At 34.8% G+C, this 57,317-nt stretch carries 51 protein-coding genes and 2 pseudogenes; 26 read left to right on the top strand and 27 right to left on the bottom strand.

Annotated elements, in window-relative coordinates; translation table 11 throughout:
- Window positions 1–224 (top strand): hypothetical protein (locus E5D58_RS15045; protein WP_205660330.1); only part of this gene is annotated, 224 nt, incomplete at its 5' end.
- 62 nt (window positions 225–286) lie between these two features.
- Here E5D58_RS15045 and E5D58_RS14855 read toward each other — a convergent pair.
- The 5 genes from E5D58_RS14855 to E5D58_RS14835 form a co-directional block, all read right to left on the bottom strand.
- On the bottom strand, window positions 287–2,266 hold the full coding sequence (locus E5D58_RS14855; protein ID WP_136483172.1) for a putative porin: 1,980 nt from the start codon (window positions 2,264–2,266) through the stop codon (window positions 287–289).
- Window positions 2,267–2,400: 134 nt separating this feature from the next.
- On the bottom strand, window positions 2,401–3,789 hold the full coding sequence (locus E5D58_RS14850; RefSeq protein WP_136483170.1) for a DUF4302 domain-containing protein: 1,389 nt from the start codon (window positions 3,787–3,789) through the stop codon (window positions 2,401–2,403).
- A 6-nt stretch (window positions 3,790–3,795) separates the two neighbouring features.
- Window positions 3,796–4,650 (bottom strand): zinc-binding metallopeptidase, encoded by an 855-nt coding sequence (locus E5D58_RS14845; protein WP_136483168.1) that lies wholly within the window; start codon window positions 4,648–4,650, stop codon window positions 3,796–3,798.
- A 20-nt stretch (window positions 4,651–4,670) separates the two neighbouring features.
- Window positions 4,671–6,152 carry a RagB/SusD family nutrient uptake outer membrane protein gene (locus tag E5D58_RS14840; protein WP_168796707.1) on the bottom strand — a complete coding sequence of 494 codons (1,482 nt, stop codon included), beginning with the start codon at window positions 6,150–6,152 and terminating at the stop codon, window positions 4,671–4,673.
- Window positions 6,153–6,171: 19 nt separating this feature from the next.
- Window positions 6,172–9,537 (bottom strand): SusC/RagA family TonB-linked outer membrane protein, encoded by a 3,366-nt coding sequence (locus tag E5D58_RS14835; protein ID WP_136483164.1) that lies wholly within the window; start codon window positions 9,535–9,537, stop codon window positions 6,172–6,174.
- Window positions 9,538–9,983: 446 nt separating this feature from the next.
- On the opposite strand from E5D58_RS14835, the gene E5D58_RS14830 reads away from it, so the two are divergent.
- The 5 genes from E5D58_RS14830 to E5D58_RS14810 all read left to right on the top strand — a co-directional run bounded on the left by E5D58_RS14830 (window position 9,984) and on the right by E5D58_RS14810 (window position 16,570).
- Entirely contained in the window at window positions 9,984–10,583 is a 600-nt protein-coding gene (locus E5D58_RS14830) for a ribonuclease HII (protein WP_136483162.1), read from the top strand.
- A gap of 52 nt (window positions 10,584–10,635) precedes the next feature.
- Window positions 10,636–13,071: a PQQ-binding-like beta-propeller repeat protein gene (locus E5D58_RS14825; protein WP_136483160.1), complete on the top strand. Its 2,436-nt coding sequence runs from the start codon at window positions 10,636–10,638 to the stop codon at window positions 13,069–13,071.
- Between the two features lie 107 nt (window positions 13,072–13,178).
- The gene (locus E5D58_RS14820) at window positions 13,179–14,720 is read left to right on the top strand and encodes an OmpA family protein (protein ID WP_136483158.1); all 1,542 of its coding nucleotides are present in this window, start codon (window positions 13,179–13,181) and stop codon (window positions 14,718–14,720) included.
- Between the two features lie 52 nt (window positions 14,721–14,772).
- Window positions 14,773–15,405 (top strand): TapB family protein, encoded by a 633-nt coding sequence (locus E5D58_RS14815; protein ID WP_235835935.1) that lies wholly within the window; start codon window positions 14,773–14,775, stop codon window positions 15,403–15,405.
- 115 nt (window positions 15,406–15,520) lie between these two features.
- Entirely contained in the window at window positions 15,521–16,570 is a 1,050-nt protein-coding gene (locus tag E5D58_RS14810) for a nucleoid-associated protein (RefSeq protein WP_136483154.1), read from the top strand.
- Window positions 16,571–16,617: 47 nt separating this feature from the next.
- Here the strand turns inward: E5D58_RS14810 and E5D58_RS14805 are convergent, their stop codons facing one another.
- A complete protein-coding gene (locus E5D58_RS14805; protein ID WP_136483152.1) occupies window positions 16,618–18,123 on the bottom strand; it encodes an aminotransferase-like domain-containing protein in 1,506 nt (501 codons plus the stop codon).
- A gap of 83 nt (window positions 18,124–18,206) precedes the next feature.
- On the opposite strand from E5D58_RS14805, the gene E5D58_RS14800 reads away from it, so the two are divergent.
- From E5D58_RS14800 to E5D58_RS14785, 4 genes and pseudogenes are all read left to right on the top strand, one after another.
- Window positions 18,207–18,869, top strand: coding sequence for a pyridoxamine 5'-phosphate oxidase family protein (locus E5D58_RS14800; protein WP_136483150.1), 663 nt, complete (start codon window positions 18,207–18,209; stop codon window positions 18,867–18,869).
- A gap of 65 nt (window positions 18,870–18,934) precedes the next feature.
- Window positions 18,935–19,591, top strand: a pseudogene (locus E5D58_RS14795) (DUF2490 domain-containing protein).
- 75 nt (window positions 19,592–19,666) lie between these two features.
- Window positions 19,667–20,446, top strand: coding sequence for a polyphosphate kinase 2 (gene ppk2 / locus E5D58_RS14790; RefSeq protein WP_136483148.1), 780 nt, complete (start codon window positions 19,667–19,669; stop codon window positions 20,444–20,446).
- 41 nt (window positions 20,447–20,487) lie between these two features.
- The gene (locus E5D58_RS14785) at window positions 20,488–21,447 is read left to right on the top strand and encodes a bile acid:sodium symporter family protein (protein ID WP_136483146.1); all 960 of its coding nucleotides are present in this window, start codon (window positions 20,488–20,490) and stop codon (window positions 21,445–21,447) included.
- Between the two features lie 17 nt (window positions 21,448–21,464).
- On the opposite strand, the gene lipB is transcribed toward E5D58_RS14785, so the two are convergent.
- Genes lipB through E5D58_RS14770 form a run of 3 tightly spaced genes read right to left on the bottom strand, consistent with a single transcriptional unit; the run spans window position 21,465 to window position 23,146 of the window.
- Window positions 21,465–22,166: a lipoyl(octanoyl) transferase LipB gene (lipB, locus tag E5D58_RS14780; protein WP_136483144.1), complete on the bottom strand. Its 702-nt coding sequence runs from the start codon at window positions 22,164–22,166 to the stop codon at window positions 21,465–21,467.
- A 2-nt stretch (window positions 22,167–22,168) separates the two neighbouring features.
- Window positions 22,169–22,930, bottom strand: coding sequence for a hypothetical protein (locus E5D58_RS14775; RefSeq protein ID WP_136483142.1), 762 nt, complete (start codon window positions 22,928–22,930; stop codon window positions 22,169–22,171).
- Between the two features lie 57 nt (window positions 22,931–22,987).
- Complete coding sequence (locus E5D58_RS14770; protein ID WP_019388284.1) at window positions 22,988–23,146, bottom strand: YqaE/Pmp3 family membrane protein; 159 nt, start codon at window positions 23,144–23,146, stop codon at window positions 22,988–22,990.
- A gap of 175 nt (window positions 23,147–23,321) precedes the next feature.
- On the opposite strand from E5D58_RS14770, the gene E5D58_RS14765 reads away from it, so the two are divergent.
- From E5D58_RS14765 to E5D58_RS14750, 4 genes are all read left to right on the top strand, one after another.
- The gene (locus E5D58_RS14765) at window positions 23,322–24,335 is read left to right on the top strand and encodes a response regulator transcription factor (RefSeq protein ID WP_136483140.1); all 1,014 of its coding nucleotides are present in this window, start codon (window positions 23,322–23,324) and stop codon (window positions 24,333–24,335) included.
- Window positions 24,336–24,442: 107 nt separating this feature from the next.
- Window positions 24,443–24,871: a DUF1573 domain-containing protein gene (locus tag E5D58_RS14760; RefSeq protein ID WP_136483138.1), complete on the top strand. Its 429-nt coding sequence runs from the start codon at window positions 24,443–24,445 to the stop codon at window positions 24,869–24,871.
- Between the two features lie 72 nt (window positions 24,872–24,943).
- Window positions 24,944–26,632: a lysine--tRNA ligase gene (lysS, locus tag E5D58_RS14755; RefSeq protein ID WP_136483136.1), complete on the top strand. Its 1,689-nt coding sequence runs from the start codon at window positions 24,944–24,946 to the stop codon at window positions 26,630–26,632.
- Between the two features lie 434 nt (window positions 26,633–27,066).
- Complete coding sequence (locus tag E5D58_RS14750) at window positions 27,067–27,519, top strand: hypothetical protein (protein WP_136483134.1); 453 nt, start codon at window positions 27,067–27,069, stop codon at window positions 27,517–27,519.
- An 80-nt stretch (window positions 27,520–27,599) separates the two neighbouring features.
- On the opposite strand, the gene hemL is transcribed toward E5D58_RS14750, so the two are convergent.
- From hemL to E5D58_RS14725, 4 genes and pseudogenes are all read right to left on the bottom strand, one after another.
- Window positions 27,600–28,886 (bottom strand): glutamate-1-semialdehyde 2,1-aminomutase, encoded by a 1,287-nt coding sequence (gene hemL / locus E5D58_RS14745; protein WP_136483132.1) that lies wholly within the window; start codon window positions 28,884–28,886, stop codon window positions 27,600–27,602.
- Between the two features lie 683 nt (window positions 28,887–29,569).
- Window positions 29,570–30,166 (bottom strand): annotated as a pseudogene (locus tag E5D58_RS15250) (glycoside hydrolase family 73 protein); the annotation flags it as partial.
- A gap of 4 nt (window positions 30,167–30,170) precedes the next feature.
- Window positions 30,171–31,079, bottom strand: coding sequence for a 1-aminocyclopropane-1-carboxylate deaminase/D-cysteine desulfhydrase (locus E5D58_RS14730; protein ID WP_136483130.1), 909 nt, complete (start codon window positions 31,077–31,079; stop codon window positions 30,171–30,173).
- On the bottom strand, window positions 31,063–31,407 hold the full coding sequence (locus E5D58_RS14725) for a hypothetical protein (RefSeq protein WP_136483128.1): 345 nt from the start codon (window positions 31,405–31,407) through the stop codon (window positions 31,063–31,065). The genes E5D58_RS14730 and E5D58_RS14725 overlap by 17 nt, the downstream gene beginning before the upstream one ends.
- A 50-nt stretch (window positions 31,408–31,457) precedes the next feature.
- Between E5D58_RS14725 and E5D58_RS15000 the strand changes: the two genes are divergently transcribed.
- Window positions 31,458–31,622 carry a DUF5522 domain-containing protein gene (locus tag E5D58_RS15000; protein ID WP_168796706.1) on the top strand — a complete coding sequence of 55 codons (165 nt, stop codon included), beginning with the start codon at window positions 31,458–31,460 and terminating at the stop codon, window positions 31,620–31,622.
- A gap of 126 nt (window positions 31,623–31,748) precedes the next feature.
- Window positions 31,749–32,321: a DUF4136 domain-containing protein gene (locus tag E5D58_RS14720; RefSeq protein WP_136483126.1), complete on the top strand. Its 573-nt coding sequence runs from the start codon at window positions 31,749–31,751 to the stop codon at window positions 32,319–32,321.
- A 59-nt stretch (window positions 32,322–32,380) separates the two neighbouring features.
- Here the strand turns inward: E5D58_RS14720 and E5D58_RS14715 are convergent, their stop codons facing one another.
- On the bottom strand, window positions 32,381–33,484 hold the full coding sequence (locus tag E5D58_RS14715) for a bestrophin family protein (protein ID WP_136483124.1): 1,104 nt from the start codon (window positions 33,482–33,484) through the stop codon (window positions 32,381–32,383).
- Window positions 33,485–33,644: 160 nt separating this feature from the next.
- Here E5D58_RS14715 and E5D58_RS14710 point away from each other — a divergent pair, with 160 nt between their 5' ends.
- Window positions 33,645–35,402, top strand: coding sequence for an aromatic amino acid hydroxylase (locus tag E5D58_RS14710; protein WP_136483122.1), 1,758 nt, complete (start codon window positions 33,645–33,647; stop codon window positions 35,400–35,402).
- Here the strand turns inward: E5D58_RS14710 and E5D58_RS14705 are convergent, their stop codons facing one another.
- On the bottom strand, window positions 35,403–36,152 hold the full coding sequence (locus E5D58_RS14705) for an enoyl-CoA hydratase/isomerase family protein (RefSeq protein WP_136483120.1): 750 nt from the start codon (window positions 36,150–36,152) through the stop codon (window positions 35,403–35,405).
- 115 nt (window positions 36,153–36,267) lie between these two features.
- Between E5D58_RS14705 and E5D58_RS14700 the strand changes: the two genes are divergently transcribed.
- Complete coding sequence (locus tag E5D58_RS14700; RefSeq protein WP_136483118.1) at window positions 36,268–36,579, top strand: rhodanese-like domain-containing protein; 312 nt, start codon at window positions 36,268–36,270, stop codon at window positions 36,577–36,579.
- Here E5D58_RS14700 and E5D58_RS14695 read toward each other — a convergent pair.
- The 3 genes from E5D58_RS14695 to alaS form a co-directional block, all read right to left on the bottom strand.
- On the bottom strand, window positions 36,568–37,182 hold the full coding sequence (locus tag E5D58_RS14695) for a DUF4230 domain-containing protein (RefSeq protein ID WP_136483116.1): 615 nt from the start codon (window positions 37,180–37,182) through the stop codon (window positions 36,568–36,570). The genes E5D58_RS14700 and E5D58_RS14695 overlap by 12 nt on opposite strands.
- A gap of 452 nt (window positions 37,183–37,634) precedes the next feature.
- Window positions 37,635–38,600: a GSCFA domain-containing protein gene (locus E5D58_RS14690; protein WP_136483113.1), complete on the bottom strand. Its 966-nt coding sequence runs from the start codon at window positions 38,598–38,600 to the stop codon at window positions 37,635–37,637.
- Between the two features lie 2 nt (window positions 38,601–38,602).
- The gene (gene alaS / locus E5D58_RS14685) at window positions 38,603–41,215 is read right to left on the bottom strand and encodes an alanine--tRNA ligase (protein ID WP_136483111.1); all 2,613 of its coding nucleotides are present in this window, start codon (window positions 41,213–41,215) and stop codon (window positions 38,603–38,605) included.
- A 221-nt stretch (window positions 41,216–41,436) separates the two neighbouring features.
- On the opposite strand from alaS, the gene E5D58_RS14680 reads away from it, so the two are divergent.
- From E5D58_RS14680 to E5D58_RS14660, 5 genes are all read left to right on the top strand, one after another.
- Window positions 41,437–42,408 carry a M23 family metallopeptidase gene (locus E5D58_RS14680; protein WP_136483109.1) on the top strand — a complete coding sequence of 324 codons (972 nt, stop codon included), beginning with the start codon at window positions 41,437–41,439 and terminating at the stop codon, window positions 42,406–42,408.
- Entirely contained in the window at window positions 42,408–42,737 is a 330-nt protein-coding gene (locus tag E5D58_RS14675; RefSeq protein WP_136483107.1) for a MerR family transcriptional regulator, read from the top strand. Before E5D58_RS14680 ends, E5D58_RS14675 begins: the two co-directional genes overlap by 1 nt.
- Before the next feature lie 62 nt (window positions 42,738–42,799).
- On the top strand, window positions 42,800–43,396 hold the full coding sequence (locus E5D58_RS14670) for a LemA family protein (protein ID WP_136483105.1): 597 nt from the start codon (window positions 42,800–42,802) through the stop codon (window positions 43,394–43,396).
- A 20-nt stretch (window positions 43,397–43,416) separates the two neighbouring features.
- Window positions 43,417–43,854, top strand: a complete 438-nt coding sequence (locus tag E5D58_RS14665; protein ID WP_136483103.1) for a TPM domain-containing protein — start codon at window positions 43,417–43,419, stop codon at window positions 43,852–43,854.
- Window positions 43,851–44,681, top strand: a complete 831-nt coding sequence (locus tag E5D58_RS14660; RefSeq protein ID WP_136483101.1) for a TPM domain-containing protein — start codon at window positions 43,851–43,853, stop codon at window positions 44,679–44,681. Before E5D58_RS14665 ends, E5D58_RS14660 begins: the two co-directional genes overlap by 4 nt.
- Before the next feature lie 107 nt (window positions 44,682–44,788).
- Here E5D58_RS14660 and E5D58_RS14655 read toward each other — a convergent pair whose 3' ends face one another.
- The 3 genes from E5D58_RS14655 to der all read right to left on the bottom strand — a co-directional run bounded on the left by E5D58_RS14655 (window position 44,789) and on the right by der (window position 49,200).
- Window positions 44,789–47,356 (bottom strand): TlpA family protein disulfide reductase, encoded by a 2,568-nt coding sequence (locus E5D58_RS14655; protein ID WP_136483099.1) that lies wholly within the window; start codon window positions 47,354–47,356, stop codon window positions 44,789–44,791.
- Between the two features lie 10 nt (window positions 47,357–47,366).
- Window positions 47,367–47,807 (bottom strand): protein-disulfide reductase DsbD domain-containing protein, encoded by a 441-nt coding sequence (locus E5D58_RS14650; protein ID WP_136483097.1) that lies wholly within the window; start codon window positions 47,805–47,807, stop codon window positions 47,367–47,369.
- Between the two features lie 88 nt (window positions 47,808–47,895).
- Window positions 47,896–49,200: a ribosome biogenesis GTPase Der gene (gene der / locus E5D58_RS14645; protein ID WP_136483095.1), complete on the bottom strand. Its 1,305-nt coding sequence runs from the start codon at window positions 49,198–49,200 to the stop codon at window positions 47,896–47,898.
- A gap of 167 nt (window positions 49,201–49,367) precedes the next feature.
- On the opposite strand from der, the gene E5D58_RS14640 reads away from it, so the two are divergent.
- Window positions 49,368–49,874 carry a GTP-binding protein gene (locus E5D58_RS14640; protein ID WP_136483093.1) on the top strand — a complete coding sequence of 169 codons (507 nt, stop codon included), beginning with the start codon at window positions 49,368–49,370 and terminating at the stop codon, window positions 49,872–49,874.
- A gap of 33 nt (window positions 49,875–49,907) precedes the next feature.
- On the opposite strand, the gene era is transcribed toward E5D58_RS14640, so the two are convergent.
- The 4 genes from era to E5D58_RS14620 all read right to left on the bottom strand — a co-directional run bounded on the left by era (window position 49,908) and on the right by E5D58_RS14620 (window position 53,602).
- Window positions 49,908–50,789, bottom strand: a complete 882-nt coding sequence (era, locus tag E5D58_RS14635) for a GTPase Era (RefSeq protein ID WP_136483091.1) — start codon at window positions 50,787–50,789, stop codon at window positions 49,908–49,910.
- Window positions 50,790–50,911: 122 nt separating this feature from the next.
- Complete coding sequence (locus E5D58_RS14630) at window positions 50,912–51,580, bottom strand: FKBP-type peptidyl-prolyl cis-trans isomerase (protein WP_235835934.1); 669 nt, start codon at window positions 51,578–51,580, stop codon at window positions 50,912–50,914.
- Window positions 51,581–51,798: 218 nt separating this feature from the next.
- Entirely contained in the window at window positions 51,799–52,467 is a 669-nt protein-coding gene (locus E5D58_RS14625; RefSeq protein ID WP_136483087.1) for a bifunctional 4-hydroxy-2-oxoglutarate aldolase/2-dehydro-3-deoxy-phosphogluconate aldolase, read from the bottom strand.
- 88 nt (window positions 52,468–52,555) lie between these two features.
- On the bottom strand, window positions 52,556–53,602 hold the full coding sequence (locus E5D58_RS14620; protein WP_136483085.1) for a sugar kinase: 1,047 nt from the start codon (window positions 53,600–53,602) through the stop codon (window positions 52,556–52,558).
- A gap of 122 nt (window positions 53,603–53,724) precedes the next feature.
- Here E5D58_RS14620 and E5D58_RS14615 point away from each other — a divergent pair, with 122 nt between their 5' ends.
- Together E5D58_RS14615 and E5D58_RS14610 are read left to right on the top strand one after the other, a co-directional pair.
- Window positions 53,725–54,786, top strand: coding sequence for a LacI family DNA-binding transcriptional regulator (locus E5D58_RS14615; protein WP_235835933.1), 1,062 nt, complete (start codon window positions 53,725–53,727; stop codon window positions 54,784–54,786).
- 224 nt (window positions 54,787–55,010) lie between these two features.
- Window positions 55,011–55,529 (top strand): lipid-binding SYLF domain-containing protein, encoded by a 519-nt coding sequence (locus tag E5D58_RS14610; protein ID WP_136483082.1) that lies wholly within the window; start codon window positions 55,011–55,013, stop codon window positions 55,527–55,529.
- 187 nt (window positions 55,530–55,716) lie between these two features.
- On the opposite strand, the gene E5D58_RS14605 is transcribed toward E5D58_RS14610, so the two are convergent.
- A complete protein-coding gene (locus E5D58_RS14605; RefSeq protein WP_136483080.1) occupies window positions 55,717–56,124 on the bottom strand; it encodes a hypothetical protein in 408 nt (135 codons plus the stop codon).
- Window positions 56,125–56,578: 454 nt separating this feature from the next.
- Window positions 56,579–57,175 carry a linear amide C-N hydrolase gene (locus E5D58_RS14600; RefSeq protein WP_168796705.1) on the bottom strand — a complete coding sequence of 199 codons (597 nt, stop codon included), beginning with the start codon at window positions 57,173–57,175 and terminating at the stop codon, window positions 56,579–56,581.
- Window positions 57,176–57,317 lie beyond the last annotated feature (142 nt).

Raw genomic sequence — 57,317 nt, 5'->3', positions numbered from 1 at the left:
GCGGCTGCAAATATACCACCTTTTATTCCTTAGCAACAAACTTTTTTATGCCTTTTTTTTATGTTTTTTTAGTTCAAACCTTAACTCTTTTGTTTCAAGATAGTTACAATACAACTTTTTTAAAAACTAAACCAATGAACTCTATCATTTATCAAATAACCAATACAAGAACTACAGCTTTAAACACCTCAACAAGTCTTAAATATTACTTTTCGAATACCTAACCATCTACTCCTAATGACCTTATCCTGCTAGCGAAACCAAGTAATTAGTATAGGCAACAACTTTATAAAAAGAAGTTCCAGACAACTCCAAACCGAATAATAGAGTCTCTGTAAGGATTCAACGGAGCCGAATAATAATTATAGCCTGTAAAAGGTGAATTGAAATGCTCGAATTTTAGAAATAAGCGGGCTGTTCTAAGCTTAGCATTAATAAAGAAGTCCAACCTTGGAAAATCACCAAATTCCCTATCTTTTTGTACATAGAACTCAGCTAAAACTGGATTGTACGCATTCATATAATACTTAGTGAAGTAATTAAATGTAATTCCCGTTTGCAAATACAACGCTTTTTGAAATAAGTGCGATGAAAAATATAGTGTGTTACGCGTATTAAACTCTGGAACATTTAAAATAGTATCTTGGTCTTTTACATTTTGATATTCAATAGTATTGTTCAATGCAAATTTCCCTACCCTGAACTCCTTTTCCAACCTTACCCTTAAATAATTGATGGTTTTATTGTTTTGAAATGGTGCAACCTGCCCCGTATTGTTATCCTCTGCAAAGTATACATAGTTATCTATTGTTGAATAATCAACCGAAACATTTGCGAGCTTTTCAGACTTTAAGTGAAATGCTATTTGCTGAGTTTCTTCATTACTAAATTTATTTCGCCAATTGTAGTTAATATAATTACTTTGATAAAGAAGCGTGTTATAATTTGGGGCTTTCGAACTATGATTTATAGAGCCAACCGCAGAAATATCATCATTAATTCTAAACGAAGCATCGGCTTTAAAATAATTTCCATCAAAATCACCAGATATATTAGCTCCTATATCTCCATTGAGTTCAAAGCCCTTATATTGCTTATGGTATTTAGCACCTACGGCATACACATCACCCTTTAATCTGTTTACAATAGTTTCGCCATCAAGAATAACCAATTTATTATAACCATAATTATAATGGTTATTACTGGCATTTAACTGAAGATCACCAATTATATTATTGCTGTAATTAATTTGTATCTGGTTGTACAAATCTGTTAATTCCGTCCTTTCGAGCAAATTAGTAGCGTTAAAGGAAGCTCCAAATATATCTGTTTGCGCAGCTGCTTGCTTATACTCAAATTGTTTATCTGAATATGATATGATATGACCAACACTCAATTTATTTTTCACTAAGGAATCATTCGGATTTAATATGGCATAATTATGATCTAAATGAAAACGTTTTCCTTCTAAAATACTTTCGGCATCTTCAAAATTAACCTCTAGCAGAGATCTTTCAATAAACTCAGGATCTCCATTTTCAAAATTTTCAACACTTATATCTGTGAGCCCACCATTTTCTTGATTTAATAAATCTTGAAATGTTATGTGCCCTTTTACATTATACCGGTTGTTTTTAGTTCTATAATTAGTTGAATATCTAAAATTTCCTGTACTTGCAAGTATGTGTTGGTATTTACCTAAAGACCGAAGACCTTTATAGGCTATGGAAAAATTAAACTGTGGCGACATATTGGCCGTAAAAAAAGCATCTAATAATTGTCCTTGCTCAAAGGCTGTTCTGGCAAAAAGTTCTGTAAACGGTGTTGGAACGCGATAATAATTAATATCCTCAACCTCCATGTAGTTGAAGTGTCTCGCTCTTGCCCCAAATTTTGGCATCAACTTCGTATTCTCAAAATTATAACTCAGCGTATTATACGTTTGACCTAAGTTTGAAAAAGGAATGAGGCCAAAATTATCTTTTCTTAAATAGTTGTGCTTATAATCTTTTAGAACCGTTAGAGACGTATCAACATATGTCGTATCATTTTCGTGTGAAATTATATGGTAATCTTGTATAACAGGGGTATACTCCTCTTCTTTAACAGCATCCTTTTTTTTTCTAGCGGGTAACCGCCTAGTTTTTAAAGAATCATTTTGAGAGGTTGTTTGAGTTATTTCTTCCTCGTTGATACTTACCTTATCTTGAGCATAAACTGCACTTAACGAACCAATAAAAAAAATAGTTGCAATAAGTCTTATCATAACCTTATTTAAAACCCCGCAAAGGTAAACACAAATTGTTACAACATGTTAAAATGAAAACAATATTATTTGCGCGATTAAACATTGGTAACTAAAAATTGTTTATTCCTGAATGTTTTATAACGCAAGGGTTCTTAATTTATCCATAAGCCATAAGTTCTAAGGTTTGACTGACTTAAACTTGTAAAGGTAGCAGCAGAATTCCCGTATTCTGCAATATCTGAGGTAAACGTACCCTCGTCAACATAATATATACCTTCAGGGCTCGCCCAAAATTGTATCATTGGGACCAATGCTTCAAACAAATCAAAACCTGTTTGATTGGTAACCCCTGTAAATCTTAAAAACAGCCTATTATTTTGAACAGTAGGCGTAAACAAGTATATCGCTCTTTCTGGATCTGGATTGTTAGGGTTTTCAAAAAACAGATCTACACGAACATCTCCAGTCGCATTAGGAACAGCAAGATACGCATAGCCTAAGTAGTTCCAATTTTCGAATCCCACTATTTGGTTTACATTAGATTCTAAGGTATCGAGGAGCGCATTAAAACCTGGTGAGGTTAAAGGGCTTGTGCCATCCTCGAGAAATGAAATAAAGGTTTGACGCCCTAAAGCTCCTAAACCATTAACATCATCTTTAAAAAAAGAAGGGGTATCGCTATAATAAACAGTTGCCGTTGTTCCATTCACCTGCGAGACAAAACTATTCGTGCTATCATCATAAACGAACGTTTCATATATTTCACCCTCGTACTGAAAAGCTGGACTTATTATAAATCCAGATTCATTAAAATTCAAGCCAAAAGAATATTCTTGTATATTACCATCAGACAAAGTTATTTGAGGTTTCGAAAACAATCTTAAGGCGTCATAATTAAAATCAAAATTTGATAAACCGTTAGCGTTTTCAACCGTTAAAAGCTGAAATACCGAACTATTTACAGTCGGTAAAATATTTTCTCTTTGCTCCAGTGAAGCCTCTACCTTTTCAATACTTTGTGTCTCAAAATTAGAAAACCCTGACGGTGTAAGTTTCATAAAACCAGTATCCTTGTTTCTAACATCTCTAAAAATCAAGGCACCTTCTTCACTTCCAAAATATTGAAATACTGAAGTTCCTTTAAATCCGGTTCCTATTAAACCTTCGGCTAAAGGATCACTTACTTTTTGAATATGGTTTCTTGTAGTGAATACGAGCTCTGTCGTGGTTCCGAGCCTAATTTCAAATGATGACGACTGAATACTTGTTTCAGAATCAAAATCGGAGGTCATTCCAACGGTACCGTCAGAATTAAATTTTAAATAAAATGTAAAACCTCCAAACTCATCGTTTTTGGTAAAATAATCAGCCTTATAACCTTGAGGCTCTGAAATCAACAAGTTCAGTACCTCTGCATTACCCTGAGCAATTCTTTCGGCAGGCGAGGCTGAAAAAAGATCCTCTCCATTATCGTTATTACAAGAGTAAACAACCAAAAGTAGAAGAATGATTAATCTAATGTATTTTAATTTCCTATTCATATTTTTTTAGTTTACCAAGGCTTTAGTCGCTTTATCCACCAAATCCTGCAATTCGTAGAAATCAATCCCAAAATTGGTTAAATAGTATTCAACTACCAAGGCTTCCTTTTGCCTAATAATCTGTCGAGCCCTTTCATTAGATATCCCCTCAACAATGGCATCAAATTCCGATTTCGAATTTGTTAGCATTTCTGAAATCATTTCAACAAAATCCTCCCCTTCACTGCTTGAACCATATGCTGTAATATACCCCAATTCTCTGGCTTCTTCATCAGTTCTATTAAACCATTGTGCTGTATAATCCTGAGGGTTTATTTGACCATAAGTAACATCAAAAGGAATATTTTGATTTAAAATATGACCATACTCATGTTGAACCGTCTTTAATGGCTGCTTTATACTATTTATATCGCTAAAATCAAGGTAATCGATGTTAAACAAGGTTATCTTCGTGCCTGCTTCTGCAATCCCTAAAGTAATAGTTGGACTATTGGGATTAAAGTTAAAACTTCCAACAAAGGTAAACTGACGTGGTGCAATGTTTTTAATAAAATCTTGACCTCCTACTTTAGTATAGGGTTCAATCCAAGCTTTCTGGAGTGCATCACCCACTGGTCTTACGCTAGATTCGAATGGTGGATGTAAAAACCTATCAATATCGGTATCATTAATATCCCACTTATATAGAATCTCAATATTGTAGGGTGTTACAAAATTGTTCCTTAACCATACATCCAACCCATTTAATATTGGTGGATTCGTATCAATTTGACTTTCGCCAACATTATCGCTATTACCGCAGGTCCAAAAACTAGCAGCGGTAATAAAAACTAATACTCCTTTTATATATTTCTCTTTCATTTTTAAACTTTAAAAATCGTTTACCTCGGGTTTTCATCTATACCAAAAGACTGTGCTGCTTCAGGTATTTGAACAGCTCTTCTCAAATCATCTTTTGGCAACACAAAGCTATTGCCAAAAATATCTCTATGCTCCACTTCAATATTATGCCTTTTAATATCGAACCAGCGCATGCCTTCATTATAAAATATCGTTCTTTTTAAATTCAAAATAGCATGAATAAACGCTAATGATTCATCTGGAATATTATAAAAAGGCGTATACAAATTAGGGTCATCAGGCTGAAAAATGGATTGAATATCTGCAACCGTAAAATTATCTTCACTAGGGTTAAACCCCATGGTCTTCACATCATAAGACCTGTTAATATCAGCCACCGCATTTTCTAACCGCCCTAACATGGCATAGGCTTCGGCTCTGTTAAAAATTACTTCATCTGTAGACAATAAAACAAAAGTAACAAAAGCTTCTCCTGTGCTTGTAGCCTGATTGGTAACTTTAAAATATTCTGTGAATTTTGGAAGGTTATAAAACAAATCGTTAGAACCAAAAACTTGATAAGCCGATTCTTTTCCTGTCTCATTGAAAAATGGAAATAACTCATCCCGTTTTGGATTGTTTAGTTGGTATCTTGCTGTTGCATGAAACCTATTAAATCCTGAAGCTGCTGAAACTAATAGGAGGTTTGCAGGCTCCACAGCGGAAGATATATACCTTGTTGTTTGTTCTGAATATGTTCTTGGTCTGTAAAAATTCTCCCAGTCTCGCAGAACACTTGTATCGTTTCCTCCTAAAGCCAAATTACTATGATCGATTACCTTTTGCCATTGTCCTGTGTGTAAATAAAACCTTGATGCAAATGCGTGAGCGGCCTTTTTAGTAAAATGATACGCTGGAACATTAAAGGTGTCTTCGATTAAAGGAATTCCTGCTTCAATGTCTTGTCTAATCTTATCATAAACATTAGCAATAGTTCCCCTTCTATATTTACCAAGCAACACTGTTTCAGGTTCTGTCATATAGGTTATGCCTAAATCGGAACCCGCTGTTGCAGGATTATAGGCCTTACAAAATATGCTTACTAACATAAAATGCGCATACGCTCTACACAACAATGCCTCTCCTCGCAAGCCATCTAACTCTTGACCACCTCCTAAGGCATCAATGGAAGCTAAAGCTTGATTGGCCTGCGCAATGGCAGCATAAGCCTCATTCCAGTAAAACGTTGGTGTATCCTGATCAACATCATTAATATCGCGCCAAAAAAACATTTCTTGATTAATTCTAACTTCTTCCGCGCTTGGCCCCTTATCACCTACATTATCCGTCATAGGTTCTAAAAAAGAAGCATACGCTGCCTCCGGATAGGCTCCTACTAAAAGTTCGGCAATTTTATCTGGACTATCAATAGACGTCCTGTTATCTGGTGTTTCATCTAAAACATCATCACAGGATGACACCAATAAAACCAAAAATACTATTTTAAATATGTTATTTTTCATGTGTTTCATTGCTTAAGTTTTAGAACCCTACGTAAAGAGAAAATGTAAATAATCTGGAAATAGGATAAGCCACACCACCCGATCTAAAAAACTCTGGATCTTGACCACCCAGCTTAGAATCAGAATAAATTAAAAAAGGATTTGTTGTCTGCATAGTCATTCTAAAATTAGAAAGTCCTAGTTTTTTAATAATATTTTTATCTAATGAATACCCTAAAGTAATATTTTTCATTCTTACAAAACCACCATCAGCAACACGTTCTGTTGAGTAATTATAGGCATTATAAGCTCTTTCTAAATTATTTTCCCCAAAGGACTGAAGCACGCTTTGAGATGCTATTACAGGCACCTTTGTTAGGGCTTCATCTCCTGGACTTAACCACCTGTTAACAAACTCCCTTGGAAACACATCTAAATCTGTATACTCTGAAGCGAAGGAAGGGTTAAGTCTAATTTTATTTCCTGCTGAAAACGAGATGAAGAAACTAAAATCCCAGTTTTTGTACCTAAAATTATTTGAAAGCCCTCCGGTTAGGTTAGGCTCGGTACCGCCTTCATAAACCAAATAATCTAAAACATTGTCTGTATCCTGAAAATCAATTAAATCATAAGGGTTTGCTGGATCGTAATCTGGTTGATCTGATAAAAACTGAGGTAATCCAAATTCATTTAAACCTTCAAATTTATATGAAAACAAAGATCCTTTTGGAAACCCTACGGCATTCCCTCTTCCCGTTCCTGTTATTAAGTCGAAAACATTAGACTCTTGTTTTAAAGAGGTAATTTCTTGATTGAAGTGTGAAATATTGAATCCAGTTCTCCAGTTAAAATTATCTGCATCTATATTCACCGTATTTAGTTGGAATTCGATTCCCCTGGTGGTCATTTCTGAATTATTACCTAGTTTAATAGACTGACCTCCAATACCTGTTGTTCTAATGAGGTCAATTAGGTCTTTCCCTTGACGAGAATACACGTCTAAATTCATCATGATTCTATTATCGAACAATCCAATATCTAATCCCAAATTTAACTCAAGTGTTTTTTCCCAAGTTAGCTCGGTGTTTTGTAAATCTTCAATTTCAATAAAATTCTCTCTGTCTCCGGCAAATAACCTATCTGTTATTTGATTTCTAAATACAGGTAAATTGTTTGTTGCATTATCTGCAAGAAGTGCTACCAAGCCATAACTTGGCCTAAAAGCCATACTTGAAATTACATTGGAATTTTTTATAAAATCTTCTTTATCAATATTCCATTTACCTCCTATGGTATAGGTTGGAAGCCAACGGGAATCACTGGATTTCCCTGCCCTATTAGAACCTTCATAGTTACCAGTTAAATTAAGAACGTATTTTTTGTTGTAATCATAAGTGAAATTAGCAAAAAACGACAGCTCTCTTTGCCTAGTTTCAAAAGAAGAGAAATAGTCATTCCCCTCAAGAATAGCCTTCTTCAAAATATCAGGATCTGTAAAAACAGTTCCTCCTCTAGAAAACTGATATCCATAGCCCGTGTTTGAACTCTCACTCCTGTCTGTATACCTATATTCTTGTCCAGCATATATTCTTATGCCATGCACATCATAATACGTTTTATTAAAATCAATAGTATTCCTGAACGTATAAGTGGTTAATGTATTCTTTCTTGTCGTTAAAATACCTCCAACAGGTAACACTACCCTCGGTCTTGAATTAGGTTCATCTGGATCGGAAAACAAAAACGTATTAGCATCTTGAACGATAGTAGTTTCGTCTGCCCTATATGCCGCAGCCACATTGGAATTTTCTGTTTGCGATTGTTCTCCATTGGACGTTACAAATCTGGCAGACCCAAGAAAATTATACGTTAAATTCTCGTTAATCTTATATTCTGCCTGCCCCTGAAACTTGATATCCGAAACATTTAGTTCTAAAGAATTATTTTCAATCTCCTCAAGAATATTAAAGGGCGCCCAATTATATCTTGAATATTCTAGGTTTCCGTTATTATCTCTTGGTCTTAATGCTCTGCTGGTATTTAGTGCATAACTGAACGGATTAATATCAAAATCCCTCGTGAAAGAGCCCCCAACCACATCTTCTTGCCTACTATTGGTACCTGGAGCCAATTGATTTCTTAAAGAGCCAATTAACTGGGTAGTAATCTTAAGTTTGTTATTAGAAAGGTAATATGTATTTCTTAGGTTTCCAGTAAGTCGCCTTACCCTATCGGCTATAGTCCATCCCGGATCTGTATAATACCCGAGTGAAGCATACGAGGTTGCGTTATCGCTACCACTAGAAAAACTCAACGTATGTGTTTGCGTTGGTGTTGCTCTAAACAAGGTATTAAACCAATCGGTGTTTGCCAATTCGTATTGTTGTAGAAACCTAGCTCTGTCTTCTGGCGTATTTTTGAGTTGAAATTGCCCAGTATTGGAATCATAGGTATCAATTGCTCTATACATAATATTATAGATACCACCGAACCTTCCTTGAAAGGAGGTAGGTAAATCTAAAAAACCTTTAGATTCCATTTCTCGGTAAATAGAAACCGTTTCTTGAGAGTTTAAAAGGTCATAATTATTATACCTGGGAACATCTCTTACTGCAACTTCAACTGAATAATTTACAGTAGGCTTTTGGTTTTTCTTTCCAGTTTTAGTCGTTATTACAACTACACCATTTAATGCCCGAGCTCCGTAAAGCGCAGATGCCGATGCGTCTCTAAGGATTTCAAAACTTTCAATATCAGAAGGGTTTAATCCTGCAACAGCCGAACTTAAGAGGGTATTAGGGTCTCCAGACACCAAATCTGAAACAGAAAGGTTTACAATTTCTTCCTGAATAACACCATCAATTATCCAAATAGGCTTAGTATCTCCTAAAATGGATGAAGATCCTCGAATAGTTATTCTTGGTGCTGCTCCAAAAGTACCTGTTACATTTTGAACACTTACACCTGCAGCTCGACCTTCTAATGCCCTTGAAATATCTGCCACACCATCTAACTTAATATCTTTTGCTTTTATGGTCTGCGAGGCTCCAGTAAACAATTCCCGCTCTACATTTTGATAACCTGTAATCACAACGGCATCAAGACTCTCCATGTCTTCCACCATAGTTATATTGACGGTTGTAGCATTCTTAATAGTTATTAGCTGGGTTTTCATCCCAATAAAGCTAACCTTAATGACCTCCCCAGGATTTGCTGCTATAGCATATATCCCATCAAAATCTGAAACCACACCTCTGGCAGTGCCATCAACAATTACAGTTACCCCCTCTAGAGGCAAACCGTTTTCATCAATAATGGCTCCAGAAACTTGGTTTTGTTGCCCATGAATTAATAAGGTGAAAGTCATAAACAGCCCAGTTAACAACCAGGTCAATTTCAATTTCATAGATTCTCTTTTGAATTAGTCAAAAACAAATCTCTTAATAATTTCTTAAAGGAACAAACTGATTAATTGGCAATTATTCAATGATATTACAAAATAAAGAAAGCCAGTAATTATTACTGGCTTTCTTCCTTAAATATTTATCACTTAATCAAAAAAGATGAAGAAATGAATATTTATTTTGAGTTAGTCGCTTACAAACATGCAAATATTTTAACGAAAAAACAAAACTGTTAAACAAAAACAAAGATTTCACCCCTTTAACCCCGCAACAAAACTATCGATTTATTATTATTTCATTCAAAATATTGGTTTTTTTTTAATAAATATAGTTATTTAATAAATATAACATAACCGTTGATTGATATTCAACAAAAAAGCAACTATTAAATTAGTAAACCCAAAAAAATTAGCCCTTCAGATTATTAATTTATCAATATTTTAGCCCCATGTTATTAAACAACTACTCGAAATACCAGTTAGAATGTGGAACCGACGAAGCTGGGAGAGGGTGTTTGGCAGGCCCAGTTACAGCAGCAGCCGTAATACTTCCTGAAAGCTTTGAAAATAAGGTTTTAAACGACTCCAAACAGATTAGTGAGAAAAAACGCTTTCAACTAAAACCGATTATCGAGTTAGAAGCCGTTAGCTTTGGCGTAGCCCATGTGTTTCAAGACGATATTGATACCATAAATATTTTAAATGCCTCAATTTTAGCTATGCATAAATCTATAAAAAAACTCTCGGCTATTCCAGAATATATAATTGTTGATGGTAATAGGTTTAAACCTTTTAGGCATATTCCTTTTAAAACAATAATTAAAGGAGATAGCAAGTATCTCAGCATTGCTGCTGCATCTGTTTTAGCCAAAACATACCGCGACATTTATATGGATAAAATACATAAAGAATATCCTATGTATAATTGGAAGCAAAACAAAGGTTACCCAACCAAAGAACATAGAGAAGCCATTAAAACCTATGGCATTACTAAATATCACAGAAAATCTTTTAAACTGCTTCCCGAGCAACTAAAGTTAGAACTTTAATCTTTTAAGCCATAAAAAAATATCTTAGGTTTGTACAATCAAAATTGTGTTCATGAGATTTTTTTTTATTTCCCTTACTCTCCTTGTATTAACCTTTAGCTGCACAAATTCTAAATCTCAGAGAACAAAACTTCTTGATTTTGCACCAAGTAATGCTTCCATCATTATTAAAGCCAACAATATTGAAAGCTTAAAAAATGGCATTAATAACAATGATTTTCTACAAAGGTTCTCCAAAACTAGTACCTACCAAACGCTTCAAAGTAAAATAGAGAACTTATCCATTTTAGAACCTACTTCTGATATTGTTTTATGCTTTTCAAACAATGCCTTAGATAGCTTAGAATACTCTGTAATTACACGTTTTCACGAAAACTTAATTCAAAAAGATTCGTTAACTGATTATATGGAAGAGGTTTTCAAATTTGATACTAAAACGATAACCAAATCCACTTTAAAGGGTAATTCGTTTTACAGCACCATCATTGACAGCACCTTTTTCTCTTCGTCCTCAAAAAAACTAGTAGAAGCTATTTTTACAAAAGATGAAAAATATGAAACCCTTCATAAAATTTTTAACACCACAAGCGATAATAAAACATTTTCAATTGGCCTAAAACCCAATGGTGATTTCATTAAATCTTTGTTTATTGAAGACTCTTTAGCTTTAAGCAACTTTACAGAATACATTGTAGCCGATGTAGAACTTAACCAAAATGACATCTATTTTAATGGTATTACAAAAGCCGAAGATTCTATAAATAGCCTCATTAACGTTTTTAAGAATACCGTTCCTCAAGAAAACCATACATATAAATTGGCACCATCAAATTGCGATGGCTTTATGAGTTTTACTTTTGATGATTTTACTGTTTTTCAAGACAACCTAGCGAAGTACCATAATAAGGATACAATAGCTGGCACACCCAGTCTCTTTAATGATATAATCGAGATAGGAATTATTTATGAGGACGAAAAAAGAGGAATCATTCTAAATTCTATAGATGTTATTGCTACAACAGACGAACTTCTAAAAGAGCAAACAACTGTTGGGTCATACCGAGGTATAGAAATTTTTAATTTTAGTAATCCTGTATTGTTTGCTAAAACTTTCCACCCGTTTATCACTTATAATAGTGCCAATGTTTATTGTATAATTGATAATTTTTTTGTTTTTGCCGATACCATTAGCATGTTGCAAAATATAATAAGCAGCTACCAAAATAAAACTACATTAGCCGACAGGGCGTATTTTGAATCGTCAAGAGAAAAATTGAGTGATGCTTCTTCTCTCCTGCAAATTGTGAACACCTCAAGTTTAAAGTCTATTCTTGGAAAGAACCTTGACAACATAAACAATTATAAGCTTAATGGGTATGAAGCTTCTGGTATTCAATTTATCTATGATAATAATTTTGCCCATGTAAATGGCATTATAAAAAGAGCTAAAACCGAAGCAAAAGCCAATTCTGTTTCTGAACATCTTAATATAAAGCTAAGTAACGATATTTTAACAAGCCCTCAATTTGTAACAAATCATGTAACCAGGCAGAAAGAAGTAGTTGTACAAGACATTAAAAACAACCTATACCTTATCTCGAACAAAGGAAAAGTGCTCTGGAAAAAACAATTACCTGGTCGTATACTAGGTAAAATTGAGCAAATTGACATGTTTAGAAATGGAAGACTGCAACTAGCATTTGCAACCAAAAACAGAGTTTATGTACTTGATAGGAATGGTAAAACAGTAAAGCCATTTCCGTTAAAGTTTAAAGATGATATTACGCAACCTCTGGCCATTTTTGATTACGAGAAACGTAAAAATTACAGGCTTCTTGTAACCCAAGGAAGGCATGTTTTAATGTATAGCGCTAAGGGTAAAATTGTAAAAGGATTTGGATTTAGCACTGCCAATAGCAAAATAATTGCTAAACCCAAACATTTTAGAATTGGAAGCAAGGATTATATCACACTTAAAACAAAAAATAAAATTTATATATTGGATAGAATTGGTAAAACAAGAGTTAAAACGAATAGTTCATACAAGTACTCATCGCAACCCATATTTCTGTACCAAAACACCTTTACAACCACTACTGATAATGGCAGTTTAATTTCCATCGATACAAGAGGGCGTATTACGGAAAAGCCATTAAACTTATCGAAAAATCACTTTTTAGAAACCTCAAGCAAAACCTTAATTACTCAAGATGAGAACACGCTTTCTATAAAAAACAAATCCACAGAACTCGATTTTGGAGATTATTCGACTCCAAAACTCTTTTACATAAATGATAAAATTTATATTACGACAACCGATTTGCAATCCAATAAAGTCTACGTCTTCGACAGTCAATCTCAATTACTCCCAAACTTCCCTGTTTATGGAAACTCAACTATCGATTTAAGCAATATAGATAAGGACAAGAATCTCGAATTTGTAACCAAAGGAGAACATAATTCTCTTATTGTCTATCAACTGAATTAATTAAGACTCATAGTTTCTAAGATAAATAAGACGAATTTAACATCACTTTTTTGTTAGAGAAAAAGGAATCTTTATCTTTATCCTAGCTATTAATTAATTCTGTATCAATGAAATCCGCAAACAATGTGCGTAGCATAATTACATTATGTGTCGCTACCATTTTATTCTTATCAGTCTCTCAAGCCCAAACGAAAAAAATTAAACGACCTAAAAATCCCGTAGGTGTATCGAGTGTAGACATTTTTGTTTCTGAATCTTTTGACATCTATGATAAAGTTTATAAATATGATGGTTATGCAAAATCTGGAACACCATTACAAGATGAAGATTTCGACACCTTAGAAGCTGCTATTGATGATCTTGAAGGTCTAGGAAGTAGCGCTCCTAACATTTTAGGAGATTTAGATGGATTAAGCGTAATTACCCATGGCAAAGCAACTTTAAACATGAATAAGGCGCAAAAAGCCTTGAAATACAGCTTGAAAACCACCAAAGATTTGCTTTTAAAGAAAGGAGATGCTACCGACTCTAAAAAGGACATCCCTTCAACCTCTCCTAACCCAGAAACTAAAACCTCCCAATCAGGCGTAAAAAACAAGGACATATCAGAACCAGAATCGAACATCTCCGATAACCTAGAAGTTTATAGTAAATACGATTTCGTACCTGGAGATAAAGTATTATTCTTTGATGACTTTTCTCAAGATTTCATTGGTGATTTTCCTAGTAAATGGAATACTAATGCCACTGGAGAGGTAGTCAAAATAAAAGGTAGTGGAAACTGGTTTGAACTTAAATCGGGCTATGGAGTTTATTATATTCCAGACGTTAAAGACCTTCCTGAAAACTACACTATCGAATTTGACCTACTTACAAATGGTATAGGTCAGCAAACATCTTCAACAGCAAGGTTTAATATCGTATTAAGTGACAATGAACGATTTAATAATGGAGACAACTATGTATTTGCTACTATTCCTTTTGCGCAATATGGTGCCTTTTCTCTCAGGGTAAAAAACTATTTCTCAAATGGTAGCAATAACAACATTAACACAGATATTAAAGCCGACGTTAGAGATGAGGTCCTTAATCAACCACACGTAGCTATTGCGGTGAATAAAAAAAGATTTAGATTATGGATTAATGAAGTGAAGTATGTGGATATTCCTAGGTTTATTGAAGCTGAAAATATTCTGAAATATCTTAAATTTCACATGAATAACTTTAAAGACGGAGAAGAACATTTGTATATTAAAAATTTAAAGGTGGCTGAAGGTGGTGTTGACCTTAGACGAAAATTAATTAGTGAAGGTAAAATTTCAACTAACGGCATTTTGTTTGATTCGGGATCTGCCAATATTAAACCGCAATCTCTTGGTATTGTTCGCCAGATTTCTCAAGTATTAATGCAAGATGATTCCATAAAACTTAAGATTATAGGACATACCGATTCTGATGGAGCCGAAGACGCGAACATGCAATTATCAAAAGCTCGTGCCGAAGCCGTAAAGACCTCCCTAATAAATATTTACAAGATTTCTGGCGACCGCCTTGAAACGGAAGGTAAAGGAGAAAGTGAACCTATTGACAACAATAATACGTCTGACGGAAAAGCCCAAAACAGACGCGTAGAATTTATTAAAATTTAATCTGATGAAAAGAAAGACAATTTTTACCCTCATTTTTTTAATATCAATAAGTTTGATTTTAAGGGCCCAATCGGGCTGCAACGCTTATTATCCGTTTGAAAAAGGCACCAAATTTGAAATTACCAATTTTAATAAAAAAGGTAAAAAAGAAGGAGTTGTAAGATACCAAGTATCAAACGTTGAAAACAATGTTGCCACCCTAGCAACTCAAATATTGGACGCCAAAGGAAAAGAATTAACCTCTACTAGTTACAATGTAACCTGCCAAGGAGACCTAATTTCTATCGATTTTAAATCTTTAATGAATCCTGAATTACTAACAAAATATGGTGATTTAGAAGTAGATATGACTGGTAACAATATTGAGTTTCCTAATAACTTAGAAGTAGGGCAAGCGTTGAAAGATGCTAATATGAATATGGTTATTAATATGGGAGGCATGAACATGAATATGACCATCAATATGATTGACAGAAAGGTAATTTCAAAAGAATCAGTTACTACACCTGCCGGTACCTTTGATTGTTTTGTGTTAAGCTATGCTTCAGAAATAAAAATGGGTGTAACATATAGTTTCACTTCTAAAGAATGGATAGCCAAAGGTGTGGGCTTGGTAAAAAACGAAACTTATAATAACAAAGGCAGTTTAATGAGCTATTCAGAACTTACCAATCTAGAGAGATAATAAAATATAAAGATAAGTCCTCGAATCTCGGGCGTCAAGGTGTAAAGCTTTGGCGCTCTTTTTTTGGTAAAGATTCAAGTTATTTTAATAGTATTGCATTCTTAATACTACAAACATGATTTCAAGAAAGAATGCTTCCATATCTCAGTTTATAATTCATAAAGTTGGAAATAAATTTAACGATACTAAAAATGCCTTTTCAGATAAAACGGTAAATTTTGATGAAGCCAGCTACGATTTAATGCTACCGTTTTTACTAAGACCCTTTGGAACTGTGGTACAAAGCTATAGGTTTAACCACCACGCGAGCATTTCCCTAAACGAAATTAATAGCTACGCTTCTCAAATGTTTAATGATGAAGATGCCTTTATAGAGGTATCAAAGCATATTGTAACACATTTATACGAACAGTCCAACTCTGCCAATATTAAAACTGGTGATGTATTGATTGTTATGTTCGAGGGTATAGAATTTAGAGATATTACAACCAATGCCATTGGCGTTTTTAAAATTGAAAATAAGGTTAATTTCTTTCAGACCTATTTAGAAAACAACAGTTACGATGTTCTAGTACAAAAGGGTATTAACTCAAAAAAAGTAGATAAAGGTTGTTTAATATTAAACCAAACGGATGCCGAAGGCCCTGTAGTATTTAGTGTGGATAATAATAGTTATGATACACAATATTGGATTAATCATTTTCTAAATATTAAATACGCCGACGATGCCAATAACCATACCCAACAATACATCGACCTGTGCAAAGAATTTTCAACAGAAGTTTTAAAAACTAACTACGGGGCTCAAGAGCGCAACACCTTTTTAGCCAAAACAATTGACTTTTTTAAAGAAAACGAAGTGGTTAATATAGAACGTTTTAAGGACGAATTGTTTGAAGAAGATAAACATAGTAGGGAGTTTGACAACTACAAAAAAGAATATGAAGGGGAACAAAATCTGGTGTTAAGAAACCAATTCGATGTGGTTGAAGCCGTTGTTACCAAGGAAAAGCGAAAAATAAAAACAGACATTAAGCTTGATACCAATATTCAAATAAAGCTTGATATTGACGCGCCTGATGCCTCGGCAGAGTACCTAGAGCGAGGCTACGATAACGAAAAAAAAATGCATTATTACAAGGTGTTTTTTAATACTGAAGATTAAGAGAATACTGCATCTATTGAAACGAACGTTTTGCCATTTATTTTTTATTAACCCTTTGCAAGCGCTCCATTTAACCGTGATACCTCAATCATAGTTTTCTTTAGGCGCTTCATAAACTCATGAATTTCAGTTTCATCATACGCTGCAAAGCCCATTCTAATTGCATTGTGATTGATGTTTGCCATATCGTACCGTTGCCACTCAACAATAAGCAATTTTTGTTTTAAAGCTTCTTGCGTTACAGTTTCCCATGAATATGCCTTATTAAGCGTTACCCAAACAGCCATTCCGCCTTTAGGTAGTTCAAAAGAAAAAAAATCACTTAATTCGGTTTCCAACAAACTACAAAACAAGTCTCTCCTTGCTATATAAACCTTAAGAACCTTCTTTATATGCCTGTCCAAATACCCAGCCTTAATAAATTTTGCAAAGGTCAATTCTAGGAGGGCATCCCCTTGTCTATCCACAAAGCGGCGTAGTTTAGCACATTCGTCAACAAAGGATTTTGAAGCCACCAAATATCCCACTCTGTAAACAGGAGCAACGGTTTTACAAATAGAACCCACATAAATAACATGTCCGTTTAAATCATGACTCGCCAGTGGTAAAATAGGAGCATGATTGTAATGAAAGTCGTAATCATAATCATCTTCCACAATGGCAAATTTATAAGTCTTTGCCAAATTTAACAGTTCTAGTCGTCTGTCAGCAGATAAGGTCACCGTTGTAGGATGATGATGATGCGATGTGGTAAAAACGGCCTTCACATTATGGGTTTCACAACACTTCCTAATATCATCAATAACTAGGCCTCGTTTATCAACTCGAACACGTAGTACTTTAGCACGGGCTATTTCAAAAGTGGTATCAGCAGAACTGTAGTTTGTATGCCCAACCACTACATAATCGTTATCCTCAAATAGCAATTGAGCTGCTAAAAACATACCCATCTGACTTCCTCTGGTTATCATGATATTATCAATACCAATGTTTAATCCACGTGTTTCATTAAGGTAAGTAACTAATTCTTCTCTTAAAGTTTGGTTCCCGTAAGTAGTGCCATAAGCCAAATGTGCTGTAATATGCTTTTTAGACACTAAATTCCTGTAAATAAGGGCTATATCATTAATAGGCGCCAATCTCCCATCAGAGATCCCGTCATTAACATACATATACGTATCCTCACAAGTTTGTGGAAATTTTCTATCGAGACTCACATTCCTTTTAAATTCAAATCCAGAACTAGTTAAATTCTTCCTTATTGATTCGCCTACTAAGGATGCTTGCTTTAAAATAGGTAAATGGGCATTCACAAAAGTGCCCTTTTGGGGCAAGCTTATGAGCCAACCTTGAATGGTTAATTCTTCATAAGCTGCCACCACGGTTTTTCTGTGCACACCTAGTAATTCCGATAATATTCTACTGCCAGGTAATTTCGTGTTTGGAGGTAGCTTTCTATATTTAATTAATTCAATAAGCCTGTTTGCTATTTGAATATAAATAGCTTGCCTACCACCTCTATTTATGTTAATAAGCGTCTTGTAAGGAATCATAACTGGACTACCTAAAGATTCTTTTCTGGATCAATATAATACCCCACTAAACTACTACTTTTGAATTACAAAATCACAAACACATGAAAGAATACACTAAAACAACATTGAATCAGGTAAAAAGAGGAGCCAATAGAGCGCTTTATGAGACCAAAACTATTCATAATATTTTAGACGCTACATTTATTGGTTTTGTCAGTTATATTCATGACAAGCGCGCCATAAGCATTCCTATGGCATATGCCCGAATAGGAAATAAATTATATTTACATGGATCTAGGAAAAATAGAATGCTTCTCAGTTTACTAGAAAATAAAAAGGCAAGTATGACGGTTATGGTACTTGATGGTTTAGTACTGGCAAGATCTGCATTTCATCATTCTGTTAATTACAGATCTGTGACCGTATTTGGTGAACTGTGCCAAGTAGACGAACCTAAAAAAAAAGAAACCGCTTTAAAACACATAGTTAACCATATGATTCCTAATCGCTGGGAAACACTCAGACCCATGAGCTCAAAAGAGTTTAACGCCACTTTAGTCGTAGAACTTACTATAGAAACGGCATCAGCCAAAGTGCGATCCGAAGGAGCCATTGATGATAAAAGTGATATGGATCTCCCAATTTGGGCTGGGGTTATCCCACTTAAACAGGTTGCAAATCCACCAGTAAAAGACAAGCATTTAGCCAAGGACATTTTAATGCCAGAACATGTATCTTCCTACTATGACTTACATCGCACATAACACCTGAATTGTATGTGATTTTTTCGTTATATTTCGCCGAAAACACTAAAACAGCATCCAGCAACATGAAATATATTTACCTTATTGCTTTAACTCTTTTACCCATTGTAATTAACTCCCAATCAAGCGATCTAGGTAACTGGCTGCTTTATTTTGGAAATAAACAAATTAACAATAAACTGAACTGGCATAATGAGGTATAATACAGAAACTATAACGCCATTTCAGATTTAGAGCAGTTGCTAATAAGAACTGGAATTGGTTACAACCTCACCGAAAACAATAATAATATACTTTTAGGTTATGGTTACATACTTAGCGAAAATTATTTAGGCAATACCAACCAAAAAGAACGTGTAAACGAACACAGAATATACCAACAGTTTATTACGAAACAAAACATTAAAAATGTAAAAATCCAGCATCGGTACAGATTTGAACAACGTTTCATTGAAAAAGATTTTAAACTTCGTCTTCGATATTTTCTAGGCATAAATATTCCTTTGAGTAAAAAAGAAATTATCGACAAGTCCTTCTACCTCTCTGGGTATAATGAGATATTCCTTAATACAGAAAAAGATGTTTTTGATAGAAATAGACTTTACGGTGGTTTAGGTTTTAGATTAAATAGTTCCCTACGATTTGAATTAGGCTACATGAATCAATTTTTAAATAATGGTAATAGAGACCAAATAAACATGGTCACGTTTTTTAATTTTTAAGCAATATTAGTCTGGATTGCCACCACCCTAACTCAGGCTTTTTTACTACATTTAGCAAAGAAAACGCTAAAAAATATGTCAAAAAAGAAAGGTTTTAATTATGATGAAGAACTTGCTAAGCTGCATACAGAGTTAGTTCATCTTCAAGAATGGGTAAAAAAACAAGGATTAAAAGTAGTTATTTTATTTGAAGGTAGAGATGCTTCGGGAAAAGGTGGTACTATAAAACGATTTACAGAACCATTGAATCCTCGTGTTTGTAAAGTGGTGGCTCTGGGTGTTCCTACTGAAAAAGAAAAATCGCAATGGTACTTTCAAAGATATGCCTATCATTTACCGGCCGCAGGAGAGATTATCCTTTTTGATAGAAGTTGGTATAACAGAGCGGGTGTTGAAAAAGTTATGGGATTTTGTACCGATGAGGAATACCGGGAGTTTTTAAGATCATGTCCAGAGTTTGAACGTATGCTGGTGCGTTCTGGAATTATTGTTTTAAAATATTGGTTTTCTGTGAGTGATGAAGAGCAAGAAAGGCGTTTTAAAAATCGTATTTCCAATCCATTAAAACGATGGAAGTTTAGCCCTATGGATTTAGAATCGCGCTCAAGGTGGCTTGAATATTCTAAAGCTAAAGACAACATGTTTGCTCATACGGACACCAAGCAAGTACCCTGGTATGTGGTAAATTCGGATAATAAGAAAAAGGCCAGACTTAACTGTATTAGCCATGTTTTAAGTCAAATCCCTTACGAAAAAATGAATATTAAACCTGTAGAACTCCCTGAACTTCCAGACTACGAAGGCTACGTGCGTCCTCCAATGAATTATCAAACCTTTGTTCCTGAAAAGTATTAGTGTCAATATTAGTTTCAGGAGTCAAAATAGGATCGAAGTATATGAAGGTTGATAAGTTTGTTGTTGCTATCATAATAGTCATTATCGTAGCGTATATTTTCCCGGAATGGGGAAATGAACAACATTTTTTACCCTTAGCCACCATTACACAAATTGGTGTCTCCCTTATTTTTTTCTTCTACGGACTTAAACTAAGTGTTAGCAAAATCAAGGATGGCTTAAAAAACTGGAAACTTCACTTATTGATTCAAACAGGAACATTTTTACTATTTCCAATACTTGTTTTAATATGCAAACCTTTGGTAAGCACAACAGAAACCAAAAGTTTGTGGCTATCCTTTATGTTTCTTGCGGCACTTCCTTCAACGGTATCTTCCTCGGTCGTAATGGTCTCATTAGCTAAAGGCAATATTCCTGCAGCCATTTTTAATGCAAGTATTTCAGGACTTATCGGCATTGCCATTACTCCGCTATGGATGGAGGTTTTTTTGCCTAGAAGTACGGTTGATTTTAATCTGGGTTCTATTTACTTACGGTTGATAGTTGACATATTAATACCTGTTATCTTTGGGCTTATTCTACAACCATATTGGGGAAAATATGCTCAAAAATATAATTCTCAGCTCACTAGCTTTGATAAGCTGATAATCCTTTTAATCATTTACAAAAGTTTTGCTCATTCTTTCGAAAAACAAATTTTTAGTACTATTAACTTCATCGACCTACTCCTTATAACCGTTCTATTATTGGTCCTATTCTTTACCATTTTCTATCTAATTGGCTTTATATCAAACTGCTTTAATTTTAATAGAGAAGACCGCATCACGGCACAATTTTGTGGCACAAAAAAATCGCTGGTTCATGGTACCGTATTTGCCTCCATTCTTTTCCCATCATCTTTCCCTATTGGGCTGGTTTTGCTACCACTAATGATGTTTCACACCATGCAAATTTTTATTGTGAGTATGATAGCCTTAAAAAGAGTGGAGCACAACTATTAAACGCTTTAAACAAGAATTTAAGATAAAAACTCTGCCTCAAAAAGAGAAGCAAAATGCTTTAGCAGTTTTTCTTTAACTTCCATTTCGTTAACAATTTGCTGGCCAAGTTCAACATGCAAGGAGGTTACTGCTTTTCCTCTAATGCCACAGGGAATAATATTGTCAAAATAACCAAGATCGGCATTTACATTTAGTGCAAAACCATGCATGGTAACCCATCTGCTTGCCCTCACCCCCATGGCACATATCTTCCTGGCAAACGGTGTACCTACATCTAACCACACACCCGTTTCTCCTGGGCTTCGTTCTGCTGCTAACCCATACTCTTCTAGGGTAAGAATAATCATTTCCTCCAAAAGCCGCAGGTATTTGTGTATGTCGGTAAAAAAATTTTCAAGATCTAAAATAGGGTATCCTACTATCTGCCCAGGACCATGATAAGTAATATCACCCCCCCTATTAATTTTATAAAACTTAGCCCCTTTTTCTTTGAGTTGCGACTCATTTAAAAGAAGATTCGACAAATCGCCACTCTTTCCTAAAGTATAAACATGCGGGTGCTCTACAAACAAAAAGTAATTCTTAGTACTTAGGTTAGTAGCCTCACGTCTATTTTTAATTTTAGTATCTACAATTCCTTTAAACAACGCCTCCTGATAATCCCAGGTTTGTTTATAGTCTTTGCTTCCTAAATCCTGTATGTCTATGGTTTTATTCAAACCTACTCCTTCTCTAAAACTATTTCTAAATTCATAACCTCTGGATTAGACAGGTAATCCATAAGTCCGTATTCCACAATAACGGTTTTTCCATCGGCACTAAACATAGCCTTATCATTTGAAACTGACTTTACTTTTCTAGGAAAGTGATAATTCAATCTATACTTTGAATTGGCAAACATCATGGCAGCCTGCCCCAAACTATCTTTCATTTGTTTCTGAAGCTCCTTATCAAGTACTTTAACCGATCTTCTAAATACGCCATCTTTAAAGGAATAACTTAGCTGCGAGTTACCACCATCGCCCATTGATGAAAAAAGATTGCTTGAATCATTAACTTTAGCATCTCCTTGGCCTTTTAAATTGCTTACGGCATTTAAGGCCATAAACATATCTTGCAGCTCTGTTGTATTTTTAAAATCTGTATAAAAATCAACATTCATTTTCTTGTCATTTTTACTCATTAACATATGTACAGAAAATGGTTCAAGCGCTTTTAATTTCTCTTGCTCCTCTATTGGTAATTTCGAAATACTATCTCTTTTCTCATCAAATATTTCTTTAAAAGTGAATGTAGAATCTATATCCTCATCACCAGCACCTTCTGCCATTTGATCACCGGCCATTTGCATAAGCTCAGACGCATCAAAAGAAAATTCCATTTTCCCCGAGCCATCCGCGTTTAAATAAATATTCTCTGAAAACTGACAGCTTACGAGAAAGATAGCCGAAATAGCTATTATTAAAAACTTTAGTTTGGTCATGTTATCCTATAATTACCGGTTATGCCAAATAATGGCTAAAGACAACGCAAAGATAGTTTAATTCTTAGGATTATTTAATATCACAAGGGCGGCAATTACTCCGGGTACCCAGCCACAAAGCCATAATAAAAAGACAATAATAATAGAGCCACAACCTTTATCAATAACAGCTAAAGGCGGACAAATAATAGAAAGTAATACTCTCCAAAAACTCATAAAATATGTAATTTAAGGCTGAAATCTTTTCAGCATTGATTGATGAACGTTTATTTGACGTCTTTAAAAGCTAATTGTTACACATTTTAATTCACAAAAATTATACGTGTTTTATTTTTTTAAGTAGCTTCGTACTATGCGATTTCTGATGTGTTTTTTTACCTTTTTCTCACTTATGTGGTCTGTTCAAGGACAATATCGCTTTACGGGACAAGTGAATAAAGAAGTTTGGAGCGGTGATGTTTATTTGTCTATTGTTGAAGATTACAGAAGATTATCAGGCATTTATCCAGAACAAATAATCTCCAAGGTTAAAGTAGATAGTACAGGACAGTTTGTCTTTACAGGAGATCAGTTAGAGGAAGAGAACAAAATCTATAGAATTCACGTAGATAATTGCTTTGAAAACCAAGAAGACCTTCAGCATTTTGATGGCCATTGCAACAACAGCAAAACCGTTATTTTTATAGCGAATAATAACGCTACCATGGACTTTCCGTTTTCGTTTGAAAATGAAATGTTCTGTGAAATAAAGTCAAACAATCAAAAAGCTAATAGCTTCATTAAAATTGATTCTTTAAAAGTAGAAATGGCGTATGACTTTGCGTCGTACCGAAGCGAAGCCAACCGCAAATTAAACAACAGAAAATGGTTTGCGAATTTCCAAACTTTTGGAAAAAGCTTGAATGAGCCTTTAGCAGAGCTTTACATTTTTTCGTTTCTAACAGACAAGAGTTCTAATTTTCATACGTTCTATGTTGAAGACTTACAAAGAAACGACTATTATAAGAACTTACTAAAGCGTCTGGAAAATAGTTATCCTAATTCCACTTACACTGAGCAGTATAGAACCGAATTGGAGGCCGATAAATATGCCTCGCAAATAAAAGTGCAAACACCATGGAACTCAACCCGCATTATTTGGATCGCTCTTTTAACAGTATCAGTAGCTTTAAACATCTGGTTTTTCCTCAAAATGAAAAGGAACAAAAAAATAAACATTCTAAAACAAGACTTAACGAAACAAGAGCAAAATGTTCTAAACCTCCTATTAGCAGGAAGGTCTAACAAAGAAATTGCACAAGAACTTTTCATTAGCCTAAGTACTGTAAAAACCCACCTTAACAATATTTTTAAAAAGCTTAACATTCAATCTAGAGAAGAAGCTAAATCACTATTTAACAAATAGTTTAGAAAAATCAACCTGAGGACTAGTCCCTTTTTAAACCTAAATCATCGGGTTTTGAACGTATAAAGTTTTGATGTTTGTTACTATTAATCATTAAAACATTAATTATGAAACATCTAGTATTACCAAACAAATTCATTAAATCAGTACTTACTGCTACCGCACTTGTCTTCATTTTAAACTTGAGCTTTAGTCAAACCTCACAGAATGAAACCAATACTGGTTTCTTAAGTTTCAAAACTGAAACGATTGACTACGGTGCTTTAAACCAAAATACTGATGGAGAGCGCTTTTTTAGTTTTACCAATACCGGAGAAGCACCTGTGGTTATAAGCAACGTTAAAACATCGTGCGGATGCACCGTTCCTAGCTACCCCAAAAATGCCATACTACCAGGCGAATCTGGACACATTACAATTAAATACGCAACCAGCAAGATAGGGGTATTCTCTAAATCTATTAGGGTTATTTCAAATGCTCAAAACTCAAATCAAATACTTAAAATTAAAGGCGAGATCTTGAAAAGTAGTATTTAGCTAAATTCAGTTTAAAAGTTGCGTGCTAAGTTTTACAAAAAACGTAATTTTGCATTTTCAAAATTTATTAGCATGCAGCTTTCAGAACAAGAAATAGTCCGTAGAGAAAAATTAGTAAAACTACGTGAATTTGGTATTAACCCCTACCCAGCAGATTTATATCCTGTAAATCACACTTCTAAACAAGTAAAAGCTTTATTTGAAGAGGGTAAACAGGTTACTATTGCTGGCCGTTTAATGATGATAAAGGTTCAAGGAAAAGCTAGTTTTGCTCAATTACAAGATGCCGAAGGGAAAATACAAGTTTACTTTAATAGAGATGAAATTTGTCAAGGAGAAGATAAAACTAAATACAACGAGATTTTCAAAAAACTTTTAGACTTTGGAGATTTTGTTGGCATAGAAGGAGAATTATTCACCACAAAAGTTGGTGAAAAAACAGTAAAAGTTAAAGACTTCACCCTCTTAAGTAAGGCATTAAAGCCTTTACCATTGCCTAAAGAGAAAGACGGTGTGGTGTACGATGCCTTTACAGATCCAGAACAAAGATACAGACAACGTTATGCCGATTTAGTTGTAAACCCTCAGGTAAAAGAAGTATTTGTAAAACGCACCAAATTATTCAATGCTATGCGTTCATTTTTTAATGATGCTGGCTATTTTGAAGTAGAAACACCAGTTCTTCAACCAATACCTGGTGGTGCTGCAGCACGTCCATTTATTACGCACCATAACGCTTTAGATGTTCCCTTATATATGAGAATAGCCAATGAGCTATATTTAAAACGATTAATCGTAGGAGGATTCGATGGTGTTTATGAATTTTCAAAAAACTTTAGAAACGAAGGGATGGACAGAACGCACAATCCCGAGTTTACCGCTATGGAAATTTATGTTGCCTACAAAGATTATAACTGGATGATGGATTTCTGCGAACAATTGTTAGAATATTGTGCCATAGCAGTTAACGGCACAAGTAAAGTGCAGTTTGGAGAACACCATATTGACTTTAAAGCCCCATATGCCCGTGTAACTATGGCAGAATCCATTAAGCATTTTACTGGTTTTGACATTACAGGTAAAACCGAAGAAGACATTAGACAAGCTGCGAAAGACATGGGGATTGAAGTAGATGAAACCATGGGTAAGGGTAAGCTAATTGATGAAATTTTTGGTGAAAAATGTGAAGGTAATTACATTCAACCTACATTTATTACAGATTACCCTAAAGAGATGAGTCCATTATGTAAAGAACATAGAGACAACCCAGAACTTACTGAGCGTTTTGAACTTATGGTATGTGGTAAAGAAATAGCAAATGCCTACTCCGAATTAAATGATCCTATTGACCAGCGTGAGCGTTTTGAGCACCAATTAAAACTAGCCGCTAAAGGAGACGATGAAGCAACAGAATTTATTGATTTCGACTTTTTACGTGCTCTTGAATATGGTATGCCTCCAACCTCTGGAATGGGTATTGGTATGGATAGACTCATTATGTTTTTAACTAATAACCAGTCCATTCAAGAAGTATTATTCTTCCCTCAAATGCGTCCTGAAAAGAAAGCGATAGCAATAAGCGACGATGCCATAGCTGTTTTAGAACTTCTTAAAAAAGGAGAAACAATTGAATTAAATAATCTGAAAACGCAATCTGGATTATCAAATAAAAAATGGGATAAAAGCATAAAGGAGCTAACTAAAAATAACTTAGCCAAAGTATCAAAAACAGATACTGGTCTAATTGTAACAGTTATTTAAAACCTTTTACTTCCTTATCAGATTCAAAAAAAGCCAGTATACACTGGCTTTTTTTAAACTAACTAACAAACTAAACTTAATGCATAACATAATTTTTTTGATAGTTAACAGCAATTAACTTCAAAAACTTATGCTATTATGAAACTAAAGTACAAATAGAGTTAATTCTTCACAGTTAAAAAACGAATTTACATTTGTTTAACAGCAAAAGTTAAAGCTTTAAGTTTTAATTAATATAACACATCTCCATTTGTTAATATTTTAAGAATTCTAGCCCCTCTAAACTAATCTAGAAAGTATAGCTGCCTGGATGAAGAAATTAATTCTTTCGGTTTTAAACGAACTGTTTGTTAAAGCCGCGTTAAAATAATTTAGTCCGTTAAACCTTTATTATTAAGGCATGTCCTATATGTATTAATTTAAACCTTAAAACAATGAAAAAAGTACTGCTAGTAGTTATGGCCATTATGAGTCTGCAAGCCATAGCTCAAAAACCTAAGAGTGGACAAAAAGGGGAGCGTAAAAATATGATTATGAAGCTTTCCGCAGAGGAAACGGCCACTTTACAAACAAAAAGAATGACCTTATATTTAGACCTTAATAAGGAGCAACAAAACAAAATACAAGCCTTGAACCTTGAAAAAGCAAAAAAGCGCAAGGCCATGATGGCCGAACGTAAGAAAAAAAGGGAAAACGGAACAACTCAAAAACCCTCTAAAGAAGAACGTTATGCAAAAGAACTGGATAGGTTAGACCGTATGATTGCCGAAAAAGCTAAGATGAAAACCATTTTAAACAAAGAGCAATTTGAAAAATGGGAAAAGGCTAAAATGCGAATGGCCATGAAGCACAAGCAGAAAAAACAAAATTCTAAAAAAAGAACCTAATAAAAGATTTAGTTTAGTTTATTCATTATAGTTTGTTGATGAAAAGCGCATTTCAAAAATTAGAAATGCGCTTTATTTTTTTATAAACTCTTTGACACCCTGTCGATGGCTGTAATAGTAAAATCAAGATCTTCATAACTCAAAGCATCTGTAATAAACCATGTTTCAAAAGCACTAGGCGCGATGTAAACACCCGCGTTAAGTAAACCATGAAAAAAAGCTTTAAACGTTTCATTATTTCCTTTCGCTGCCGAATCAAAATCAACAACATAATCTTCAGAAAAATGAACTGAAATCATGGACCCCACCCTATTTATTGTATGGGTAATACCATTATTATTTAAAACTCTTGAAATACCTTGATGTAAATATTCGGTTTTTTCCGCAAGCCTATTAAAAACCTCTTTATCTAAGTTTAGTTCTGTTAACATGGCTAATCCAGCCGCCATAGCCAGTGGATTTCCACTTAAAGTCCCTGCCTGATATACTGGACCCATTGGAGCTAAATAATCCATAATTTCATCCCTTGCCGCAAATGCACCCACTGGTAGGCCTCCTCCAATAACTTTTCCAAAGCAGACAATATCTGCATTGATATTAAAAAGTTCTTGTGCGCCTCCCTTTGCTAATCGAAATCCCGTCATTACCTCATCAAAGATGAGCATGATATTATTAGAATCACACAATGCTCTTAACCCTTTTAAAAAACCTTCCTTCGGTGGAACACATCCCATATTACCCGCTACTGGCTCAATAATAATACAAGCTACCTCATCTTTGTTTGCTTCAATTAAAGATTTTACATTATCAAGATCATTATAGGTAGCCAATAGCGTATCCTTAGCCGTCCCCTGGGTAACTCCTGGACTATTGGGAGTACCAAAGGTGCTTGCACCACTTCCTGCCTGGATTAAAAACGAATCGGAATGCCCATGATAGCAACCCGCAAACTTTATAATTTTATCCTTCCTAGAAAACCCTCTTGCCAATCTCACGGCGCTCATACATGCCTCTGTTCCCGAATTTACGAAGCGTATTTTATCAATATTAGGAACCATGGAAATTGCCAATTCAGCGATTCGAGTTTCAATTTGAGTGGGCATACCAAAGGATGTTCCTTGCTTAGCCTTATTAACTACAGCATCTACAACGGGTTTATGTGCATGACCCAAAATCATAGGTCCCCATGAATTAATATAATCTACTAAACGATTACCATCTTCATCATATAAATAAGCTCCTTTTGCCTCTTTTACAAAAATTGGGGTGCCGCCTACACCTTTGAATGCTCTTACAGGAGAATTAACCCCTCCCGGAATTACTTTTTCTGCCTCAGCAAATAAAGCACTACTTCTTTTATATATCATGTACTATGTTAATTTTTAGATAATGGTTTCACCACTAAAACTTGTCCTATAAATAATGAAGTGTCTTTTAAACCATTCAAACTTTGAAGTTCTTTTACTGTAAGCCCATATTTTTTTGATATGGAATATTGTGTGTCCCCCTTTACTACCTTATGAACTTTTTTATTAGTCGTTATTGGAGTTGTTGACGTTGGTTTCGCTACTGAGGGTGAAGCTACTACCGAAAGTTCTTGCCCCAAATAAAGTGTGGTGTCTTTTAAACCATTTATACTTTGAAGTTCCTTTACAGTAAGCCCATATTTTTTTGATATGGAATACTGCGTATCGCCTTTAACCACCTTATGAACTTTCTTATTTGCTCCTCCTGATGTTGAGGTTGTAGTGACCGTTGAAGTTCGCGGTGTTGGCACATTTGATGATTTCGGCTTTGTTAACCCCAATTCTGACGATTCAGATCCTGCAACTCCTTCTATCAACAATACCTGCCCTAAATAAAGCGTCGTGTTTTTTAAGCCATTCAAATCTTGAAGCTCCTTAACTGTAAGATTATACTTTTTTGAAATAGAATATTGCGTATCCCCTTTAGAAACGGTATGTACCTTTCTATTACCGGGAATGAGTATTTGTGTTCCAGAAGCGCCTGCCGTGGAAGCCACATTTTTACTATTCTCGGCTTTTTCTGCTAAGACCTCTTCATCTAACTCATAGAGTCTATATCTTTCTATAAGACTTATTAACTTTTGAGGGTATTTCTTATCTGTAGCGTATCCTGCCGCTCTTAGCCCCCTTGCCCAACCGGTGTAATCCTTTTGGTGCAGTTTAAAAAGCTTTGAATACCTATCGCGCTCGGTTAAGAATAATGAATGATCCCTAAATGAATATTTAGCATCAGCATACTTTCTAAAACACTCCTGTTTTTTATCATCATCATGATAAATTTTGCCTCCTTTCCAATCGTGACACTTAATTCCAAAATGATTATTTGCTTCTAAAGCCAATCTAGCTTGACCGGATCCGGATTCTAAAATACCTTGAGCTAACGTAATACTGGCTGGTATACCATATAACCTCATTTCATCTTTAGCCGTTACCCTATGCAAATCTATATAACGCTCGGTACTATTGGCATAAATCTTAGACCCGTTTGTAGCACCGCCAGTCCTTGACTCTACTTGTTTTGAGCTTGAACTTGAGTTAGAACCTTTTGTAACAGCCGCTTGCTTTGATTTACAGCTAAAAACCGCCAAACTGAGGCATAATAATAGAAGTAATCTATTCATAGTTTCAAGTAATAATTGGTAAATTCATTTTTTTTAATTTAATATTCATGCCCTCAATCCCCTGTAAACCACCAGTATGGATTGCTAAAATTCTCGAACCTTTAGGAAAGAACCCCTTCTCAATTAAATCAAAAACCCCAAACATCATTTTTCCTGTATAAATGGGATCTAGAGGAATTTTTGTATTCTGCTTAAACTGATTTATAAACTTAATTAAATCTAGATTAATTTTTGCATATCCCCCAAAATGATAGTCGGTTATTAAATCCCAATTGGTTTGTTTTACAAATTTAACAATATCTTCCCTTAAAAAGCTACCTTTTAATGCAGGAAAACCTAAAACTTGTTGACTAGGTTTTGAACAGTTTATAAGTCCTGATAAAGTACCTCCAGTACCCACTGCACAACAGATATAATCAAATTCTAAACTAATATCTTCCAAAATCTCTTCGCATCCTTTTACCGCGAGCAGATTTGTACCGCCTTCAGGAATTAAATAAAAATCACCAAAATCCTTTTTTAATCCCTCTAAAAAAGCATCTGAAGTTTTTTCTCTGTAGGCTGCTCTAGAAACAAACTTAAAACGCATACCATGTTGTTCCGCAAAATTTAAAGTTGGGTTTTCCAAAAAATTACCCTTTAATTCTTCTCCTCGAATTACCCCAATTGTACACAGTCCTAAATAATTACCGGCTGCAGCGACCGCGGCAATATGATTAGAATAAGCACCGCCAAAAGTTAATAATGTTTTAAAACCCAACCGCTTTGCCTCAAGTAAATTATACTTAAGCTTCCTGTATTTATTTCCAGATACGAAATCGTGAATTTTATCCTCTCGCTTTAAATATAGCTGAACATTTTCATTAGGAACATCTACCTGCTCTAGAATGCTTTTTTTAGGTTTGAAGATCATTAGTACGAATATACTTTAAAAAACTCCAAAATCGTCGTTGTTTTAAATAACTTAAATTAGATTCATATCTATAAGCTTCACGTTCAAAAGAAATATTCCTATATGCCTTTGCCCATTGTTTATATGTGGCAAGTTTAACAACAAACTCTATAACGTAAAATAGATAAAATGGAATGATAAGCATCTCTAACTGTTGCTTCAAGTGAATCATCTCATGATTTAAAAGATTTTTGTTATTTCTCAAACTCTTCTCTTTTAGAAAAATAAATGGATAAACAGCAAGCCCTAGATATCCTTTTGGCACTAAAATTCTTGAAATTAAAACCATACTTGTTGTTTAATCAAAAATCAATCCAAATTGCATTATCTTTGTTTTATATGAAAAAGATAATTCCTATTGAAGAAGGTGACTATTACTTAACACCCGAAGGTTACCGTTGTTTTACTGAACAATATCATCTAAAAAGAGGTTATTGTTGCGAAAGTGGATGCAGGCATTGCCCTTATGGATATAGCAAAAAAACTAACACCATTAAAAAGTAACTCAATTATAGCACCTCTTGTTTTGGTACGATTCTTGTTGCTTTTAATTAACTAAATAATGTATTTAACTAGCTTAGTATCTTCTATATACTTAGTTATTTTATTAACCTATTACGTCGTTTTACCATGAAATATTTAATAAAGGCTTTGTTTTTTCTTGTCCTCATTGTCTCAGTTAATGCTTGCAGTTCTGTTAAAGTATCTGCAGATTATGATACTAATGCAAATTTTTCTGAATTTAAAACATTTGCTTTTTTTAAAAACGGCATTGACAAAGCACAAATAAGTGATTTAGACAAACGCAGGATTTTAAGAGCTATTGAAGCAGAACTTTTAAACAAAGGTTTAACAAAGTCTAAAGACCCAGATATATTGGTTAGCCTCTTTACAGCATCGCAGCAACGCGTAGATGTTTACAACAACTACTGGGGTTACGGTGGTTGGGGCTGGGGTGGCTGGGGTCCTTATGGAGGCTGGTATGGTCCCGGATGGGGTTGGGGTTGGAACCAACCCAGTGTATCAACAAGTGTTGAAGGACAGCTGTTTATTGATCTTTTAGACGCCAACAAAAAAGAACTTATTTGGCAAGGTGTGGGCACAGGCTATCTTACCAGAAAAATGGAGAAAAAAGAAGCTAGAATTAAGGAATTTGTTACTAAGATTATGGCGAAATACCCACCAGAAATTTCTAAACAGTAAGATTTTTTCCTTAAAACCTGTACCTTTCTCTTTTAAACAGTCACTCAAGTTAGTTCATATCACATAACTATATTATTAACCCAATTGTATGGTTTAGGAATATCAGTATCATCTATTAGTTCCCTAATATCAATTTCAATACTTCTACATAAATCGGTAATGGGCACGTCGTTAGGACCTCCTTCAAAAGGGTTTTCTGTATTCTCTCCAATCATTTCCATGGTGTGATACACCCAAGAAATCAAGGCACTAAAAGGCACTGTAAACCAAACAAAATGAAGCGCTATAAACTCTTGAAGTTGATGAATTGTAGAGGTTTGATCGGGGTGTTTGTCTAGCAACACAAATATCTTAGCTCCAAAAGCTTCAAACTCTTCCATTAGCCCATAAGGTAAGAATAAGATAAAAATCCACACAAACCAATAGTTAAGTGTAGCGAATTGTCGAGGGTATGGAAAATTTTTAATACGCTCGCACTGCCCTTGTAAGGTGTAAAACTCAACCAGCATATTGGCCATTTCCATGTGTCTAAAATCCTCAATCAATCCTCGATCCATTAATTCTTTTAAACGGCGAGACTGAATACCTAAAATTTGAGAAGCTCTATTCCCTTTAGCCATTACTTCGTCATAATCTTCTTTGGATAAATATTTTTTTAACTTGTCTTCTAGCGAAATCTCTTCTTCCCGTATTCTATATTTAGCCGCCTTAAACTCTAGATTAGACCGTCCTTTTTTTAAGTGCATTTCCCATGGCCTATCTTCCCTAAGCTGATATCTAAGCGCTGTAAGCCATGCAATATGCCTATACACCAACTCCTTTATTATACCCTCTATTTCTTCTTTCGATAAATTAGTCATGGTATAATCATTAGTAATAAAATCTTTTACCATAATGGTCCATGAGCGTGATGAATTAACGATACCTCCCCAAATTTTCCTCGCCTCCCAAAGCCTATCATACGAGGCGTTATTTTTAAAACCAATTATAAAAGCCACAGCTGTACCAAGCACCCCTAACGGCAGCCAAGGTGCATGCAACCATTTAAGTTCTAAAACATCAAATAAAAAAACAGGAATGATGGGTAAGAACAGAAAAAGTAGAATATGTCTTAGCGTCCACCTTATTACTACTCCTGCGGGAAACAATCGTTTTGTATACATTTAATACAGCTATTTTACATCATAAATATATTGAAATATTAGATTTATTCGCAATCAAATTAATCCGTATCCTGAAATTATTCAAATATTAACAACAAAAAAGCAGTTTTAATCAATATTTCGTATTTTTATATATAAAACCCACTGAACACTTTTCTTCATGAATACGATCGTATCAAACCACATTTTAAATCGTCTCCCAGAACATTTAAAACAGTTTATTAAACCTCAAAATTATGAAGAATACTCGTCTATAGATCAGGCTGTTTGGCGCTATGTGATGCGTAAAAATGTTGATTTTTTAAGTACAGTGGCACATGAATCTTATCTAAACGGACTAAAGCAAACTGGCATTGCTATTGACAATATTCCCAATATGTATGGGATGAACCGTATTTTAAAAGAGATTGGCTGGGCTGCTGTTGCTGTTGATGGTTTTATCCCCCCCAATGCCTTTATGGAATTTCAAGCGTACAACGTGCTTGTAATTGCAAGTGATATCAGGCAGCTAGAACATATTGAATATACACCTGCACCAGATATAATTCATGAGGGAGCAGGGCATGCGCCTATAATTGCCAATCCAGAATATGCTGAATACTTAAGACGTTTTGGTGAAATTGGATCAAAAGCAATTGCTTCAGCTAAAGATTATGAGTTGTACGAAGCAGTAAGATATCTATCAATCATTAAAGAAGCCTCAAACACGAGTAAGGAAGCCATTACGGAAGCTGAATTTAAAGTAAATGCGCTTCAGAAAAATATGGGACAACCAAGCGAAATGGCACTCATAAGAAACTTGCATTGGTGGACTGTAGAATACGGGCTTATAGGCAGCATCGATAGTCCAAAAATTTATGGTGCAGGACTTTTATCTTCTATTGGTGAGAGTGCTTGGTGCTTGACAAATGAAGTTAAAAAACTACCCTATAATATTGACGCTGCATTCACTAATTTTGATATCACAAAACCGCAACCGCAATTATTTGTTACACCAGATTTTGCTCATTTAAGTTTAATCTTGGAGGAGTTTGCAAATACCATGGGACTAAGAACAGGAGGCCTGAGTGGTATAAAAAAACTCATTGAATCCAAGGCTTTGGGCACCATTGAATTAAGTACCGGACTTCAAATATCTGGAGTTTTTACTAGTGTAATTGAACATAAGGGGCACCCCATTTATATTCAGACCCAAAGTCCCACAGCTCTATCTTACCGAGAAAAAGAACTCGTTGGCCATAGTCGTAAAGCGCATAAAAAAGGTTATGGTTCTCCTATAGGAAAACTAAAAGGTATAAATTTAGCTATTGAAGATATGAGTCCCAGAGATTTAGCCGCTTACAATATTTACGAAGAAAAGCAGGTTTCGCTTGAGTTTGAAGGAAGCATTATAGTTTCCGGAAAAATCATAACAGGAAAAAGAAACTTACAAGGTAAAATTATATTAATAAGCTTTAAAAACTGCACCGTTACTCATCAAGACACTCTTTTATTCAAGCCTGAATGGGGCATTTATGATATGGCCGTTGGAAAAAGCATTGTTTCTGCCTTTTCTGGACCTGCAGATTTAAACAGCTTCGATTTGATTACTCATAAACCATCCTCAAAAACCATTCATGTAAAAAAATCAAACTCTCGTTTAGAGCTAGAAGACCTGTACCAACAAATAAGAGATTATAGAACTGGTAAAAACCAAACAGCATCACGAACCAAAGTTCTTGAAACCCTTGTTAAAAATCATCCATTTGACTGGTTGCTCGCTGTTGAACTTTATGAATTGGCTTTCAATGAAAATAATAAGGTGTTGTGTACTCAAATTTTGTCCCATCTTGAAGAAGTAAAACAACGCAAACCCCAACTTGGTCATTTAATTGATGATGGGCTGAATATTATCAATCAAAAAACAATAGAGATTTGATTACCTAAAGCGTTTTAAAGTGTTTTTTGTGAATGCGCTCAACACCAATTTGCCACTCATTTTAGCACGCTCATTTAGTAAATCATCCCAATGCTCTGTATTCTGCCAAAAAATAGATTTCATCTCTTTCAAAGCTTCTGGGTTATATCCTGATAGTTTTTCCGCTAGTGCGCTTACAGCTTTATCTAGCTCCTCAGTACTTTCATAAACTTCAGCATAATACCCTTTTTCTTTGGCAAAATCTGCTGAAAAAAAAGCTTCGGCATTAATAGTCATTTGCGACATGGTGGTAATACCAATTTTTCTAGTCAAAACAGGTTCTATAACAAATGGCCCAATTCCAATACTTAATTCACTTAATTTTATTGCGGCATATTTTGTAGCCATGCAATAATCGGTCGCTGCGGCTAAGCCCACTCCTCCCCCAACTGTTTTACCCTGCACTCTACCTATAATCAGTTTTGGACACTTCCTCATAACATTAATAACGTTGGCAAACCCAGAAAAAAATTGCCTTCCAGTTTCTTCATCATTAATAGCCATTATTTCATTAAAACTTGCCCCAGCACAAAAGGTTCTATTACCGCCACTTTTAAGCACAATCACCTTTATGGCTTGATTCTCTCCAGCCTCTTCAATAGTTTTGGCAAGGATAGCTAAAATATCACTGGGCATAGAATTTCTGTTGGGATGAAAAAACTCCACATAACCAACTTTATTAACTACCTTCAAGGTAACATAAGAATCCATTGAATGCTAAATTATAAAAGTGAATATACAAAAATTTGAAAACGAATTGCTAAAGTAACCCTTGTTACAGGACAAACGTAATATTTTATTGTTCTTTGTAAAAAAAAGAATTACAATGGGCATATTAAATTTACTTTTTGGTAACAGAAATAATGATATTAAATCGTTTAAAGAAAAAGGAGCTATTATTATTGATGTACGTACACCTCAGGAGTATCATAAAGGAGCGATACAAGAATCTATAAACGTCCCATTGCAAACTCTCAAATCTAAGATAGCCGATATTGAAGCCTACCAAAAACCCATAATTACTTGTTGTGCGAGCGGTATACGTTCCGCAAATGCCGCATCTATTCTAAAGTCTAATAATATAAACGCAATTAATGGTGGCGGTTGGAAAACTTTAAAAAGCAAGCTAAAGCTTTAAATCTTCAATATCATGGATAGAGCTTATTAAAGATTCATTGTATTGAAGCGTCCAACCCAACGAATTGGTAAGTATATAAAATTTTGACAACTCACTTATTAATCTATTCTTAGCGTTCCTTTTTAATTCAGAGTTTCCAATTTTCTTATTCAAAGCCTTTTTCACAATACTTTTAATGGCATTATAGTCTTTAGCTTCAAAGGGATTTAAAAAATCTGCTTGAACATCATAATACTCAAAGTCAGGATTAATTTTAATCTCTTCCTCAGGAATCTTTTCTATTATTAATATTTTTCTATCTGCGTCTATGCTAAATTCAATCTTACTCAAATCATAAGCAATCGTTACCTCTGCATTAACTACTACTAAAGCTTTCTTTTCAGAAGTAACGTAATCCCCAAAAATCTCTTTGGAATTTTTATAATTGAAAACTTCGCTAAAATGGCCTTCCGTTACTATTAGCTTTCCAACATTTTTAATTTGGGTTTGAATAAGTAATGAGTTCTCTTGAAGTACTAACTTGCTTTCTTTTCTTTCTTCGCAATATTTGAAAGAAAACAAAACGATTAATGTGATAATAACACCGAATAGAATTTTTCGCATGTCCTAAATTTAGAAATAATTTCACTGTCTAGCTTAACATATGTATAGAAAAGCAAAAAACATCGATTTCCTTCGACATAAGAAGTCTAACCAATGTAATTATGAAATTCAAACTAACGATACAAATATATAACACGTAAGAACCTTCTCCGATTAACGAAGCGTTAAGAAATGTTTAAATATAGTTTTTAACTAACCTAATCGGGCTACTCAAAAAACTGAAATCATAAAAAAAGCACCTGCTGCAAAATCATGAGAAATTTATACAACCGATGCTCTTTATATGAACTGATTAATAGCGTTTTGAATTTACAATTTATCAATAAAGATTAATTAATTAATCGATAAACTGCCACTAATATTTGTTTATTGAATTAAAAATCCGATAAACGTACCTATTTTGAAATAGGTCATATCATAGAATTGTAACTAATTATCACCTGGATTATTCTCTAAAAAGTAATATGAGCGTATGTACTTTGAAGCTCTTCAATTTTATGCTGCAATTTTTCTAAAAAACGTTGATGTGCCAATGAATCTGGATTGAAGGTTTTATGCTGTAGCCCCTTATGAATGTTTTCAACTGCTTTTATAGTTCCAAAAGCAGACTGCGAGATCCAAACACTTTTAAATTGTTCCCAAATATATTGAATGGCCAAGGGGCTAGGATGTACCATATCATCCTTATAAAAGCGATAATCCCTGAGCTCGTCCATCATGATTTCATAAGAAGGAAAGTAAGAGCAATCAACTTTTTTAATAAAAACAGGATTATTTAAAACTTGATGAATGGCTGAAATTAAGTGAGACTTACTTTGAGTATTAGCAACATAGCCATCTTTTAAATGCCTTACTGGAGACACTGTAAAAATAATCGATACTTTTGTGTTTAACTGGTTAATAAAACTAACCATATTATTAATGGACTCTACTATAGAATCGACAGATAATAATTTCTTTTGAAACTCTTTTTGAGGAACTTTATGGCAATTAGCCACAACCTTATTACTTTTTACATGTTCGTAAACCCATGCTGTGCCCAATGTAATGACAATATGCGACGCTTTTTTAATTTGATTTCGAGCTAATGCAACTTGCTCATTCAACGAATTCAACAAACCTGCTTTACTAGCATTACTTATAGCAGAATGTGCCTTGTAACAGTGCCATTGTTCATTATGACAAAAGACATCCTTACTAGAAAATACGTTTTCAGAAACGACATCATTTAGCAACGATTCAATCGCTTTGGGATGAAATAGAATCCCGAATGGATTTTGATAAGTTTTGAACTTAAAATAAGTTAACTTATTCCCGATATTTTCGGAAAAACATGAGCCCACTAAAAATACATTTGAATGATAGTCTATTTGTTTTTTAGACCGCGGTTCTAGTGGTATTTTAGTTTGTAGTTTCAAAGTTAAGAAAGATAATCCTTCGCTTTATTAAGTGCCTCATCAATGCCTTCTGGGTTTTTACCTCCTGCCGTTGCAAAGAAAGGTTGGCCACCACCACCACCTTGAATATATTTCCCTAATTCCCGAACTACTTGCCCTGCATTCAACCCTTTATTGGCTACGAGTTCTTTTGAGATGTAACATGACAACAAAGCCTTCCCTTTTTGCTCGGTTCCAAACAGCAAGAACAAATTGTCAAACTGACTTCCTAATTCGAATGCCACATCTTTTAAACCGCCAGCATCTAAGTCAAGTTTCTTAGCCAAAAATTGTACGCCATTAATCTCCTGAAGATCACTTTTAAGCTGTGCTTTAATATGCTTTGCTTTATCTTTTAGTAAAAGCTCTATTTCTTTTTTAAGTGCGGTATTTTCTTCCTGCAGATTTTTAAGTGCTTTTACTGGCTCTTTGGTGTTATTTAGCAAATCTTTCATTTCAAAAAACGCTCTATTATTTTCAAAATAAAAGTCTTTTACAGCATCGTTAGTAATGGCCTCAATACGTCTTATTCCAGCAGCTACAGCGCCTTCAGAAACTATTTTAAAGTGCCAAATATCTGATGTGTTTTTTACGTGTGTTCCTCCACAAAGCTCAATAGAGTTTCCAAACCTAATGGCTCGCACAGTATCCCCATATTTCTCACCAAACAAACTCATAGCGCCCTCTGCAATGGCTTCTTCTTTTGGAATCCTTCTCTTTTCAATAAGTGGTAATTTCCCTTCTATTCTTCTATTAACAAATTGCTCAACATCTCGCAATTCTTCTACTGTTAATTTAGAAAAATGCGAAAAATCAAATCGTAAATACTTCGAATGTACGGCACTACCTTTCTGCTCAACATGAGTTCCTAAAACTTCTCGCAATGCTTGGTGCAACAAGTGCGTAGCCGTATGATTACATTCGGTTCTATGGCGTTGTTTAGAATCAACAACCGCTTTAAAATTCTCTTCTAAATGATTTGGTAAATTTTTAGCAAAATGAATAATTACATTATTCTCTTTTTTAGTATCTAGGATATACACCACATCGCCATAAGCATCTTCTAAATAGCCTTTATCTCCAACTTGCCCGCCTCCTTCTGGATAAAAAGGTGTTAAATTAAATACAAGTTGATACATATCGCCGTCTTTTTTCGAGCTAACCTTTCGGTATCTGGTAAGCTTTACATGTGCTTCTAAGTTATCATATCCCACAAATTCCTCTTCAGAATCCTCGGAAAGAACAGTCCAATCATCCGTAGACATCTCACTAGCTGCGCGCGATCTATTTTTTTGCTTCTGTAGCTCTTTATTAAAACCTGCTTCATCTAGGCTTAATCCCTTTTCAGACAAAATGAGTGCGGTTAAATCGATTGGAAACCCATAAGTATCATACAATTCAAAAGCCTTTTCTCCTGATACCATGCCTCCTTCAGTCTCATCAACTATTCTATTAAGAAGTATTAAACCCTGATCTAAAGTTCTAAGGAATGATTGTTCCTCTTCTTTTATGACATTTTCAATTAAATGTTTTTGAGACTTCAATTCAGGAAAAGCTTCTCCCATTCTTTTGCTCAACACATCAACCAATCTGTAAATAAACGGTTCCTTTTTATCTAAAAAAGTAAACCCATAACGAACCGCTCGACGTAAAATACGTCTTATTACATAGCCTGCACCCGTGTTGCTTGGTAATTGCCCATCAGCTATAGAAAATGCAACTGCTCTCACATGGTCAGAAATAACGCGAATTGCAATGTCTATCTTCTCATTTTTCGCATATTGTTTACTCGAAATGGTTTCAATCTCTCTAATTAGCGGTGTAAACACATCGGTATCATAATTAGATTGCACGCCCTGAAGCACCATACATAGGCGCTCAAAGCCCATGCCTGTATCAATATGCTTGTTTGGTAAGCTCTCTAACGATCCGTTAGCCTTTCGGTTATATTGCATGAAAACTAAATTCCATATTTCAACCACCTGGGGATGATCCTTATTAACCAATTCTTTCCCTGAAACCTTGTCCTTTTCTTCCGCAGATCTAATGTCTACATGAATTTCACTGCAAGGTCCGCATGGACCTTGATCTCCCATTTCCCAGAAATTATCTTTTTTATTTCCTTTAAGAATACGGTCTTCAGATATAAATTCTTTCCAGAAATTATAAGCTTCGGTATCCATACCGATTCCATCTTCTTCACTACCTTCAAAAACGGTAACATATAAAATGTCTTTTTCTATACCATAGACCTCCGTAAGTAGTTCCCAAGCCCAAGCAATAGCTTCTTTTTTAAAATAATCACCAAAACTCCAGTTACCAAGCATTTCAAATAATGTGTGATGGTAAGTATCGTAACCAACCTCTTCAAGGTCATTATGCTTTCCTGAAACACGCAAACACTTTTGTGTATCGGCTATTCTATTATTTTTTGGCTCTGCATTTCCTAAAAAATACTCTTTAAAAGGTGCCATGCCTGAATTTACAAACATTAGCGTGGGATCATCTTTTAAAACCATAGGTGCAGAAGGCACAATACTGTGCTTCTTATCGGCAAAAAAACTTAAAAACTTAGAGCGAATTTCTTGTGACTTCATGTATTCCTTTTAAAAATGCTGCTTTGATTATTTTACTATTTAATGCAAAACAATTTTTATATTTACGCTGCAAATTTATTTTAAATTTTAACAGCTATACCTTCAAACAACCTATTATCGAAAACAGGATAATAATTTTTTTGTAGGTTTGTTCGTTTACTTACTAAATTGAAGGTATTTGTAGCCCTCAATTTTTCAGCAAAAATAGCATATTTTAACTAATGAGTAAGGTAAAATATTATTACGATTCAGATACGCTTTCATACAGAAAAATAGAGCGCAAAAAACGTACTACCTTTAAGTATGCGATGATATTTCTTTTAGCTGCGGCTTTTTTCGCTTTTATTTTTGTGTTTGTTGGCAGCCAATATATCGAGTCTCCTAAAGAGCGCGCCCTAAAACGGGAATTGCAAAATGCCCAATTGCAGTTTGAATTGCTTAACAAAAAAATGGAACATGCCGAAGCTGTTTTATCAAATATTGCAGATAGAGACAATACAATTTACCGCGTTTATTTTGAAGCCAACCCCATTCCAGACGAACAGCGACGAGCTGGTTTTGGTGGTATAAACAGGTACAAAAATCTTGAAGGTTTTGATAATTCCAAACTTATTATTGAAAGCAATAAACGTCTTGATATTTTACAGAAACAAATTGTAATACAATCTAAATCGTTAGATGAAATTGCTTCCCTTGCTGCAGAAAAAGAAAAATTATTGGCAGCCATTCCTGCCATTCAACCAGTTAGCAATGAAGACCTTACTAGGATGGCTTCTGGTTACGGTATGCGTTCGGACCCTTTTACTAAAGTAAGAAAAATGCATAAGGGTATGGATTTTACTGCGCCCAGAGGTACTCCTATTTATGCCACTGGTGACGGCGTTGTTAAAAGAGCGGATTCTAGAGCTACCGGTTATGGAAAACATATTAGAATAGACCATGGCTACGGGTATATGAGTTTATATGCGCATTTGTATAAATACAATGTAAAGAGAAACCAAAAAGTTAAGCGTGGAGATTTAATCGGTTTTGTTGGTAGTACAGGGCGCTCGCAAGCTCCGCACCTACATTATGAAATTCACAAAGATAAGAAAGCTATTAACCCCATTAATTTTTATTATGGAAGTTTAACGGCCGATGAATTTAACAAGTTATTAGAACATGCTTCATTGGAAAATCAATCCTTAGATTAATGCATATAGACCTACCAGAAAAAAGATACTATGGCATTGGCGAAGTCGCTAAAGCTTTTAATGTAAACACATCTCTTATACGTTTTTGGGAAAAAGAATTTGATGCTTTAAAACCAAAAAAGAACGCTAAAGGAAATAGAAAATTCACTCCAGACGACATAAAAAACCTTAAGTTGATTTTTCACCTTGTTAAAGAACGGGGTTTCACCCTTGAAGGCGCCAAAATTCATTTAAAAGAAGGTAAAAAGGAAACACTTACCAATTTTGAAATTATTAGTAAGCTAGAAGATGTCAAAGATCAATTGATTAAAATTAAGAAACACTTGTAACTTTTTTTTAAGACTGGTGTCTAATGAATACTATTTAACAAATTATTCAAAAATAAATTATCATGAAAAAATTTTTACCATGGATTATTGTTGCCGTAGTTATTTTCGGGATTTACTCTTGGGTTAAGGGCTTTAACAACACGGCTGTGAACCTTAAGGAAGACGCAACAAAAACTTGGGCTAATGTTGAAAGCAGTTATCAAAGAAGAAATGACCTTATTGGAAACCTTGTAAAAACCGTTCAAGGCGCAGCAGATTTTGAGAGAGGAACCTTAAAAGATGTTATTGAAGCTAGGGCTAAAGCTACTTCCATGAATATTGACCCTTCTAATTTAAGCGCAGAACAAATGGCCAAATTTAGTGAAGTTCAAAGTGGCTTGTCTGGAGCTTTGAAAAGCTTATTGGTAACGGTGGAACGCTATCCAGATTTAAAAGCCAATCAAAACTTTTTAGAACTACAAAGTCAACTAGAAGGCACTGAAAACAGAATAAACGTAGCCAGAGACCGGTTTAATGAGGCGGTCACCCCATATAATAAGCATATCAAAACATTTCCCAACTCTTTACTGGCAGGTGTTTTAAACTTTGACGATATGAGTTATTACAAATCTGAAGCTGGTAGCGAAAAAGCGCCCGATGTAGATTTTGACTTTAACTAACAATTAGAATATCGTTAGTGATGTCAAAAATAGAAAACTTCCTCACCGCTGAAGAAGAGCAGGATATTATTGAAGCTATTCGCTTAGCAGAACTTAATACTTCTGGCGAAATTAGAGTTCATATAGAAAAAAACTCAGATGGCGATGCTTCCTCTAGGGCTTTAGAAGTGTTCCATATTCTTAAAATGGATAATACAAAGCTTAAAAACGCGGTGCTTATTTATGTTGCTGTGGAAGATAGAACCTTTGTAATTTATGGTGATGAAGGCATAAACAAGGTTGTAGAACCAGATTTTTGGGATTGTACTAAAGATATTATGCAAACACATTTTAAAAACAATGCGTTTAAGGAAGGGTTAGTGCAGGGAATTTTAAGATCTGGCGAACGTTTGAAAACATATTTCCCTTACCAGGATGACGATACTAACGAACTAAGCAACGAGATATCAAAAGGATGATATTGAAAAACAAAACATCAATATATATCACTAAAAATATATTAATTTTTGGTCTTGTAGCTTTACTCTCAGTAGCTACAGGATTCGCTCAGTTTGACATCCCTGAAAAGCCAGATTTTCAAACTAGTGTTTATGATTATAGCAACCTACTATCTTTAGGAGATAAAAACCGTTTAGAACAAAAACTCATTAGGTATTCCGATACCACCTCAACACAAATAGTTGTAGCCATTATCAATTCTACGAATGGGGAAAACATTAATTATTTGGGTGCCCAATGGGGCCAAAAATGGGGTATTGGTCAAGCGAAAGAAGATAATGGTATTTTAATTCTTCTTGCTAAAAACGATAGACGTATTGCCATTAATACGGGCTACGGTATTGAACACCTATTAACAGATGCCCTCTCTAAGCGCATTATTGAGCGCGATATTATTCCTTTTTTTAAACGAAATGACTATTCCGGTGGACTAAATCGTGGTGCTGATGCTATTTTTGAAGTTCTTAATGGAGAATACAAAGGCACCAGAAAAGGGAATAAAGATGAATTTCCAGCTGGATTTATATTTCTCTTGATTGTAATATTCATTATTATTTTAATATCCATTTCAAAAAATAAGCGCGGTGGACGCGGTAGCGGTGGCAGACGCTCAGGAGGTTTAGATATTTGGGACGCCATAATTCTGAGTAATATGGGACGCGGTAACTATCGCGGTGGCTCTAGCGGTTGGGGTGGAAGCTCGGGAGGCAGTTTTGGTGGTGGCGGATTTGGCGGTGGCTTTGGCGGCGGTGGCTTTGGCGGCGGTGGTGCATCTGGAGGTTGGTAAAAAACTATTCTGATTAAATAAGAATTCACATAGACGTATAAAAAAAAGGAGAGATTGATATCTCTCCTTTTTTTTTTAAACTCTTTTTATTGCACTATGAAATAGCACTATTTATCCAGTTCTTCTTTTAAAATGCGTTTTAAAGACTCATTTGATCCTGGTCTCAGTTTAGACTTAACGATGCCGCCCTTTCGGTCAACAAGAGTATAATGTGGTATTCCTGAAATATTAAATTTTTGTTTTAAGTAATTCCACTCATCGTTTGATACCCGGTAATGTTCCCCTTTTATATTAGCAATGGCATTTTTCCAGGTGCCTTCTGGTGAGCTTGGATTAGTTACATATAAGAATACAACATCTTCATCTTTCATCATTTCTTTTAAGGGTGCAACTCTTTTTATACCCGATTTACAAGGCCCACACCAGGTTGCCCAAAAATCAACGTAAACCACTTTGCCCTTAAACTTTTCAAGCATGGCATCAAAAAGATCATCGCCTTCCGTTCGTTCAACGTTATGAACAGTATAGCCACCTTTAGTTTTATTAATTTCAATTTTTTCTTTGGTTTGCTCATTACATAATGCCAAATAATTTTTCAAAAATGGCGTATTTAATTCTTGCTGAGCACTCACTAAGGCTTCATCACTATACACTGCGTAATCTTCTAATGGCATACAAAGATCTTGCATCTTTATAACATCGAACATAAAAGCGTCCTCCTTTTCAAAAAATGCTTTAAGCTTTTTATCGCGAACTGCGCTTCTTCGTGCCCTGTAAATATCGGAACTATTGTCACTGAATTTTTCATAAAATGGTTGAGAAACATCTTTAAATTTTTGATTAAACAAATGCTCCTTTTCAATTTCCTTTGGGGTTTTTAATACTCGCAACGCTTCTACCATTTCTGTTTCCTCATTAGTTATCTCAATATCTTTTTCTTCGAAATAGTCTACAACACTAAGAATAAAATGACCTCGATAAGGCCTATCTTCTGCTCTTAGATAGGCCGAAACATCCTTGAAATGTCCCCTATATTTTTTATAAAACCCTTGTTCCACATCACCATACTTTTTTTCAAAATTAGCTTCTTTAGCCCGTATTTCTGGTGTCTCAATTTGCTTACTAAACTCCACCATATTTAATTCTTCTGGGGTGAGTTCAACACCTTGTTTTAGTAACCCATCGGCCATTTCAACTTTTGAAAGCTTTGAGTTCCGCTGCGTTTTAAACAAATCGACATACATTAATCGGTTTACAAAAAAGTAATAACTATTTGACAAGGTGTAAAGACGATTATCTGCAACATCTTTGGGTAAGAAATCATAGTAACTCTTACTAATCTCAAACTCTCGATATGGCATTTTATCGGCCTCTTTTTTAACTTTTTTGTTTTTACGTTGTAAAGAGCTGCGGTACATGTCATATCCCAAAAGTTCTTGATAAAAACTTAGCTCCAAATCTATTTTTTTAATTTGTAACCCCTTTTGACTAGCACTATTATTTTTTTGATAATCGGCAAGTTTGTTAAGTGCTTTTTCTCTTAATTCAGAACACATTTTTTTGTAATCTTCGGGAGTGGTTTCTCCAATTTTCTTTCGCGCTTTAGTACCCAAATATAGTCTGATATCATTTAGCGCATTTAGATCTGAATTTACCCGTGCATTCGCTCCCATAAACAAAGACGCCCTATTATTAATATAGTGAAATGTTTCTTTCTTTGGCTCTACAAATACCGTATAAGACATAGGCCCCATTCTTACAAATACGGTCTGCGGATGTGTTAATGGGAATTCCAACCTAAAGCTACCATCATTATTAATTTTAATCAGATGCGATTCTTGCCCTCCTTTAAACGCATTGTTCACATGAATCATTGCTGTTTTTTGTTTCAATCGATCTGAAAACCCTTTGATCATTCCAGAATAAGTGGCATAGCCTGGGCTAAATACTACATTTTCAAACTCAACATCGTCTTCAAACTTAAAATTTGGATTAAATATTTTAGTTAAACTATAACTTTCAAGGGCTTTAGGCGTTTTTCCAAAAGTCACAGTGCCGTCCTTTCCTAATTTCGCATAAATGGTTCTTTCTTTTTTTTCTCTTTCTAAGACTATAGCATACTTTTTTCCTTTCTTTTCTATGGATTTGTAAGTCCATATAGCACCATCTACAATGGCATATTTCGAATTAAAACCATAATCCCATCGATTACTACCATTTGCTAAAAGCCAATTACCACGAAGTTCTTTTGGCACCAAAAAGCTATTTTTATCTTCTTGTATGACTATATCATGAACAATCCAGCCACGTTCTTTAGCCACCCCAAAGTCAATTGTCTTTACTGTTTTATCGAGCGGCGCAAAATATAACTGATAGGTAACTTCGCCCGATTCTGGAAAATAATTTCTTTTAAACGTTGCACCTGTAACTTTGGTAACAAACTGTTTGTTACCTCCGTTCAAATTTTGAATGTAAGATTCTTTGGGTATATGAAAATACCCCCATGGCAGTTTTTTTAACTTGAAATGCAATACCGTAGTAGTATCCAGTATTTCAATTTTGGTAATTTCTCCTGGGATTGTAGAGACCCCATACTCTGGGTTTTCAATACTTCTTTGTGAGTAAGCATACAGTGTTATTAAACCCAAGCAAAGAATGGAAATGATTTTTTTCATAAATGATAGTTTAGTTGATTGATGTTTGAAATTTAAATTGTCCTGGGAGACATGATTCGTTATTACAGGACATGTAGTTAATAATGCCCTCTAGAGTAAAAGGGTTTGTATGAATTCGTTTTATGCGTTGCTTAAAAACCGCTTTGTGTTCAAAATATGTTACGGTCATTTGGAATACTTCCTCATAAACCTCTTTTCCTTTTTCCTCTGAAGGTTGGCCAATAACCCTGTAAGCCTCACTGGGAACAAATGTAAACCTAGTGGGAAGTGGTCCATCTTCTGGGACGTGCTGCGAATACAAGTGCCAACCACTACTAATACCAGCGGTAAAAACAATATCGTATTCGTCGGCGGCAATGCTCTCGATAGAAGTGGTCCACTGAACAGGTTGTAAAACTTGAGAAAAAGAAAATACTGAAAAGAGAATAATTAGATTTGATACAATCTTCATATATACAATTAATAGCTAAACTATTAACGAATATAAAACATCAATCGTATGATTATTCTTAAAAAAAACCTAATAATTTGTAAAACACTTACTTCTTACGCATATAGACACTAATGGGCACCCCATTAAACCCAAAATTTTCGCGAAGTTTATTTTCTAAAAAACGTTTATATGGATCTTTTATGTACTGGGGTAGGTTACAGAAAAAAGCAAACTGCGGTTGCGGTGTGGGCAATTGCATGATGTATTTAATTTTCACAAACTTGCCCTTGTAGGCTGGTGGCGGATAGTTATCAATAATAGGCAAAAGCACGTCATTAAGTTCGCTGGTTTTAATTTTTTTACTTCTGTTTTTATATACCTCGACAGCCGTTTCAATCGCTTTAAAAATACGTTGTTTTGTTAAAGCTGAAATAAAAACCACGGGGACGTCTGTAAAAGGTTCCATTTGTTTTTTTATAGCCCTTTCGTATTCTTTGACAGATTTATGATCCTTTTCAACCAAATCCCATTTATTCACCAGAACAACAATGCCTTTTCTGTTGCGTTCGGCTAACCAAAATATATTTTGAACCTGCCCATCAAATCCTCTATTGGCATCCAATACCAATAGGCATACATCGGCATGTTCTATAGCTCTTACGCTACGCATTACGGAATAAAACTCTAAATCTTCCTTAACCTTTGACTTTCTTCTTATTCCAGCAGTATCCACTAAATTAAACTCGAAACCAAATCGGTTATACCTTGTGTCTATAGCATCTCGCGTGGTTCCTGCAATATCTGTTACAATGTATCGATCTTCGCCTATAAGCGCATTTATAAACGACGATTTTCCAGCATTAGGACGTCCTACCACAGCAAAACGTGGTAAATCTTCTTCTATTATCTCTTCCTTTTCAGGCAAAGCCTCTACCAAAGCATCTAATAGCTCTCCGGTACCACTTCCATTTATACTAGCTATCGTGTAATACTCGCCTAAGCCAAGTGAATAAAACTCTACGGCATCCTCAGCGCGCTTTCCATTATCCACCTTATTAACTACTAAAAAAACAGGTTTATCAACGCGTCTCAGCAATTTGGCAACATCTTCATCCATTCCTGTTACACCAGACTCTACATCGACCATAAAAATAATGGCATCGGCCTCATCAATTGCCAATTCTACCTGCCTATCTATTTCCGCTTCAAAAATATCATCGCTTCCAAGTACATAGCCTCCAGTATCAATAAGTGAAAACTCTTTACCATTCCAATCACTCTTACCATAATGGCGATCTCTGGTTACACCGCTTACAGCATCTACAATGGCCTCTCGTCTTTGAATTAAACGATTAAAAAACGTTGACTTTCCAACATTCGGTCTTCCTACAATGGCAACAATACTACTCATAATCAATTTTTAAGTGTAACAGATTCACATTGACTAATTTGCTGTGCTCTGAAAACTTTTGCAAAAATAGGAAATATACTTAACGACAGGTCTTTTTACCTCATAAAGAATAATATTTATAAATCTCAAAAAAAGTAGTACTTTATGAAACCAAAACGAAACTGAAAATGGCATTATCAAACGATATTGTTTTACGACCACGATTTAAGATTGAAGTAGCGCGCTATAATCAAGCCATTTTAAGTGATTTTAGAAATGTAAAAACCACGCAATCAAGGTTTATTGTTACGAGGGTTGACGACCATGTTTTTATAAAATTCCCGAAAAAAAAACAGACTTTTTGGTCCCCACAGCTACATCTTGAAATTAATAAAGTAGACGAAAACAATAGCGTTATCCATGGCTTATTTGGCCCTAACCCTACGGTTTGGACCATGTTTATCTTTTTACATTTTTTGGTTGCTACAGCCTTTCTTGTTTTAGGTATTTGGGCCTACAGTGAATGGTCGTTAGGCAAAAATGTAGCTTTGCAAGTTAGCCTCATGGTGCTTATGATTGTTATTTGGATTGCTTTGTATTTTGCCGGGAGCATTGGAAAAGCATCCAGCAAACAGGAAATGCATGCTTTAAACAATTTTATGTATCGGGTTATAGGAGAAGAGAAACCGAGTTAATCATTTCTTTTTTAAAACTATTTGTGGTCATCATTAATTATTATACCCAAATCGTTTTAATTGGTTTTGATTGCTACGCCAATTTTTATTGACCTTAACATAAAGTTCAATATGAATTTGTTTCCCAAAGAAATGCTCTAAATCTTTTCTAGCCTCCATACCAACGCGCTTTAAAGCACTGCCCTTATGACCAATAATAATTCCTTTTTGGGTTTCTCGCTCTACCATAATTACAGAACGCACCTTTATAATATGGTCTTCTTCAAGAAACTCTTCGGTATCAACTTCTACAGCATAAGGAATTTCTTTTTTGTAATGCATTAAAATTTTCTCCCTTATGGTTTCATTTATAAAAAAACGCTCCGGTTTATCAGTTAACTGGTCTTTTGGATAAAACGGCGGCGAATCAGGCAATAATTCTATAATTCTATTGAATACTTCTTTTACATTAAATCCTTCAAGGGCAGACACTGGAAATATTTCTGCATTGGGCACTTTGCTTGCCCAAAGTTGCACTTGAGTTTCTAATTGCTCTTGATCTGATTTATCAATTTTATTTAACAACAATAACACTGGAATTTTGGACGACGTAATTTTATTGAAAAAGCCCTCGTCTTTCAAAGCTTGCTCTCCTATTTCAACCATGTAAATAAGCACATCGGCATCCTCGAAGGCAGATTTAACAAAACCCATCATAGATTCTTGCAGCTCGTAGGCAGGTTTTATAATCCCAGGGGTATCGCTTAGTACTACTTGAAAATCATCACCATTTACAATTCCAAGAATACGATGCCTAGTGGTTTGTGCTTTGGAAGTAATTATAGATAATTTCTCCCCAACAAAAGCATTCATTAGCGTAGACTTCCCCACATTAGGATTTCCAATAATATTTACAAAACCAGCTTTATGACTCATTAATTTTAAATTTAATTTACTGCAAAGTTACAACTTGATTGATTATTCTTGTATAAGCTAACAAAAACAAAAAAGCAGGAAGATGTCTTCCTGCTTGCCTAATTTTTATCGCTGTTACAAAGTTACTTAACTTCTATTAGCTCTACATCAAAGATTAATGTTGCAAAAGGTTCAATAGCACCTCCTGGTCTTGGATTAGCACCATAAGCCAACTCTTGAGGAATAAAAAATTTATATTTAGCACCTTCTTTCATTAATTGTAAACCTTCTGTCCAGCCTTTTATTACTTGTGATACACCAAACTCTGCAGGTTCTCCTCTATCAACAGAACTATCAAAAACAGTTCCATCAATTAATGTCCCATGATAATGAACTTTAACGTTAGATATTGCTGTAGGTTGCGCTCCTGTTCCTTCCTTTAACACAATATACTGTAAACCACTCTCGGTTGTTTGCACTCCATCTTTAGATTTATTTTCAGCTAAAAAAGCCTCACCTTCTTCTTTATTCTTTTCTCCTGCAGCTACACGCTCTGCAGCTTGTTGTTGTTGCTTTTTCTGAAAATAAGCCTGAATGACTCTTTGTGCATCAGCCGGTTCCAAAAGAACATCGGTAGAATCAGAACCATTAATAAAACCTTGAACAAACAACTCGCCATCAAATTCATCAAAACTAGTTTTCACATTTCTTGCAACGTCTAAACCTATAGCATAACTTACAGAATCCAGTTCTGTCTTTAAAGGCTTTTTAGTAACACCACTTTTATTACAAGATACTACTAGTAAAACCATTGACACTAGACTTAAAAACTTCATTATTTTCATCGTTAATTTTATTTTTTGTTTGACGCCAAAAGTAACAAATTTATAGAGAGTAAAAAAAGAAATTAAATTATGCTTCTAATAAGCGATAAACTATAAATTTTGCATTCTAAATAATCTAATAAAATAAAAAGGAGTCATATATTATATGACTCCTTTTAACTAAAAATACAAATATTAAGTAAAAACTACTTTCTTACCTTTTTAACGATTGCCAAAGCTGCTCTAACATCTTCCTCAAGCTTAGCATAATCTTTATTTGCTATAATATCTTTGGAAATTAATTTTGATCCCATTCCTACACAAGTTACACCGGCATCAAACCATCCTTTAAGATTTTCTTCTGTAGGAGACACGCCTCCTGTTGGCATTATACTTGTCCAAGGTTGTGGTCCTTTTATGCCTTTTACGAACTGAGGACCATATATATCTCCTGGGAATAACTTGACAATTTCACACCCTAACTCTTCAGCTTTAGTGATTTCCGTTAAAGTCCCACATCCTGGAGACCATAGTACCTTTTTACGATTACATGCTATTGCAATGTCTTCTCTAAGCACTGGAGTTACAACAAAGTTTGCTCCTAATGCCATATATAATGATGCAGCAGCAGCGTCCGTTACAGAACCAACACCCATAATCATTCCTGGTAATTCTGCAACAGCATATTTGGTTAATTCCCCAAAAACCTCATGAGCAAAATCACCACGTGCGGTAAACTCCATTAAACGAGCTCCACCGTCATAACATGCTTTCAAAACTTTTTTACTTAACTCGATATCACTGTTAAAAAACAAAGGAATCATCCCTGTTTCTTTCATAGCTTGCGCTACTTCTATTCTTGAAAATTGTGCCATTTTCTTTACTGTTTAATTGTTGATTCGTTTATTTGTTGAACTGCTAAACCGAATAAACGATCTAACAGATTAACAATTAAACACTTTTTTATCTAGCTACACGTCCAGAAGCGTCACCTCCCATTAATTTTTCAACTTCAGCCACAGTCACTAAATTAGCATCGCCTTTAATAGTGTGTTTTAAACAAGATGCAGCCACTGCAAAATCTAATGCATTTTGGTCGTCTTCTGGGTATTTTAATAATCCGTAGATTAATCCACCCATAAATGAATCACCTCCACCTACTCTATCGACAATATCCGTTATTTGGTATTGACGTGTTTCATACATTTTAGAACCATCATATAATACGCCTGCCCATGTATTATGAGACGCAGAGATAGAACCTCTAAGCGTTGTAATTACCTTTTTAGCTCTTGGGAATTTTTCCATCATCTGTTGACAAACTGATAAAAACGCTTCTGCTTTTACATCATGCCCTTGCGTTTGAACAGTAATTCCCTCTGGTTTAATTCCAAAGTGCATTTCGGCATCCTCTTCATTTCCTAGAACTACATCACAGTATGATGTTAATTCTGTCATGATAGCTTCTCTATGTGCGGCATCACAATATTTCCATAATTTTGCACGGTAATTTAAATCGGTAGAGATTGTAATACCCTTTGCACTTGCAGCTTTTACAGCTTCTAAACACACATCTGCAGCACCTTGAGAGATAGCAGGTGTAATACCAGTCCAATGAAACCACTCACAGCCTTCAAACACCTCATCCCAATTAATCATTCCTGACTCAATTTCTGAAATAGCAGAATGCGCTCTATCATAAACCACCTTCGACCCTCTTGAAACCGCTCCTGTTTCTAAGAAATAGATCCCTAATCGATCTCCTCCATAAACAATCTTGTCTACACCAACACCTCTTTTGCGCATTTCCATCATAGCACACTCACCAATATCATTTTTTGGTAAACGCGTTACAAAATCTACATCTACACCGTAATTTGCAAGTGATACGGCCACGTTCGATTCTCCTCCTCCATAAATAGCATCAAAACTATTCGCTTGTGAAAATCTTAAAAATCCTTGAGGAGCTAATCTTAACATGATCTCTCCAAATGTTACTACTTTTGCCATTTGTTTAACTCTTATTTTTTTAATTTACAATAGTTGTTTAAACGTTTAACCATTATTCCTAAAAAAAACAAAACCTAATAAATTCCTTTTGGTTTTGTTTATAATTTACTAACGTAGTATATTTGCTTAAACGTTCAAGCAAAGGTATAAAAAAAATAAATATCAAAAAGAAAACTACCATAAAAGATATTGCTAACGTCTTAAATATCTCTGCAGCAGCGGTTTCTAAGGCTTTACATGACGACTCTCGAATAAGCGCTAAGACAAAAAAAGCCGTAAAACAAGTTGCAAAAAACCTGAATTACCAGCCAAATCACCTTGCAAGCGCATTGCGAAGTGGAAAAAGTAACTTGGTTGGGGTTATTGTACCTAGAACCAATAGCAACTTTTTTTCGTCGGTTATTCAAAGTATGGAAGAGGTACTTAATAAGGAGGGGTATAACATTATAATTACCCAGTCCAATGAATCGTATAAGAAAGAATGTGACAGTATAGACACCTTATTATTTACGCAAGTTGATGGTATTATTGCCTCTATGGCTAACGAAACGGTAGACTTAAAGCATTTTGAAAAAGTAAAATCCAAGGGCATACCCTTAATACTTTTTGATCGTGGTGAAAACGATTTAAATGTAGATTACATAGGTATTAATGATTACCAAAGCAGCCATATGATTGTTGAACATTTAGTTAAGCAAGGCTGCAAACGTATTGCCCATATAGGAGGTTTTAAGCGTACCAGAATTTTTAACAACAGAATTAAAGGTTATATTGACGCTTTAAAAAAGCACCAACTACCCTTGGATGACGAACTTCTTATTGAAAGTAGCTTAACCATAAAAGAAGGTCGAAAAAAAATGGCCGAATTACTTCAATTAAAACATAGGCCAGATGCGGTTTATGTAGCAGGAGATTATGCTGCGCTTGGAGCCTTGCAGGTTATGAACGAGCAAAATATAAATATGCCTAATGATATTGCTTTGGTTGGTTTTGGCAACGAACCTTTCACAGCCATGGTAACGCCCTCTATAACAAGTATCGAACAACATAGTACAGACATTGGCAAACAGGCGGCCAAAACATTTTTAGCCTACACCGAAAAAACTAATATTAAGCAAAAACTCAATAAAATAATATTGGATGCGGAATTAGTTGTTAGGGACTCTTCTAAAAAAGAGCAGTAAAAAGGTTCCACTTGGATAAAAGTATTGCTAAAAATAATGCTACAACTTTTCTAGTCTTATTTTGTAATTTTAAAAGTTATCATGATAAATATTTTTTTGTTTCACACTTTTGAACTTATCCTTCTTACATAACAGGACAGCCCTATTGAAAAACCCCTAGTTATTTTTATTTTTTTTAATAAAAAATGAATATCTTTTATCAAATTTTAAAAGAGAGTAATATCATGAAAACAAAACTTACAATTACAATGCTATTTCTAATAGCTTTTTCTTTAAATGCTTTTGCACAAAAAGATGTTTCAGATAAATCGGCCAAAGCCATGGAAGAATTGAAAAAAACTAATAAAAAGATTAATAAATATTTTTCAAGCGCTTATGGATACGCTGTTTTTCCATCAATAGGTAAAGGTGGTTTAGGAGTTGGAGGTGCCACTGGAAATGGAACTATTTATAAAGGAGGCGCCGTGGTAGGAGATTGTAAAATGTCTCAATTAACGGTTGGATTCCAAGCTGGGGGACAGTCTTATTCGGAAGTAATATTTTTTAAAAACAAAGAAGCCTTTGATCGTTTTACAGGAAATAAGTTCGAGTTTTCTGCACAAGCAACTGCCGTTGCAGTTACAGAAGGCGCTTCATTTGATGTAGATTACAGAGATGGAATTTTAATTTTCACCCATGCAAAAGGAGGCTTAATGTATGAAGCTTCTGTAGGGGGACAAAAATTTAAAACTGTAATGCGCTAAGTTTTTTTATCACAGATATCAATAATAAAACCGCTCAGCTTTTTGAGATTACTGAGCGGTTTCAAACTAACCAAACTAACTATATGAAAAACTTACTATTCTTATCTTGTATTAATAACAGGGTACATTCCTATTAAAACCCCTATTTATTTTTGTTATTATTTTTCTGGTTCTATTTAGGTTAGCACTAACGTCTTACCAAGGTTTGATAATGCACCTTGTCGTTTTGTACAAACTTAATAACATACTGCCCAGAATCTAGATTACCTCCAAAACGGTAAATTGTATCATGAACTTGACCTGGCGTATAGGTTTCTCCCATTACCTTTTCCCCATATTCATCTAAAACCGTCATTTCTATTTCATGAATGGTATTTGTTGTTTCCAGCTTAAAATTAAAATCATACATAGAAATAACTGGCCAAACCTGAGCCGTAAGGCTATCGGCCTTTTTGTTAGGCTCTGTTAATACCAAAGTATCATCTATAGCGATGCCAGCAGCATTTTGTGCATAAAAGGGAAAACAATTTAGTAAAACAAAAACTAAAGCTGCCCATACTATCCTTTTTTTACGGTGTAATGTTGTCGTTTTCATAAGCTATATTTTTTTTCTGAATTCCCTTAACTAGTCATTGTTGTATATGGCTTAATAAAACCATTCCTAATTCGAGGCCATACCTTCAGTTTGACTAAGTTATTAAAACCCTAATTGTTAACACATTGACAACGTACTGAGCCGACAAAAGTAAGAGGTGAAACGTCCTAAATCAAACCTGAACTTACAGGATTCCACAAAAAAACCGCTCAGTGTTTTGAGATGACTGAGCGGTTTCAAACTAACCAAACTAACTATATGAAAAACTTACTATTCTTGTCTTGTATTAATATCAGGGAACAATTCTCTTAAAACCCCTATTTATTTTATCTTTTGTTATTATTTCTATTCAAATATAACGCTACCACTAGTTTGTAACGCTTAGTTTTAAAGTGAAGTCTCCCAATTTACAGGTCAAGCTTACTTTGTGACACTTAAAACAAACTGACTAAACTTAATTTAATGAAACAAAGTCTGAATACCCTGTTTCTAAAAGCGTTCCAAAGATTGCTTTTTCCTCATATTTTGCATTTTCCCAATCAATATTATCAACATCTACTTTACGAATTTGGTGGTTGTCGTAAGTACGGAAGTAATAATCTGCATTTTTCGTATCCGAAACGATGCTATACCCAACCATTTGAGGCGCTTCATCTAACCATTTCCAGTAAAGCGTACCTCGTGGTATATCGAACATATTAACCATAGACCATGCTGTGTTTACGGCGTCTAAGTCAGATTTAATAACAGACTTATCTAAAACATAATTAAGTGCTGCAGCCTGCTTAAAGCGTCCCACTGGCGACTTATCGAATCCTGGGAACTGGCTTTCAGACCATTTAACTGTACCTGTATCAAGTGTTTCTCCTTGAAGATTCAACATACTGTGAACATGAGTTAATTGCTCTTGATAGATTGGATCGTTTGACATAGCACCAACATGGTTTTCGAAGATCTCGGGATAACCAGAACCGTCTTGCCACTCAACAACGATACGACGCTCTTTATCAACTATAGAAAAATGCATCCCCACCTCTACATTATTTGCCACAGCAATCTTAGTAGTAGAGACTGTAGCCTATCCCTTTTTAGGACACCTCTAAATTCGACAAAAAATTGTTATTAAGGTCAGATTTGGAGATTAAATTTATTTCATCTTCAAATCTGGGCATAAATTCTACAGGGGATTTATT

It is taken from the genome of Cognatitamlana onchidii (genome assembly GCF_004804355.1).
GTDB classification, from domain to species: Bacteria; Bacteroidota; Bacteroidia; order Flavobacteriales; family Flavobacteriaceae; genus Cognatitamlana; species Cognatitamlana onchidii.
The sequence above is the reverse complement of the archived record's forward strand: the minus strand, read 5'-3'. Positions and strand labels throughout refer to the sequence as shown.

Coding starts and splice junctions, on each gene's coding strand:
- E5D58_RS14855 (WP_136483172.1), bottom strand. CDS start 2,266: ATGATAAGACTTATTGCAACTATTTTTTTTATTGGTTCGTTAAGTGCA.
- E5D58_RS14850 (WP_136483170.1), bottom strand. CDS start 3,789: ATGAATAGGAAATTAAAATACATTAGATTAATCATTCTTCTACTTTTG.
- E5D58_RS14845 (WP_136483168.1), bottom strand. CDS start 4,650: ATGAAAGAGAAATATATAAAAGGAGTATTAGTTTTTATTACCGCTGCT.
- E5D58_RS14840 (WP_168796707.1), bottom strand. CDS start 6,152: ATGAAAAATAACATATTTAAAATAGTATTTTTGGTTTTATTGGTGTCA.
- E5D58_RS14835 (WP_136483164.1), bottom strand. CDS start 9,537: ATGAAATTGAAATTGACCTGGTTGTTAACTGGGCTGTTTATGACTTTC.
- E5D58_RS14830 (WP_136483162.1), top strand. CDS start 9,984: ATGTTATTAAACAACTACTCGAAATACCAGTTAGAATGTGGAACCGAC.
- E5D58_RS14825 (WP_136483160.1), top strand. CDS start 10,636: ATGAGATTTTTTTTTATTTCCCTTACTCTCCTTGTATTAACCTTTAGC.
- E5D58_RS14820 (WP_136483158.1), top strand. CDS start 13,179: ATGAAATCCGCAAACAATGTGCGTAGCATAATTACATTATGTGTCGCT.
- E5D58_RS14810 (WP_136483154.1), top strand. CDS start 15,521: ATGATTTCAAGAAAGAATGCTTCCATATCTCAGTTTATAATTCATAAA.
- E5D58_RS14805 (WP_136483152.1), bottom strand. CDS start 18,123: ATGATTCCTTACAAGACGCTTATTAACATAAATAGAGGTGGTAGGCAA.
- E5D58_RS14800 (WP_136483150.1), top strand. CDS start 18,207: ATGAAAGAATACACTAAAACAACATTGAATCAGGTAAAAAGAGGAGCC.
- ppk2 (WP_136483148.1), top strand. CDS start 19,667: ATGTCAAAAAAGAAAGGTTTTAATTATGATGAAGAACTTGCTAAGCTG.
- E5D58_RS14785 (WP_136483146.1), top strand. CDS start 20,488: ATGAAGGTTGATAAGTTTGTTGTTGCTATCATAATAGTCATTATCGTA.
- E5D58_RS14775 (WP_136483142.1), bottom strand. CDS start 22,930: ATGACCAAACTAAAGTTTTTAATAATAGCTATTTCGGCTATCTTTCTC.
- E5D58_RS14770 (WP_019388284.1), bottom strand. CDS start 23,146: ATGAGTTTTTGGAGAGTATTACTTTCTATTATTTGTCCGCCTTTAGCT.
- E5D58_RS14765 (WP_136483140.1), top strand. CDS start 23,322: ATGTGGTCTGTTCAAGGACAATATCGCTTTACGGGACAAGTGAATAAA.
- E5D58_RS14760 (WP_136483138.1), top strand. CDS start 24,443: ATGAAACATCTAGTATTACCAAACAAATTCATTAAATCAGTACTTACT.
- lysS (WP_136483136.1), top strand. CDS start 24,944: ATGCAGCTTTCAGAACAAGAAATAGTCCGTAGAGAAAAATTAGTAAAA.
- E5D58_RS14750 (WP_136483134.1), top strand. CDS start 27,067: ATGAAAAAAGTACTGCTAGTAGTTATGGCCATTATGAGTCTGCAAGCC.
- hemL (WP_136483132.1), bottom strand. CDS start 28,886: ATGATATATAAAAGAAGTAGTGCTTTATTTGCTGAGGCAGAAAAAGTA.
- E5D58_RS14730 (WP_136483130.1), bottom strand. CDS start 31,079: ATGATCTTCAAACCTAAAAAAAGCATTCTAGAGCAGGTAGATGTTCCT.
- E5D58_RS14725 (WP_136483128.1), bottom strand. CDS start 31,407: ATGGTTTTAATTTCAAGAATTTTAGTGCCAAAAGGATATCTAGGGCTT.
- E5D58_RS15000 (WP_168796706.1), top strand. CDS start 31,458: ATGAAAAAGATAATTCCTATTGAAGAAGGTGACTATTACTTAACACCC.
- E5D58_RS14720 (WP_136483126.1), top strand. CDS start 31,749: ATGAAATATTTAATAAAGGCTTTGTTTTTTCTTGTCCTCATTGTCTCA.
- E5D58_RS14715 (WP_136483124.1), bottom strand. CDS start 33,484: ATGTATACAAAACGATTGTTTCCCGCAGGAGTAGTAATAAGGTGGACG.
- E5D58_RS14710 (WP_136483122.1), top strand. CDS start 33,645: ATGAATACGATCGTATCAAACCACATTTTAAATCGTCTCCCAGAACAT.
- E5D58_RS14705 (WP_136483120.1), bottom strand. CDS start 36,152: ATGGATTCTTATGTTACCTTGAAGGTAGTTAATAAAGTTGGTTATGTG.
- E5D58_RS14700 (WP_136483118.1), top strand. CDS start 36,268: ATGGGCATATTAAATTTACTTTTTGGTAACAGAAATAATGATATTAAA.
- E5D58_RS14695 (WP_136483116.1), bottom strand. CDS start 37,182: ATGCGAAAAATTCTATTCGGTGTTATTATCACATTAATCGTTTTGTTT.
- alaS (WP_136483111.1), bottom strand. CDS start 41,215: ATGAAGTCACAAGAAATTCGCTCTAAGTTTTTAAGTTTTTTTGCCGAT.
- E5D58_RS14680 (WP_136483109.1), top strand. CDS start 41,437: ATGAGTAAGGTAAAATATTATTACGATTCAGATACGCTTTCATACAGA.
- E5D58_RS14675 (WP_136483107.1), top strand. CDS start 42,408: ATGCATATAGACCTACCAGAAAAAAGATACTATGGCATTGGCGAAGTC.
- E5D58_RS14670 (WP_136483105.1), top strand. CDS start 42,800: ATGAAAAAATTTTTACCATGGATTATTGTTGCCGTAGTTATTTTCGGG.
- E5D58_RS14665 (WP_136483103.1), top strand. CDS start 43,417: ATGTCAAAAATAGAAAACTTCCTCACCGCTGAAGAAGAGCAGGATATT.
- E5D58_RS14660 (WP_136483101.1), top strand. CDS start 43,851: ATGATATTGAAAAACAAAACATCAATATATATCACTAAAAATATATTA.
- E5D58_RS14655 (WP_136483099.1), bottom strand. CDS start 47,356: ATGAAAAAAATCATTTCCATTCTTTGCTTGGGTTTAATAACACTGTAT.
- E5D58_RS14650 (WP_136483097.1), bottom strand. CDS start 47,807: ATGAAGATTGTATCAAATCTAATTATTCTCTTTTCAGTATTTTCTTTT.
- der (WP_136483095.1), bottom strand. CDS start 49,200: ATGAGTAGTATTGTTGCCATTGTAGGAAGACCGAATGTTGGAAAGTCA.
- E5D58_RS14640 (WP_136483093.1), top strand. CDS start 49,368: ATGGCATTATCAAACGATATTGTTTTACGACCACGATTTAAGATTGAA.
- era (WP_136483091.1), bottom strand. CDS start 50,789: ATGAGTCATAAAGCTGGTTTTGTAAATATTATTGGAAATCCTAATGTG.
- E5D58_RS14630 (WP_235835934.1), bottom strand. CDS start 51,580: ATGGTTTTACTAGTAGTATCTTGTAATAAAAGTGGTGTTACTAAAAAG.
- E5D58_RS14625 (WP_136483087.1), bottom strand. CDS start 52,467: ATGGCACAATTTTCAAGAATAGAAGTAGCGCAAGCTATGAAAGAAACA.
- E5D58_RS14620 (WP_136483085.1), bottom strand. CDS start 53,602: ATGGCAAAAGTAGTAACATTTGGAGAGATCATGTTAAGATTAGCTCCT.
- E5D58_RS14610 (WP_136483082.1), top strand. CDS start 55,011: ATGAAAACAAAACTTACAATTACAATGCTATTTCTAATAGCTTTTTCT.
- E5D58_RS14605 (WP_136483080.1), bottom strand. CDS start 56,124: ATGAAAACGACAACATTACACCGTAAAAAAAGGATAGTATGGGCAGCT.